Here is a 57,671-nt window from a genome sequence, read left to right on the forward strand (position 1 = left end):
CTCATAACGCCGCTCCCTTATCGGAGCGGAACGTCGTTCCTCGCATGGGCGATCGTCAACAACAACCAGCCCGTTCCCGACGTGTTCTCCAAGATGACCAAAATCGCAGCTTCGGGCCGACTGGGCCGAATACGACCTACATGCAAGCCGCCCGCATGCATCTTGCCAGTCTAGGCCGGTCGATCCCGCCGGACCTGCTGCAACACCTTTCGCCGCTCGGATGGCAGCACATCAACCTCACCGGCGATTATCTTTGGACCGACCCCGATGCGCCATCGCCGGCCCTCAGGCCGCTTCGCCAGATGCACGCCGTCGAAGGCCCGGCGAAACCTTAGCGTATATCTGGGTCCGTTCTATGTACCGCCCCCCTCATGAGCAGGGGATCTCAACCAAGGTTCGATTACCTCAGCGTCGCCGTATCAGTGCCGGCAGACGCGACGAGGCCCTATGCCGACATCTTTGCCGATCCGCCCAAAGCACACAAGCATCGCGCCAAGCTCACCCCCAAATGCCCAAAGGCGCGTCAAGCACCCGGGTCAGCCCGGACGCTTCAGCCTCGTCTTCATCGGCGTGGCGGCATTGCATCACCCCAAGCCGCTCATCCGGAGCGGGCACAGCGCCACTAATCCCATAGGTTGCGCGCGCGTCAGCGGGCTAGTTCAATCCGGCTTCAATGAGGTCGCGCACAGCGCCAGATGCTGGACAACGCCATGCTCAAGGAGATCAGCGCAGAAAAATGGTAACGCCCGCCGCCAAGCGGGAGGCGGTGGCGCATCTCGAAGAGCTTCGAGGTGAGCCAGCGGCGGGCGTGCGATGTGCTGGGTGTAGACCGGACGATGGTGCGGTATCGAAGTCGGCGGGGTGACGATGCCGGCATCCGTGAGCGGATGCGGGCGTTGGCGGCTGAGCGCCGACGGTTCGGCTATCGCCGCCTGCACTGGCTGCTGGGCCGCGAGGGTATGATGATAAACCACAAGAAGTTCCGGCGGCTGTACCGAGAGGAAAGGCTGCAGGTTCGCCGTCGTGGTGGACGCAAGCGGGCGCTTGGCACGCGAGCCCCGATGGCGCTCCCGCAAGGGCGCAATCAGCGCTGGTCGCTGGACTTCGTGTCGGATGCGTTCTCGTGCGGCCGGAGGTTCCGGATCTTCGCCGTGGTCGACGATTTTACCCGTGAGTGTGTCCGGCTCATCGCCGACACCTCGATCTCGGGCTTGCGGGTAGCGCGCGAACTCGACTGGGCGATCGCGGAACCGGCGCTTCCCAATGTGCTACGGCACCGAACTGACCAGCATGGCGATCCTGCGCTGACCTAGTGCTCATCGCCCTCGAATGCGTTGTCCTGCCCGCGCTTCTGCTTTCGGATCAAAGTAGCGATGTCGACCCCGAGGTGACGCGCCGCTTCTCTTTTTGAACCGTGCTGTTCGATGGCCCGTTCGATTAGGGACTGTTCAAACCGCGCAACCTGGTCCTTCAGGTGCTCGTCCGACAGTTCTACATCAGATATTTGGACGCTAGGTTCCCGGCCTTGAACTGTGGTCTCGAACACGTCTGGGCTCAGATGCTCAAGCTCAGCGACCTCGTCGGCAACGATGTCGAGATACTCCACGATGCTGCGAAGCTCACGCAGGTTGCCGGGAAAAGACGAGCGAAGAATTTCGGCGCGGCACTGGGCGCTGAGACGCAGCTTGGGATTGCGCGTGGCATTGACGCGTTCGATGAAGCGGTCGAGCAGCTTTTCCTTGTCAGGCCGATCGCGCAGGCGGGGAACGGTTACAGGGAACGTGGCGATGCGGTAATACAGATCGGTGCGGAACTGCCGCTGCTGGACCATCACGCGAAGGTCGCGGTTGGTTGCGGCAATAACGCGGGTATCGACACGTCGCGAGATCGACGAGCCGACTGGCTGGACGGTTCCATCCTCGAGGAATTTGAGCAGTTTTACCTGGCTGGACAGCGGAATTTCGCCGACCTCGTCAAGAAACAGAGTTCCTCCTGCCGCCGCTTCGACAAAACCGCGCTTTCCCGCCTGTAAAGCTCCGGTGAAAGCACCGCGTTCGTAACCGAACATTTCGGACTCGAACAATGTCTCGGGTATGCTGCCGCAGTTCACATGAATGAATGCAGCGCCATCCTTGCTGTTGGCGTCGTGAATATAGCGCGCGATCGCGGTCTTGCCGACGCCTGTCTCACCCAGCAAAAGAACGCGCGCGCCGCGCTGATGAGCTTTGAGCGCTTTTGCCAGCCGCTCGGCCAGACTTGGGGGAAAGACGAGGTTACCGGCAAGCCTCGCGCGAGGGGGCTCTTGCAGCGCGTTATAGTCCGCACGAAATGTCAGGAGACGGTAGGGGAGGCGCTCGCCCATGACAGCGATGTTAAAACGGCTCGCCTGGACTGTGCGGCTGCCATCGGTAGAGGTCAGGACCGTATCGCCAGCGCCGCGCGTAGTGGCATGGAACCAACTATCCAGTGGCACCCGAGACTTACGAAGCAAGCGCTCGACAGGTCTCTGCTCCACTTCTGCTCGGCGTACCCCGAGCAAACGCTCACTCGTAGTGTTAACCAGGGCAACGTTCCCGTCGAGGTCAAAGATGACATAACCATTGCGCGATGCATCCAGAATGGCCCGCAATGCTGGACCTTGCAATGCTTCGTCCAGCGCCTGCCGGTCGGGCGGCTGTGCGCCGGACGCGGTGAGGTCCATCGCGGCAATCCGAGTGCGGGAACTCATCGGCTTAATTCCTTACGCGCCCGACGTGACGCGGCATCAAGGAAGAGTTGACCCGGTGCTGCATCGAGGAGGCAACTGTATCCCTGTGATGACCGAATCGACATGCCTGCTTCAGCCGTTTCCGCTTTCAACGAGGTCGTCCGGGGCGAGTTCGAAGGCGCTGTCCAGTTCACTCAGGTTCCCCCAGATGCGGGTAACGAAGCCGTCCTCGATGTCGGCCCGGACGTCGTTCTCGCAGAAAATCAAAGTACCATCAGCGCGCAGGTCCTGGGAGATGGCTCTGTCGATGTAGAAACCGCAGTCCACGATCTGGCCGACGAACTGTTCGTTCCTCTCAGTTCGCGGCCAGTAGAGCCGGACGTCACCTGGTGCGATCCCGGTGCCTTCAGGCAGATCGTAGATCCGTTCGACAGCCCGGTTTGTCAGCCTCCAGACCGAGGCATTCTCGAAGACCTGGGCGATGATTTCCGCCCTGCCGCAGCGAATGTCCACGGGCTCGAGAAACTCGATACACCAGTGCCCTTCCCTTGCGTGGTCTATGATCCGCCGGAGCATCTGGTTTTCCAGCGTCAGCTCAATCTTTTCGTCGTGCAACAGGCCCAGCGGAATCTTGCTGACCCGTAAGATATTGCCGTGGACGCTCTCCATCATGGTGCAGCGCGCGATCGTGGCCACAGTACACCCGCCCCTGCCGATCAGCGACAGTTCGACCGTCGACTGAAAGCCGGCAGGAGGCTGGCGTTCGAAAATGTCCTGCAGGATCTGGCAGGAAGGCACTTCGTAGAGATCTTGAATGGAAAGGAGGGCCGCCGCAAGATCAACGCCGAGGAATTCGCGCTGTTCGGCATTCATCGCAACGACGCGCAAGTCGGCGGTTATGGCGTCAACGAGGACATCGTCCGATGCATTAACAGCATCGTCGAAATCCCTCGTCGAGGAAACTTGATCTCTGCTCCCGCCCGCGTTCATGCCTTCACTCCATCACCTTTTCCGCAGCGTGTGCATGTACTGCCCGTCCGAATGCCTCCAGCAACCGCCGGTTGCATGGATTGAGGTCGGGACGATATTCCGGATGCCACTGTACGCCAATGGCAAAGGGATGGTCTCGCACGGAAACCACTTCGGGCAAACCGTCCGGAGCTTCGGCTTCGACCGTCAGGCGATCGGCAACTTTGCCCAGGCCCTGGTAATGGAGCGAGTTGACCCGGAAGGCGGGTGCCCCAAAAACCTCCAGCAAGGGCGAGCCGGGCTTCAGGGCCACCTCGTGCAGCGTGCTGTAGCGCTCTTCATAGGGCAATTGCGCAGGCGGGTGGTGTGCGATGCTTTGATCCATCGAAGCAAGATCGGGCTCGAGCGTACCACCCAAGGCGACGTTCAACTCCTGATAGCCCCTGCAGATGAACAGCGAAGGCAGCCCCCTATCCAGCGCCATCCGCACGAGGGGCAAAGCAAACCGATCCCGTGACGGATCATAGGGCGGCATTTCAGCAGCTGACCCATATTCAGAGGGCAGAATGTTCGATGTGCTGCCGCTGAAGACAAAGCCGTCGAGCCGGGAGATGAGGCTCTCCATCGCGTGTGCCGAATCGAGTGGGGCAAGGCCGACCGGAACGCACTGCGCGTAGCTCGCGATGGCGTCCACATACTTGGCACCCTGGACGTGGTAGGGCATGCCGTCGAGGGGACGCAGATCGGAAACGAGGCCGACCAGCGGCAAGGTTGATCCTCTGCTCATGCGACCTTCCCCAAGGCCTTGGCGAAGAAGTTGTCAATCAGGCGTTGCGAGCCTGGTACAAAGCTGAAACGCAAGGTCTCGTCTCCTGTCAGAGTATGCCAGTAGCTCGCCAGCCTGTCACAGCTAACTTCGGGGTGGAACTGTGTTGTCACCCAACCCTTGCCGTAGTCGACCGCAGCGACTGTACCGTCGCGGTTTCCAAGCACCGTACCGTCGGCAGGAACGGTGGTGACATGGTCGAAGTGCGCAAACTGGAACATGGGCGCCGCGCCCATGCCGGAAAAGAGCCAGTGCCCTTTCCCAGCATCGGTCAGTTCGATCGGAAGCGTGCCAAGAACTGGCCCGATATCGCGTTTCGAAACCCCGCCACCCAAGGCTTGAGCAACTAGTTGATGCCCCCCACAGATACCGAGCAAAGGCTTTCCCGTGTTGCGGAAGCGACGGAGCCATTCGAGCAGAGTCGCCTGCCAAGGTAAGCCGTCATTGACCGAGGCGATGCTCCCGCCGACGATTACCGCGTCGTAGTCATCGTTGGGCAACTCCCCGCGATCGGCGTGAACCGGGCACAGGTCAATGCGGTCGTTCCATCCCAGGTACTCGACGAGGCCGGAAAATGCTGCCGCCTCGTCGGCTCCACCGAGCAGACGCGCGAAGCATGCCTCGTCCAGCCCCGGCGGCACGGCTAGTTGCGCGATATACGCGACCCGCCGCCGTTCGCTGCTCCGGCCAGATGGCCAGTACTCTTTCGAACCGTCGTTCGTCATCAGGGCAGCATCTCGAGGAAACGATCGTAGTCCCACTGCGTAACCGTGGACATGAAGCGGTCCCATTCATCGCGCTTGAGGTGGAAGAAGCAGCGCTCCATGTCGCCAGGCATCGCGCCAAGCACGACCGGGTCTGCAGCAAGCGCGTCGAGCGCATCGCGGAGGTCAGTGGGCAGGCGGCGGACTTCCTTGCCGGCTTCCATGGCTTCATAGATGTTACGCTGCTCGGGCGTGCCTGGGTCCAAATTGCGGGTGAGGCCATCGTCGAACGCCTTGAGCAGGCCCGCACCCATAAGGTAGGGGTTTACCAGGCTGTCGACCGCGCGATATTCCACGCGCCCCGGTGCGGAAACGCGCACGCCGACGGTGCGGTTCTGCATGCCCCAGTCGGCATAGATTGGGGCCCAGTATCCGGTATCGCTCATGCGGCGGTAGGAATTGACGGTCGAGGAACCGATTGCGGTAAGCGCGGGCAAGTGTTCGATCAGGCCGCCGATGCAGTGTAGGCCGACCTCGTCGGGCATCCATTCGTTGCTCTCCCGCAAGAACATGTTGCGGCCGCCCTTGCGGTAGGAGAACACCTGATCTGCGCCCGGCAGATCATCGTGGCCCATGCGGACGACCGCATCCTCGCCGCCCTTCCACAGCGAAACGTTGTGGTGGCAGCCATTGGCGGAAACCCCTTGGAAGGGTTTCGTCATGAAGGTCGCGATCAGGTTGAACTCGCGGGCAACCTGCGCGCAGATCTGGCGATAGGTGGTCAGGCGGTCAGCCGTGCGCAGTACGTCGTCGAACATGAAATTAAGTTCAAGCTGCCCGGGCGCGTCTTCGTGGTCGCCCTGGATCATGTCGAGGCCCATCGCTTCGGCATATTCGTGAACGCGTGCGATGACCGGGGCCAGCTGCTGGAACTGCTCGATGTGGTAGGCAAACGGCTTGGTGGTGCCACCGGCAAACGAGCCATCGGGCCCGCGCTTGAGCCACATCATTTCGGGTTCGCAGCCAAGGCGCAGTTCCATGCCGTGCTTCTGCTTGAACTCTTTGTGGATGCGTAGCAGGTTTCCGCGGCAGTCGGAGGTCAGATAGCTACCGGCGTTTTCAGGTTCGTCGCGGTGACGGAACAGAACGCAAAACACGCGCGCGCTGGTCTTGTCCCAAGGCAGCTGACAGAAGGTGTCGACGTCAGGCACGGCGACCAGCTCGGCGGCATTGGACGAATATCCAATGTAATTGCCACGGCGGTCAACCTGGACGTCAGCTACCGCGCCATACCACAGCTGCACGCCCTTGTTGGCGATGGATTGCCAGTGCGGTGCGGGCACGGACTTACCCATCACACGGCCGGTGACGGACACGAACTGGAAGAAGACGTGCTTGATCCCGAGCCGCTCCATCTTTTCGCCGATTTCTCGGACGCGCACCTGCCTCTCTTCGTTTGCGATGTAGGCGTCGAGATCGGAGATGGTGTTTGCCATTGTATTTCCTCTTGAAAACAGATTTTCTGATTAGCCTTCGATGTAGCGGGCGAGCTCCTGCGCGCTTACAGCGCGGGCGAGAGCAGCATGTTCCTTGCGGCATGCGGTGGAGAAACGATCGACGAAGGCGTCGCCGAACAGCCTGCGAGCCTTGTCGCTTGCCGAGAGCCGGTCGGCCGCATCGGCAAGGTTCGCCGGAAGGCGGGCGGCGCCAGACTGGATATCGTCGGGCCCAAGATCGCCTGCAGGTTTAGGCGCTACGAGCGCGCGTTCGATGCCGTCAAGGCCCGCTCCCAGCATCAGCGCTAAAGTGAGGTGCGGGTTGCAGTCCGCGCCGGGCAGGCGGAACTCAAGGCGTGCATCATCGTGCACGGAGGGCGCGGAGCGGATGGCAGTGGTGAATGTCCATTCGGCCCAGGTCAGCGATTTTGGGGCCCAGCTTCCAGGAGCGAAACGCCGGAAGGCGTTGACCGTGTGCGCACAGAGCGCAAAAGCTTCTGGTACAACGTCGGCCATGCCCGCAATGAAGTGCTGGGCAAGCTGGTTGGTTTGTCCAGATGAGGCGCTGAACAGATTATTGCCGGTGGCACGGTCGATTAACGAGAGGTTGAGGTGGCCGCCGAGGCCGGGATATCCTTCCCCAAGGAACGGCATGAAGCTGGCTGTCATGTCGCGCTGACGGGCAAAAGCTCGCGTCACCTGCCGGAACAGCGCTGCATCATCAGCGGCGCGGAGTCCGGTCGTGGCGCCCAGGGTGGCCTCGAAGCAGCCCGGACCCAATTCGCCGGCTATGCTGAAAAGTGCGATGTCATTTGCCTCGACGGTCTGTTCGAGCCCGGCGACAAGTGCAGCATGCTCGGCAGCAGTCTGGCCGGACCAGCACTTGTTGTCGGGTGCAAAGCGCGCCGGCGAGGCATAGCCGGACGAACGCAGCGATTGCGCATTTTCGTTGAGCAGCAGAAACTCGAATTCGAATGCGGCCTTGACGTCAAAACCCAGGGCTGCGGCCCGTTCGATTTGCCCGGCTAGTACGCCGCGGGGCATCAACTCCCTGGATTCACCCGAGAAGTCGGCGATGACGAGGGCCGCCTTGTTCTCGAACGACCAACGCCGCAGCGAATCCCAGTCGATCGCAACGTCTTCGGTGAGATGCGGGCCGTCGGCGAAAAGGCTGTCCGCAGAATCCCACTTGGCTAGCGTATTGGCAAACTTGGGTGCGCGCGCCCATGCCTCGAACGATGCGCGGCGCAGGCGGCGCTCCCTGAAAATTCCGGCGTAGTCAAACTGTCCGACGTGAACGACCTCGAAGTCGTTCGCTTCGCAATCCTGCGAGGCAAGCTCCTTGCTCACACGTGTTCTCCCCATATTTTAACTTGCTTTGACCCGATCAACCCGCTGCGCGATCGAAGGCGATCGGCATCTGTATCGGTCCGGTGTTGCCGCTATCGGGAAGGTAGCTGGGTTCCCCGTCGAACCGGGGATTGAGCACGCGCCGAGACAGGATGGCCAAGGCTTCCGTCATGTCACCGCGAGCGATGAAGTGGCCGAGACAATGGTGAATACCGCCGCCAAAGCCGAAGTGCCTGCGGGTGCGCTCCGCGGTAATGTCGAACCCGCTATTCTCGTGGACGCGGGGGTCTGAGCCTGCAGACTGCGAGAACATGTGGATGGTGCAGCCCTTGGGGATATGCAGTCCCTGGAATTCGAAATCATCGACCGCTTCGCGAGTCACCCACGTGACCGTGGGGCGGTAGCGCATGACTTCCTCAACAGCGGCCGAGGCGAGTTCGGGGCGCTGGCGCAACAGGGCCCATTGCTCGGGATGACGCACGAAGGTGTCCATTGCCAAGCCAAGCTGGTTGCGCGTGGTATCGATGCCGCCGAAGATAGTCAGCACGACCATGTCATAGACTTCCTGCTCGGTGAGCGGATTGGCGCCGCCATCCTGAGCCCGGATAAGGCTGCTCAGGAAGTCCGCGCCGAGTGGCTTGCTGCGTCGCTCGGCGATAACTTGGCGGGCATAGTGAAACATGCGGTCGGTCGCCGCATTGATGCGGTCCATGTCCTGCTTATAGGTGACGCCCAAGGCGAGGCCCATTTCCACCGCGATGTCGGCAAATTCGCGCCAATTATCGTGCGGCAGGTCAATTAGGGTCAGGACAACGCGTGCGGCATAAGGTTCGGCGAACGCTTCCATGAACTCGCATCGGCCATCCTGCTCGAAGGCGTCGATCAGTTCGTTGGCCAGTGCCTCGAACTTGGGTTTGAGCGAGGTGATAAGTTCCGGTGCGAAAGCGGGGGCAGCCATGGCGCGCAGGCGGCCGTGCTCTGCGCCTTCCTGCGAAAGGAGCATGCGCATCCACCAATCCGCGAATGTGCCGGTCGCGTTGTTGTGAGCGGGCCAGGCATAACTGCCTTGACGCAGCTTGCGGCTGGGGATGAGGCGGCTCATCTCGCTGTAGCGTAGAATGGCGATCCCGTACGGCGTTTTCGCATACCAGGATGCTTCGCGTGCCGCGATCACCTCTTCTGATCTGATCGAAAAATCCGGGCTGCTGACATCCAGGAAAGGCGCCGTATCGCTTCTCAGTTCGGCCGTATTTGCCATGGCTTCCTCACTCCAATGCGGTTGAGGATGGTCCAGCAAAGTTCGTGCCAGATCCCGAAACACTCTGTGATCTGCCGGTTTTAAAAGATAATTGCCTGCCGGCGAGATCTCTTCACAATGAGCATGCTGGAGAAATGCAAACATTCATGCAAAGTTGAATGCGCATATCCGCATCACTACTGAGGCGTTTCAACCTATGCAGCGGATTTGCTTACTGCGCTGCAGGTTTGCAGCAGTCTTGCACCGATAAAAAAGAAGCTTCAAGAACTTCGTTAGGAAATACAGTGCTTTATCGGTCTGGCATAATGTTTGCTTACCTTAACGCTGTGGAGAAATGCAAACAGCATTGCCGGCATAGGGGGTTACAAATGGGGTACAGTTCATCATCCAAACGTCATCTGCGCACCGCAGCGCGACTGCTCGTGAGTGCCTCGATCTTTGTGTGCGGATCCGCATACGCACAGACGACCACTGAATCCACGGACACCGCCAGTGAGAACAACTCCGTTTTCTCCCAGGAAATCGTCGTTACCGCCACGCGGCGCACAGAGGCGGCCAGTAAGGTCGGTATCTCGATCACTGCACTCAGTGGAGAGCAGTTGACGAACCTGCGCATCAACGAACCTGAAAAGCTCGCCCTCGTCACGCCGGGCGTGACCATCGCCAAGGCGGCAGGTTCGGCGGTAAGCGTCATCACCATCCGCGGCTCGGGCAACAGTGACTTTGCCGCACACCACGAAACCCCGAGCGCGGTCTATTTTGACGGCGTCTATTCAGGCGCAGCGACCGCTGGCAGCTTCCCTTCGTTCGACCTTGAGCGCGTCGAAGTTCTCCGCGGGCCGCAAGGAACGCTGTTCGGTCGCAATGCAACGGGTGGCCTGGTCCACTTCCTCAGCAAGAAGCCGGCGGACAAGTTCGAAGCCGGTGGCGAACTGGGCTACGGCCGCTTCAATCAGGTGCGTGCCGAAGCCTACATCAGCGGACCGGTTGCCGAAAACCTTTCCGCCCGCCTTTCGGGGTTCTTCACGCGCGATGATGGCAACGTCGAAAACCTGAACGGTGGCCCTCGCCTCGGCGCACAGAACCGCCTGGCCGGCCGTTTCCAACTTCTGTACGCTCCAAGCTCCGACACGGAAGTCCGATTCATCGCCCGCGGCTTCCGCGAGCGGTCACGCGACGGCATCTATGACCCCGTGCCGTCCTATGTCGATGCCAATGGTAGCAGTCAGTTTGTGCCCGCGAATGTCGACATTTACGGAAGCGGCGCAGGCAAGGATTTTTACGGCTACCGCGAAGCTGACAAGAATCCTTGGACTGCGTCGCCCGACGTGATCGGCCGGATGGACAAGGACGTCTACGGGTTCACGCTCAGCCTACGGCAGAACCTTGGTGACCTGACGCTCAACTCGCTTACCGACTTTACTAAGGTTCAGTCTTACTACCTGGAGGACACCGACTCCACTCCATTTGCGCAGGCCTTCTACGACGCCCGCGAGAACTCGGAGCAGTTGTCGCAAGAACTTCGCATCAATGACGACCTCGGAGCATTCAGGTGGGTCGGCGGCGTCTACCTTCTGCAGCTTGATGGCAAGTACAACACGCGCTTCTCACTGCCGACGCTTGCCAACCTCTTCGACCCTGTAGCATTCCCCCAGACCGTCTCCTCGGCAACGCCGACCAGCGCCTATCAGGTCAAGACAAAAACCGCGGCCTTGTTCTTCCAGGCTGAACAGGATCTTTCGCCCGCGGTCACCCTGATTGCCGGCGCGCGCTGGACTTGGGATGACAGGCGTCTGAATCTGTTCGGCTCGTGCGTCGAGAACGTTGCTGGTGCCTGCGCCTTTGACGGCTTTCTCAATTCGCCGGACATCATAAATGCGCTCGGTGCGGCGGGGCAATCCATCGGTCTCACGCAGAAAGGCAATGACTGGTCCGGCCGTTTCGAGATCGACTGGAAGGTCTCGCCCGGCACCCTGGTCTACGCAAGCGCGAGCAAGGGCCTCAAGGGCGGCGGTTTCACCGTTCCGCTCGATGGCCTGCTGCGGCCCGATCAGCTGCCCTACAGGCCCGAAAACCTCTATGCCTACGAACTGGGCTTCAAGTCGCGCATCATGCCGGGACTGCGCATAAACGGCAGCGCATTCTATTACGATTATAAGAACTTCCAGACCTTCCTGTTCAGCGGCCTCACTTCGGTGATCCTCAACAAGCAGGGCAACTTCAAGGGCGGAGAGCTTGAAATCGTGGCCACGCCGGGGCGCGGGATCGATCTCGTGGGCGGCATCTCCTATCTCGACGCCAAGGTCGAGGATGTGGTGACCCCGACGGGCGTGCAGGACCAGCGGCCCATCAACTCGCCGAAGTGGAAGCTGAACTGGTTGGCGCGCAAGTCCTTTGATCTGGGCGAGTACGCTCTGGCAGTTCAATATGATGGAAATTACTCCGATCGTCGGTATTACAACGTCGTCAATTCACCGGTGGTCGAAGCACCGTCGTTCTGGGTTCACAACGCCAGCGTGACGCTTTCGCCTGCGGCGGGACGCTGGAAGGTGGCGGCCTTTGTCGAGAACATCGGCAACAAGGCCTATATCAACTCCATTTTCGATCTCTCGACGCTAGGTTACACTATCCGCAAGTTCGCACGCCAACGGACTTACGGCTTATCCGTCGGCGTAACCTATTAATGCCTTGTCGGGGTGGCGTGCGTCAATTGGCGCAAGGCCACCCCGGTTTGCTCAAACGCGGACGGAAGCGGAGAAGACTCGAAGCTTCTTCGGCCTAAACGATCGGGGTGGGATTACATGCTATCTGAATCCGCGACGGTGCAGCCTGCCCGACCGGACCTGACAAAGGCCGGATATCTTAAAATGTTACTGGCCGCTTTTTCAGCCGCGAATGGGGTAGGGCTGCTTTCGCTGATCGCGCTGCCTTTCGCTGTTGGTGCCAACATGGAAACTCTTGGAATCAACGAGTCCCAGGCCGGGCTCCTAGGGACACTCGAGTTCGTTGGCGTGGTGGCAACTTCGATGTTTCTCGCACCGCGCGTAGGACGCATCGACCGGCGCCGCGTTGCTCTCGGTGCAAGTGTGTTTGTCATCGTGATGAACGTGCTTTGCGCACTTTACGGCACCTACTCTCACCTGCTGCTGCTCCGCCCTCTTGCCGGCCTCGGCGCCGGGCTTGCTCTGGCCACCGGCAACGCGACCATCGCGATGGCCAGCAAGCCCGAGAAGTTCGCGAGCCACATGTCCCTTCTGTTCGTAGCGCTGATGGTACTCGTGACACTCAGCTTTTCGGCCCTGTCCGCCCAATTCGGCCAAGCAGGTGTCTACATGGGCTTTGCAGCGACGATTGCCTGCCTTGCGCCGCTACAAGGATGGCTACCTGCGGTCATAGGGGATGCGGCAACGCAGGCGCAGTTGGGGCCTGAGAAAGCCGGCAGTGCGTTCTCCAAAAGCGGCATCTGGATGGTGCTCGCTATCTTCTGCTTCTCGATGCGCGATACTATGACTTGGGCCTTCACTGAGAGAATCGGAGCGAGCGCAGGTTTTCAGCCGGGCGTTATCGGTCAATTCCTGACAGCGGCGGCGATCCTGGGGTTGGCAGGACCCGCCTTGGCAGCATTCATCGGAAATCGGTTTGGGTTGCGCATTCCCCTTGCGCTAGGGGTTATGGCGGCCGGTACCAACACCTTCGCGCTGAGTCAGTCCGGTGGAAACGCCTATCTTTTCGCGGGCAGCGTGCTTTGCGTAGTCGCAACCTACTTCTTTGCCCTTTCCTTCTTGAATGCACTTGCCGCCGAGCTTGACCCAGAGGGCCGCATCGTCGCGGCAGCTGGCAGTGCCGTTATGGCAGGCCTAGCTGCGGCGCCGGTCGTCGCCGGATATCTGTGGGTCGCAGGTGGTTCCGGTGCGATTGGAGGGATCGTTCTCCTATTGCTGGCTATCACCTTGTGGGCTGCCTTGCGGGCATTTCGCGGTCTCGCGCAGCCCCATAACACCTTGAATTGAAGGTATTTGGCATGTTCAATGCAACCCGTTTCTACATTAACGGCCGCTGGCTTGATCAGGATGAATCCAGATGGCGGGATGTCGTCAATCCGTCTGATCAAACTGTGGCAGGTCATGTTGCCCTTGGCGCCGCACATGATGTTGAAGAGGCGGTAGCGGCAGCGCGCAAGTCCTTTATCAGCTTTTCCCTGACCAGCCGGAATGATCGACTTGCATTGCTTGAAGCTATCGACGCAGAGCTCCAGCGCCGGAATGACGAAATCGCCGAGGCAATCTCCGTCGCCATGGGGGCTCCCGTGAGCCTCGCCCGCGGCGCGCAGGCCCCTTCAGGAACGCAGCATTTCGCCGAAGCCATCCGCATCCTGCGTGACTACCCATTTGAGGAAAGGCTGGGCTCCACATTGCTGCGCCGCGAGCCGGTGGGCGTTTGCGCCCTCATCACGCCGTGGAACTGGCCGATGAACCAGATCGCGACGAAAGTCGCACCAGCGCTCGCCGCCGGTTGTACGATGGTGCTCAAGCCGAGCGAGTTGGCCCCGTTCGATGCCGTTATCCTCGCTGAGATCATGGACACGGTTGGCGTGCCTGCCGGGGTGTTCAATCTGATTCATGGCGATGGCCCCGACGTTGGCGCTCCGCTGTGTTCTCACCCTGACGTGGACATGGTATCCTTCACCGGCTCGACGCGGGCTGGCATAGCCATCAGCCAAGCGGCGGCGCCCACTGTGAAGCGGGTCGCGCTCGAGCTTGGCGGCAAGTCTGCCAACATCCTGCTGGATGATGCCGATGTCGAGAAAGCAGTCACCGCCAGCGTGCGCTCGATGATGCTGAACAGCGGGCAGTCATGCAATGCTCCAAGCCGCCTGATCGTACCCGAGCAATTGTACAGCACGGTCATTGAAGTCGCGGCTCGGGTTGCCGGATCCATTCGCGTCGGTCCCGCCGGCGAGGATGTCGACATGGGTCCTATCGCGAACCGGAGCCAGTACGAGCGCGTGCGCCGCTTCATCCAGGTCGCACTCGATGAGGGGGGCGAGCTCGTCGCCGGAGGAACCGGCCTGGACGGGCTCCCGGAAAAGGGATTCTACGTCAAGCCAACAGTCTTCGGGCGCGTGAGCCCGGCCATGACGGTCGCAAGAGAAGAAGTCTTCGGACCGGTCCTAGCAATCATGACCTATTCCTCACTTGACGAAGCAATTGCGATCGCAAACGATAGCGAATATGGCCTGTCTGGCTATGTTTGGTCAGCCGACCATACACGCGCCGTTGACGTCGCTCGGCAGCTGCGGACCGGGATGGTCCACATCAATGGCGCCTCGCTCGACTCTGCCGCCCCCTTCGGCGGCTACAAGATGTCCGGTAACGGTCGCGAGTGGGGCCGCTTCGGTGTTGAGGAGTTCCTCGAGGTCAAGTCCATGTACGGCGCGGCGGCATGATACCGCTCCCCAAGAGCAGTCCATCTATCAGAGATAGGGAGGTGTACACGCCGACACGATGACTGCATCTTCCGTGCCGCTGGGATTACGGAAGCGGTGTGGCACCTTGCTGTCGAACAGATAGGCTGCTCCCGCCGTGAGCACGCGCTTCTGCGATCCGACCGTTATCTCGATCCGCCCGGAAATGACGATCCCGCCCTCGTGGGCTGAATGGTCGAGCATCGACGCTCCTGTATCGGCGCCGGGGCCGTACCGCTCATGCATGATTTGCAATCCGTGCGCGTGAGCATCGCCGACCTGCCTGAGCGAAATGCGTCCTTCGCCCTTCTTGGCTGTCCCCGGCAGCTTCGAAGTCAGGTCGATCAGGTCGCCTTCGGAAAAGAACACGTCCTTGGCGTTGGTTCGGTCCGGCTCGAAGAATTGGCCAAGCGTCATTGGCAGGCCACCCAGAATACGGCGGAGCGTTGCCACGGAAGGACTGTTACGGTTGGTTTCTATCAAGGAGATCTGGCCATGAGGCACCCCAGCGCGTTCGGCGAGAGCCCGCTGGGATATACCCGACTTGACGCGCAGCTCGCGCAACCGTGCGCCTACGTCGAAATTCTCGTCCATCTGATACACCCCGAAAGATGACGCCGGGCCATCAAAATGATGGTGGCACAGGCGGAAGAAGCCACCCGCTACAGGTCATTTCGCCGCCCTTCAAGTGCCGTGGCACGAAAGCGGCCAAGTGTCACTGACTATAAATTGATGGCAGTTGCCATTATTTTAGCTTCATGCTAGTTGGCAGTCATTCTGCAATGACCCACGATTCCAAGGAGTGCCCAAGTGAGCAAGACCAGCGATCTCGCCGCGCGCCACGCAGCTGCCGTCACCAAGGGCGTCGGCACCAAAGGCATCTATGCCGAACGCGCTGAAAACTCCGAACTGTGGGACGTGGACGGTCGCCGCTTCATCGATTTCGCCGCCGGAATCGCGGTCAACAACACCGGCCATCGGCACCCCGCCGTCATGCGCGCCGTGGCGGATCAGGCCAAAAAGTTCACCCACACATGCTTCCACGTAGCTCCATACGAAGCCTACATCCGGCTTGCAGAACGACTGAACGCGATTGCTCCGGTGGCCGGTCCAGCAAAGACCATGCTTGTGACGACCGGGGCGGAAGCCGTCGAAAACGCGATCAAGGTCGCGCGCGTCGCCACCGGCCGAACGGGTGTCATCGCGTTCTCGGGAGCGTTCCACGGCCGCACGATGCTCGGCATGGCGCTTACCGGGAAGGTCGTTCCCTACAAGAAGGGATTTGGCCCCTTCCCCGCCGACATCTACCACGGCATCTTCCCGAATGAGTATCTCGGCATCACCGTCGAAGAAGCGCTGGCCAGCATCGAGGCGCTGTTCGCGTCCGACGTCGATCCGAGCCGGGTCGCCGCGTTCATCGTCGAACCGTTGCAGGGCGAAGGTGGGTTTGTCCCTGCGCCAATCCCCTTCCTTCAGGGCCTGCGGGCCCTTGCCGACAAGCACGGTATCGTCCTGATTGCCGACGAAGTACAGACAGGCATGGCACGTACCGGCAAGATGTTCGGCATCGAACATGCAGGGATCAAGGCCGACCTCATCACCATGGCAAAGGGTTTGGCCGGCGGCTTCCCTCTGTCCGCGGTAGTTGGCCGGGCTGACCTGATGGACGCGGCGCAGCCCGGTGGTCTGGGGGGCACCTATGCCGGCAACCCGCTGGCAGTCGCCGCTGCCAATGCCGTGCTGGACGTGATCGAGGAAGAAAGTCTCTGCGAGCGGGCTACTGCCATTGGCGAGAAGGTCCTTGCCCGGCTCCACGCCATTGCAAGGCGTCAGGGCATGGAAGTGATTGGCGACATCCGCGGCCGCGGCGCGATGATCGCGTTCGAACTGGTCAGCGACCGGGTGAGCAAGGCTCCCGATGCGCAACTCGCCTCGCGCTTTGTTGCCGAAGCCGAAAAGCGCGGACTCATTTCGCTCGTGTGCGGTACGCGCTTCAACGTGATCCGGCTCCTTCCGGCCCTTACCATTCCCGACGCAATCCTTGCCGAAGGCCTCGACATTCTCGAAGCGGCGCTCGAGGTTGCGGTCAGATAGCCCTGCCTGGCCTGAGGCGGACGGTCTGGCAAGAAAGCGCTTAGACCGGGTATCATGGTCGCATTCGACGGGCGGTCTGGTTGGGCCGCCCGTTGTTCTATCGGATTGGCGAGAAATCAGTCGGAAGGATTCTAGATGGAGCAGGCAGACGTCATCATCGTGGGCGCTGGGCACGGCGGCGCACAGGCGGCCATCGCGCTGCGCCAGAACGGCTTTGAAGGCCACATCCTCGTCATCGGCCGCGAACCCGAAATTCCCTACGAGCGTCCGCCGCTGTCGAAGGAATACCTCGCGCGCACCAAGACTTTCGATCGAATCTGCATCCGCCCGGCGCAGTTCTGGGAGGACAAGGCTGTCGAGATGAAGCTCGGCGCCGAAGTCGTCTCGCTCGATCCCGCCGCGCACACCGTCAAGCTCGGTGACGGCAGCGAGATCGGCTACGGTAGGCTGATCTGGGCTACCGGTGGCGATCCACGCCGCCTGTCGTGCATGGGCGCGGACCTCAAGGGCGTCCACGCCGTCCGCACCAAGGAAGATGCCGATCGCCTGATGAGCGAACTCGATGAGGGAGCAAAGCGCGCCGTGGTCGTTGGCGGCGGCTACATCGGCCTCGAAGCCGCTGCGGTCCTCACCAAGTTCGACGTGCAGGTCACCCTGCTCGAAGCGCTTCCGCGCGTGCTCGCCCGGGTGGCCGGCGAGGCACTGTCCAAATTTTACCAGGCCGAACACCGCGCTCATGGCGTTGACCTGCGCACCGGTGCGGCGATGGACTGCATCGAGGGTGACGGAACCAAAGTCACCGGCGTGAAGATGCAGGACGGCTCGGTGCTGCCCGCCGACATCGTGATCGTCGGCATCGGCATCATCCCCTGCGTCAGCCCGCTGCTCTCAGCTGGCGCCTCGGGCGGCAATGGCGTCGACGTCGACGAATTCTGCCGCACCTCGCTGCCCGACGTCTACGCGATCGGCGATTGCGCGGCCCATACCAACGATTTTGCCGACGGCACGGTGATCCGCCTCGAATCCGTCCAGAACGCGAACGACATGGCCACCACCGCAGCGAAGGACATCTGCGGCGAGCCTGTGCCCTACAAGGCCACGCCGTGGTTCTGGTCCAACCAGTACGATTTGCGCCTGCAGACGGTCGGCCTCTCGACCGGCCATGACAACGCGGTGCTGCGCGGCGATCCCGCCGCACGCTCGTTCTCGGTGGTCTATCTCCAGGGCGGCAAGGTCATCGCGCTCGATTGCGTGAACGTGGTCAAGGACTATGTGCAGGGCAAGAAACTGGTCGAAGCCCGCGCCCAGCTCTCGCCGGAGCAACTGGCCGACGCCAGCGTGCCGCTCAAAGAATTGGTCGCCTAAGTCGGACGCAGCGCGCGATCCGTCCCTGCAATATCTCACCCTTCCGCGCAGGCCTTTTACACCGCGGACAAGCAAAAGGGAGCCGACGACACTCGAGAGTGTCGTCGGCTCAGTCAGGGTGAAACAGGTTGTAGCGATCTGCTGGTCAACAATCCGATGCGGCGTCCCCGAGACGGGGCGATGGCATTGCTGCGCCGATTTTCAGGTCCGAGAAGCGGACCGGAAATCCAACGCTGGGTATGGGGGTGCCATCTTCAGCCGTCAGGTCGAGTTGGAGACCCCGATGCCGGATTTGCGGGTCGGCAAAAGCATCGGCCACGGTATTGATCGGAGCCACGGGAACTCCTGCCACTTGCAGTTGCGAAAGCAGCGCGTCGCGCGCCCAAGTCGAGGTCCGCTGCTCCAGAAGCGCATGCAAGGGATCACGATTGGCGACGCGCTGCGGATTTGTCGCGTAGTCGCTGGTGACGTCAAGGCCGAGCGTACTGCAAAGCGCCTTGAATTGCCGGTCATTACCGACCGCGATGATCGCCCAACCATCAGCAGTACGGAACACCTCGTACGGCGATATATTGGGATGGGCATTCCCGATCCGCATCGGCGGCGTACCCGAGACAAGATAGTTCATGGCCTGGTTCGCCAGGGTTCCTACCATCACGTCGAACAGGGCTATGTCGATATGCTGGCCCTTGCCGGTAACAGCACGTGAGGCAAGCGCCGCCTGGATCGCAATGGTCGCATAAAGCCCGGTCATGATATCGGCATAGGCAACGCCGATCTTGTTGGGCTCGCCGTCTGGCTGTCCGGTCAGATCCATGATGCCGCTCATGCCCTGCACGACGAAATCGTAGCCCGCGCGATCGGCGTAGGGGCCATCCTGCCCGAAACCGGTAATCGAACAGTAGATCAGCCCCGGATTGCGCTTTGACAGGGACTCATAGTCAAGGTTAAAGCGGACGAGACCTCCGGTCTTAAAGTTCTCGATGACCACGTCGGCCCCGGCCGCAAGCTCCTGCGCCTTCCGGCATTCGTCCGGTTGCGCGAAATCAAGCACCAGCGACCGCTTGCCACGATTGGCGCTGTGGAAATAGGCAGCATCCCGCTCCCCGTCGGCATATTCGACGAAGGGCGGCCCCCATCGCCTCGTGTCATCACCCGCTGGGGATTCGATCTTGAGGACGTCTGCGCCGAGATCGGCAAGGATCTGACCGGCCCAGGGCCCAGCCAGTATCCTGGCCAATTCGACGACCTTGAGGCCCGGATATGGCGCCTGTTCCATGCTAGAAGGCCGCGATGCCGGTGATGCCCCGCCCGAGGATCAGTGCATGGACGTCATGCGCACCCTCGTAGGTGTTGACCGTTTCGAGGTTCAGCATGTGGCGGATCACCTGATACTCGCCTGAAATGCCGTTGCCGCCGTGCATGTCGCGGGCGTGGCGGGCAATGTCGAGCGCCTTGCCGACGTTGTTGCGCTTTACCAGCGAGATGATCTCGGGGGCAAAGGCGCCTTCGTCCATGGTCCGTCCCACCCGGAGCGAGGCCTGCAGGCCGAGGGAAATCTCGGTCACCATGTCTGCCAGCTTCTTCTGGTAAAGCTGGGTCGCCGCCAACGGGCGCCCGAACTGCTTGCGATCCAAGCCATACTGCCGCGCAGCGGCATAGCAGAACTCGCCGGCACCCATGGCCCCCCACGAGATGCCGTAGCGCGCCCGGTTAAGGCAGCCGAATGGGCCCTTGAGCCCCTCTACGTTAGGCAGAAGTGCTTCTTCGGGCACGACCACATCGTCCAGGTTGATCATGCCCGTGATCGAGGCGCGCAGCGACAACTTGCCCTTGATGGCCGGTGCGGACAGGCCGGGCATACCCTTGTCGAGGATGAACCCACGGATCGCGCCGCCATGGGCCTCCGACTTCGCCCAGACGACGAACACGTCTGCAATGGGCGCATTGCTGATCCAGGTCTTGGCCCCGCTCAGGCAGTAGCCGCCGCCATCGACCTTGCGCGCATAAGTGCGCATGCCACCCGGGTCAGAACCTGCGTCGGGCTCGGTAAGGCCGAAGCAGCCGATGAGTTCACCCGAAGCAAGACCCGGCAGATAACGACGGCGCTGCTCCTCGGAGCCATATTCATGGATCGGGAACATCACCAGGCTAGACTGGACGCTCATCATCGAGCGGTAGCCGGAGTCGACCCGTTCGACTTCGCGCGCGACCAGACCGTACGAGACATAGCCTGCGCCCGACCCACCATAGGCCTCAGGGATAGTTACGCCGAGCAGCCCCTGCCTGCCCATTTCGCGGAAGATTTCGGGATCGGTATGCTCACGCTCGAAAGCCTCGATAGCGCGCGGTTGCAACTCCGACTGCGCATAGGCCCGTGCCGACGACTGGATGAGCGTTTCCTCTTCCGTCAATTGCCCGGCGAGGCCGAGCGCGTCTTCCCAATCGAAGTTCAAGATGTCAGCCATGTTCAGGTCTCCAGTCGGCAAATGTTTTAGGAAGGCAGGCGTCTGCTCAAGGGTACAGTCCGCGCTCCTTGCGGGCGGTCAGAACGCGTCGGCACGACAAAAGATACGTGGCCGTGCGAAGCGTGAGGCCGTTGATGACAGCCAGCTCGCGGATGGCGTCGAACGCCTGGATCAAGACCTGCTCGAGCCGTACGTATATTTCCTGCTCGCTCCAGAAGAAGCTCGAGAAATCCTGTACCCACTCGAAATAGGATACGATTACACCACCAGCGTTGCAGATGACGTCCGGCGCTACCGCAATGCCCCGGTCGAACAGAATTTCGTCGGCTTCCGGCACAGTCGGCCCGTTTGCCGCCTCAAGCACGATGCGCGTGGACAGTCGGCGCGCTCGATCCGCAGTGATCTGGCCTTCCAGCGCGGCCGGGATCAGGATGTCGGACGGAACGTCCCAGAATTGTTCCAAAGTCAAATCGTCGGCCCCGGCGAAACCTGCTATCCCGCCCGATCGATCGACGTGCTCCTGCAAGCTGGCGATGTCGATGCCACCGGCGTTGTGCAGCGTGCCGGTATGGTCCTGAACTGCTACCACCCTGCAGCCCGCCTTGACGAAACGGTCGGCAGCCACACCCCCGACATTGCCAAAGCCCTGCAAGGCAATGCGTGCGCCATCGAGGGCGAGTCCGTTCGCAGCGGCCATCACGCGCCCGATCGCGAACACGCCAAGGCCGGTTGCCCGGGTCCGCCCGAGAGAGCCGCCGAGGTGAACAGGCTTTCCGGTGACGACGCCCGTAACCGTCGCCCCGACGTTCTGTGAATATGTGTCCATCACCCAGGCCATGACCTGCGGGTTGGTACCCACGTCAGGCGCGGGAATGTCCTGCTGCGGACCGATGATCAGGCCGATCTCGCTAGTGTAGCGGCGGGTGACCTTTTCCAGCTCTCGCTGAGAGAGGGTCGAGGGATCGACTCTGATCCCGCCCTTCGCCCCGCCGAACGGCAGGTTTACCGCCGCGTTCTTGATCGTCATCCATGCGGCGAGGGCCATGACCTCCTCCAGTGACACGTCGGGATGAAAGCGCAGGCCGCCCTTGCCTGGACCGCGGCTCAGCGAATGCTGCACGCGGTAGCCTTCGAAGTGCCGGATTTCGCCGTTGTCCATCTCGATCGGGATGTCGACGATGAGCGCACGCTTCGGGCGCTGCATCGTGCCGACCCAGCGGTTCAGGTCGCCAAGGTGAGGTTTTACCATGTCGATCTGGTGCAAGTATGTGCCCCAGGGATTGAGCGGGGTCGACTTGGCATAGCTGAGCAAGTCGGCCTCGCTCCGCTGCACAGTTGCGCTTTGACCTTCCATTGCCTGATCCTTTCTCCGGGGAGGCTATGTCCCTCAAATGCGTTGGCCTTGATGGAACGGGGTGGTTCCGTTTTGCCTGCCGTCTCTCCGGTCAGCGGGCCGCGAATGCGAAAAACTGCTCTGCCAGGTGCTGCCCGATCGGGATGGCCGAGGTTGCGGCCGGCGAAGGGGCATTGCAGACGTGCAGGCACCGCGCCGACTCCCGGATCAGGAAGTCGTGCATCAGCGTCCCGTCGCGCATGACCGCCTGAGCTCTCACCCCGGCGGGGTAGGGACGCAGGTCGTCGAGCTCCAACTCTGGGCAGTACTTCTGGCAAAGCCGCAGATAGGCCGCTCTCGACAGCGACGATTCCAGTTCCGAGATCGTTGGGCGGAGATTTGCGGAGAGCATGCGCCAGAACCCGGGATAGAGTAGCGTCCCGGCAAGGTCGAGCGGATTGATGTCACGCCATCTGTATCCCTCGCGGGCCAGGGCCAAGATGGCATTCGGGCCGACCGTGACCGAGCCATCGATCATGCGGGTTAGGTGCACCCCGAGGAACGGTAGGTCCGGATCCGGCACCGGATAGATTAGGTGCTTGACGATGTCATTGCGGGCGGCGGGCAGCTGGAAATACTCCCCCCGGAACGGCACGATGCGAAAATCGAGGTCGAGCTTGCACATCGCTGCAAGCCGGTCTGCCATGAGACCCCCGCAGACGATGGCATGACGACTGCGGAAGACGCCCGCAGTGGTCTCGACCACCACCTGCGACGGGCTTTCGGCAATCCCCGTGACCTTCGTGCCAAAACGGATCGCCGCGCCTTGCGCACAGGCGATTTCAGCCATCTTGCGTGTCATGGCCGGATAGTCGGTAATCCCGCTACGACCGACGCGGATCGCGGCGAGGCCGGAGATGGCGGGCTCGACCTCGTTGAGGGCCCGTCCGTCAAGCATCTCGGGATCGAGGTCGTTGGCCTTGCTGCGTTCGAACAGGGTGGAGAGGCGCGAGACCTCTACCTCGTCGGTGGCGACGATCAGCTTGCCGCACCGCTCCGAACGGATCCCATGCTCGGCGGTGAAGGCGTAAGTCGCGTCCGATCCGGCGCGGCAGAAGCGGGCCTTGAGGCTGCCGGGGGCGTAATAGACCCCGGCATGGATCACTCCGCTGTTGTGGCCTGACTGGTGAGCAGCAAGCGTCTGTTCTTTTTCAAGGAGCAGCACCGAGATGCCCGGCCGCAGAGTGGCCAGCTGCAGAGCTGCCGAAACCCCGACGATGCCGCCGCCGACAATGATGACGTCGGCGGCGTTCCCGGCGCTGCCCGAGCTCATGCGAGGAGCGTCCCTCTTTGGCGCATGAGTTCGCGATTCAGCAGCTCGTGCTTCTGGAACGGGGCGCGCCCGTGCAACCAGAAATAGTTGTTCAGCACGACCAGATTGCCCACCGGCAGCGGCGTTTCCACCGTTCCAGGCGAAGCTTCCATGGATTCAGAGAACCGCTTGAGAAACAGCGCCTCCTCCATCGTCCGCGGCTGCACGAACTGGTCGATGAACGAAACCGACAGCCCGTACTCGCTCTCGAAGAACAGCGGACGCTCGGTGGTGTGGGCGACGTTCTTGGAGCCGGGCGCCTGGTAGACGAAGCTGGTCTTGGCCAGCGGCGCGTTGGCAAATTCCGGTAGTTCGTCCCAGTCGTCGATGTGCATGAGCCGGGATTCACCGCCCGTGGCGTTTTCCTCAGCGAACTTCATCATCAGCAGCCAGTCGGTGGCTTCATCAACGAAAGTGCCGTCGGTGTGCAGGGTGAACAGGCGGTAGGCCTGCCGCAGGTACGAATCGCTGTTGTCGGTGTCCTTGATCAGGAACCGGGCGTAGTACTTGTGCGACATCGCATCGTGATTGGCGGGACCAAGCAGGTGGCTGATCGCCGTCCCGAACTTGACGTAGGAATCGGCATCGTCACGCACGCCGCGCACGCCGATCTCAAAACCGCCGGATGCGCGGTTGCGGACGATGCTGCGTAACTGCTCGGCAAAGCCGTAGCCGCAGGCCCGCTCCAGGCTATCACCAAGGACAAACCGCATGAAGGGCACGTATTCGAGGTTCTGGACCGAGATGTCGTCGACCTCGGCAAAGAAAGCCTCAAGGGCCGATTGCGGGATCTCGATTGTGTGCAGGCGCTTGTGATACGGATGACCGCGCACGGTGAAGTGCTGCTGGTAGTCGGTCTCGCGCTCGATTTCCAAAACTGCGTGCTGCATGTCGTGCACTCCTCGCTATGGGAAGAATGTTAACGCGAGCGGACCATGGACATCCAATGCCGCTTTCAGCTATTTTGATCTTGTTTCCAGATTAAAGGTGGATCAATGATCGATGCCCGTCAGTTACGCTATTTCTCTGCAGTGGCTGAGCATCTGCACTTCGGGAGGGCGGCAGATACGCTCCACGTGGCCCAGTCGGCGCTGAGCGTGCAAATCCGCCGGCTCGAGGAGGACCTCGGCACACGGCTGCTCAATCGTGGAAAACGCGCGTCTGTATCACTGACAGAGGCAGGTGCGCTGTTCCTAGCCGAGGCCAAGATCGCTTTGCGCCAGATCGACCGAGCCGAACGGGTGGGGAAGCTGGCCGCGCGTGGTCTGCTCGGTCGGTTGCAGATAGGCTATATCGCCTCGGCCGCCATAAACGGCCTGCTCCCTGACATGCTCGGCACTTTCCGCGAGACCAGTCCGACGGTGGACATCGGGCTGGTTTCGCTCGATACGCCAGCCCAGATCCGGGCCGTCGCCGACGGGACGATCGATGTCGGGCTGGTGCGGACGCGGACCGCCTATCCCGACACGATCGCAAGCCGCCTCATCCACACGGAGCGCCTGCACCTCGCCATGGCGCGGACCAACCCACTGACGCGTAAGGACAGGATCTCGTCCCGCGACGCCGCCGCACACCCGTTCATCGTTCCACAGTTCGATGGCGATTCGGGATTCCTCGACTATCTCGCTGAACTTGGCAGGCGCGCCGGGGTGGAGATCGATCAGGCCATAAAGGTCCCCGACCTGGTCAGCGCTCTGAGCATGTGCGCGGGCGGTTACGGTGTTGCGCTTGTCCCGGCATGCTTTGCCAACTTTCCGATGGCAGGCGTCGTCGTGCGGCAAATGGAGGATTTTGCAGAAGAGATAGGGATTCACTGCATCTGGCAGAAGCGGACCAAGTCACCGGCTCTTGCAGCGATGCTTGATGTGATCTCCGGGTTTGCCGGGCAGCTCGCAGCGCCATGAACAAGTGTTGCAATATTTAGAGCGGTTGCCATTAATATGTTTACATGCTAGCCGCCCGCCAGCTCTTGCATGCAACATGAAGGAAGGCACATGGCTCAACGCGATTCAACCTACTCCACCCCTATGATGTACATCGAGGGGGAATGGGTCGGCGCGGCGGGCCGTGATGGCGAGGATGTGCTTGATCCTGCGAGCGGCGCTGTCCTGGCAAGCGTGCCACATGCGGGTGAAGCCGACCTCGAACGCGCGCTCAACGCGGCGGAACAGGGCTTTGCACAATGGCGGATCACCGCTGTCGAGGAACGCGCCCGCGTGCTTGCGGACGCAGCGCGGCTCATCCGGGAACGCGCCGAGCTCATTGCGGAAATCGCCACGCGCGAGCAGGGCAAGGTGCTGGTCGAAGCGATGGGCGAGACCATGGCCGCCGCAGCCATGATGGAATTCCATGCCGGCGAAGCGGCACGCATCTATGGCCGTGTCCTGCCGCGCCCACGGGGCACCCGCTCGATGGTGTTGCCGCAGCCGGTCGGTACGGTCGCCGCGTTCTGCGCCTGGAATTTCCCCGTCCTCAACGTGGTCCGCAAGCTGTCCCCGGCCATCGCCTCCGGCTGCTCGGTGATCCTCAAGCCGAGCGAGGAAACTCCCGCCTCCGCAACCGAAATCATGCGCTGCCTGGTTGATGCCGGCTTGCCCGCGAATGTGGCGCAGATCGTCTTTGGCGTTCCCGACAAGGTCTCCACCTATCTGCTCAAATCGCCGATCACCCGCAAGTTGAGCTTCACTGGATCGGTGCCGGTCGGCAAGCACTTACTCAAGCTGGCCGCGGATACGGTCATGCGCTCGACCATGGAACTGGGCGGCCACGGCCCCGTGCTGGTGTTCGATGACTGCGATCTCGACGAGACGATCAAGACGCTAGTCGGGCACAAGTTCCGCAACGCCGGCCAGGTCTGCGTCGCACCTACGCGCTTCTTCGTTCAGGACACCATTTACGAACGCTTTGCCGCTGGGTTCGCCCAACATGCCCGCGCACTGAACCTTGGCGACGGTGCCCTTGCATCGACCCAGATGGGCCCTCTGGCCAACCCACGACGCCCGGGTGCGATTGAATCCCTGGTCGAGGACGCCGTCGCCCAAGGCGCAGTCCTTATGGCAGGTGGATCGCGCGGCGAAGGAAGCGGCTTCTTCTATAACCCGACCGTACTCAAGGACGTTCCCAATTCAGCCCGCGCCATGATGGAGGAGCCGTTCGGCCCATTGGCCCTGATACGCCCGTTCTCCACGATGGACGATGCGGTGGAACAGGCCAACCGCCTGCCCTTTGGCCTCGCAGCTTATTGCTTCACCGAAAGCGCGCGCCGCCAAAACCACCTTTCCGAGGCTATTGATGCAGGCATGATCGCGTTCAATTCCATCCGCATGAGCTGGCCGGACGCACCCTTCGGCGGAATGAAGGAAAGCGGGTTTGGATCTGAGGATGGGCCGGAGGGAATCGCGGCGCACATGGTGACCAAGTCGATCCACATCGCTTGAAACGCACGGTTCCATGCAACTTCGGCATCGCGCGGGCGAACTTCGCAAGAGCCGTGCGGTGCTGAACCGCACTAATTAGTCGTCCGTGAAGAACTCTGATCAGGTAGCCTTGGGCTGATTTTCGGGCATGACGCCGACGAACAGTGCGACCAGGATTTGGACGCAAAGGATCGCGAGCCATTTGAGCAGCAGGCGGAAGTTGTATCCAACGGCGGCGAGGACGGCGTTTGCGGCATCGCCGGCCTGATGGGCGAGATAGTTGCGGCCCATGCGGTGCTCGGCTTTGAGATGTCCGATGACAGGCTCGACGGCGGAGCGTCGTCGCAGCTCGCGCTTGATGATCTGGGTGACGCCGCGCTTCTGGCCTGAAGTGTAGACCTTGAGCTTGTAGCCGTCGGGGGCATTGTGGCCGCGGTAGCCGGCATCGGCGACGATACGGGTGAGGCTGGCGCCGATCTGCGCCTCGACGGCGGGAATGAGTTTGCCCAGTGTATGGCCATTATAAGGATTGCCGGGCAGTGCCGCGACATGGGCGACGAACTGGCCGCCCTTGCAGCGGTCGATCGGGGTGGCGACGCTGACCTTGACGCCGAACTCATAGGGGCGGTGTGCCTTGCCCTTGCCGATGCATTCGACCTCGGGGGCATGGAGCGAATAGACTTTGGGGCCGGGCTGACGGCGTTGCTGGCGATGGACGCGCCCGGCGAGATGCAGCGGTCGGGCGAAGTCGCCCTCGAGCTCGGCACGTCCTTTGATCTTGCGCTTGATGTCGCGGATGACGGGACCGAGATAGGTTCTCAGCGTGCGCAGCGCCTTATTGGCGCGGTTGAACTGATGGGCATGGGCGTAACGCTGATGCTTGATCAGCGCATGTTTGCCGACCCGCGCGTATCAACACAAAGGGCGTCATCACCATTGACCTCTCGCCACATCGGGATCGGCTCCTGGGTGGCAAATCGCCAGCGATTGGAATCAGGAGCGCAATATAAAAAATCTGCGCAGTGTGGAATACCAACTGTTTACGGAAAGAAAGACGGCGTTATATGAACAATTTCAAATAGTTGCGTAACGGCACTTTTTGCACCTTGGTCACGAGAACCCCAAAAAATGGATTGAAATCGGGCATCCGTGATCGAAAACTAGTGGATTCCATCAATATCGGTTTGTCACCCAATTTTTGTCATCAATCGCCCTATGGCCCCCTGCTCGGCCGCAAGATTTCTGTTGTATGTTAACGGCATTCGCGGCGATTTCCACCGAAGCGCATCCATGATTCCGGCAAGGTTCTCGCCAGTGGCAAAAAGATCCTGGTTCAGCCCGATCCGGGTTGAATGCGCACTGATCCCCTTTAGCAGCCGCTCGATATCGTCGGCCGAGAGGTCGGGCAGCGCACCGCCGTCGAACGCCCGCCGGATGATCGTTCGGTAGATGGGTCCTACCGACCCGGGATGGAGCGCCGCGTCCCCGACGTCATATTCGACGCGCGCGGGTATCGCTGGCTTCGGCAGCGTCTTGCGCAGATCCCAGGCCTCCCGGCTCGAGATGCTGTCGATCGCCCGCCCCTTCACGGCCGAGCGTGCCTTGTAGCGCCGCACCTGGACGCGCCGGAACAGCCGCCCACCATCGATATCGGCGGCGGCACACCAAGCCGCGATCGCCGACACGGTCCGCGGGCTCAGATAGGCGGTTGTCCCCTCCCCCTCCTGATCGCCCTTGTGGCGGAGGATCTGCAGCAGCCGCGCATCAGGATCGATCGCCTCCTCGATATGCTCTAGCGCGATCGCCACCAGTTCCGAGGCGCGCAGGCCAGTGTCGTAGGCAGTCGACAACAGGGCGCGATCGCGCAAGCCCGGCAGATCGTCCGCGCAGCTCTCGAGCAGGGCGCTAATATTGAGCCCGCGCGGTCGATCGCGCTCGACGTCGCGCACCGGCCCCCTGAACCGCAGCGGCCGCGCCTGCTTCTGCGCAGTGCCTAGCCGGCGTCGGATTGCCTGCAGGCGCAACTTCACCAGCAAGGCCTGCGCCGGATCCTTGAGATCGAGCAGCAGGTGGATCTTGGCAATCGACGCCTTGTAGCGGCTGAGCGACGCGGGCTTGGTTCCTTTCTCGGCGCGCGCGTCGAGATAATCCGCGACGGTTTCGGGCGTCGCCGGCAGCGCAACGCGATTGTGGCGCCTGCACCACAGGTCGAACGCCTCAAGGTCAGACTTGAGCGCACGGATGCTATGGGGCGAGGATGCCGCTTGGTACGCGGCGATCAGCGCCTCGTTGACGACAATACGTTCGACGGCGTGCATCTTCACAACCGCCCAGGAGAGATCTCCGACCAAAGCCATCGACCCTTGCACCGTTTCCCCCGCAATTAGGACGTTATCGTCGAACTGTGCTCCGTGGTCCATCGGCGCGATGTATACCCCGCCATATATCGAGACGTCAAATATGGATATGTGATAACTGCAATTATCATAGGTCCGATTATTAGAAGCGTCGTCGCCATAGACTGAAGTCACATCTTCGGGATATAATCGGCCGATGACACGCCCGATACCTGACCTTTCGGAGCCGGTTTGGACGTCCAAACTGGTCTCCGCTCTTGAGCGGGCGGCGGCATCGATCGGCCGCCTGTGAACGGACAAAGAACACTGCATCCGACACCCCACGCCAATTCACCTGACCGACAAAATTCTCTGCACCGGCGTTATTTCCTGACACCCTTCAACATACGCGCCGCCGCGTTGGACGACGGAGCGAGCTTGCGGCCGTAGCGGAGTGCAGTGGCGGTCGAGGTCCATCGCAATGCCTGCGCGATCGGTCCCGCATCCTCGCCATTGGCGAACAGATCCTGGGTCAGGCCGACGCGCAACGAATGCGTGCTCAGCGCATCGATCGCATGGTCGAGATCGGCGCCCATGAGATCGACCAGGCCCTGGTCGGCTGCGGCGAGCGCCGTGCGCTTGATGATCAGCCGCATCGCCGCCGGCGTCAGCGCGCGCTCGCCAATTCCGTAGGTCACCGTGGCCGCGCGCGCAGGCCGCGCCGCCATGCGTTCCCGATCGACCCGGGCATGATAGGCCAGATCCTCGATCGCGAGCGCCCGGCGCGCTTCGCGGGGTTTGGTCCGGATCACCGCTACGCGGCGGAACAAGGCGCCCGCGCGGATTGATGCGGCCTCGCGCCAAAGAGCGACACGCCGCATCGTGTCGGGCGACAGCCACACCCAGGCCCCTTGCCCTTCCTGGTCGGTTTTCGAGTGGGGCACCTCGAGCAGCCCCGATCCATCCTCTTGCGCTTCCATCAATTCGACGGCGACGGCCACCAGCTCCGATACGCGCAAACCCGCATCATAGCCGAGCGACAGGATCGCCGCGTCGCGCAGGCCAGCGACGTCGCGCCCACACGCCTCGAGCAGCACCGACAGCGTGAACCCCCTGACGGCTTCCCGCCCGATCCCTTCGCCGAGCCGCAACGGGCCGGCCTGGCGCTGCCGGACTCCGGCCCGACGCCGCAGCCCACGCAGCGCATCGCGGACCACGACGGCACCGACGGGGCATGGAACGTCGAGAAGGTGATGGGCCACCGCCAGCGAGGACAGGCGCCGGGACACGGTCGCCGGCTTGAGCCGCCGCGCCTCGCAATAGTCAATATAGGCGACAAGCCGCGCTTCGTCGGCGGGCAGGCCGATCCCGCCGCGCTCGGCCGAGAAGCGCGCGTAGCAATCGAGATCGACCGCGAGCGCCTTGATGCTGGCGGGCGCCCGCGCCTCGATGCTCTTCTGGAAGTTGAGTTCGACCAGGCTGGCGCCTTCGCCTGTCAGCTCCTGAAGCAACTCGACGAGCTGGACCGCGCGATCTTGCGCGGCGCCCGACCGCCGCTGGGGCAGCGGCGCCTCGCCGGGTGCCAGGTGTGACGCGCCATAATTGACGTCATTGTCGCAATTCGCTGAGCTGTTGCTGTGACAAAATAGGCAGCAACGTACTCCCTCCGTTTACATGACGCCCGATTGAATTACCTTCCCGGCCATGTCCGCGATACCATCCTGGCGTGCCGGCTTCGAGCTAGAAGTCATCCTCGGCGACCTTGGCGAGCCCCGTTTCGAGCGAGAACTGCGCGAGGGAGAGGCGATGGACGAGGCTTCGCCAAGCTTCTGCAGAGCCTTCGCGGCAAAATTGCGCGAGCGGACTGGGCGCGCCTGGTGTGCCCCTTCCCGGCCGCCGCAGCGCCCTGGCTTCTATGTTGTCCCGGAATATGGGCTGGACCCACTGAATTGGCCGGAAGACCGCCTCGCCGGCGTGGAACTGCTGACCCCTCCCCTGCCCCTCGACGATGCCGAGACGGTCAGAACCGAGCTTTTCGAGGCAATCTACGAGATCGACGGCGATTTCAATTTTTTCGCAGATGAGCATACCGCCAATTGCGGTTGGCACATCAATATTGATGGCGGTGATGGCTTCCGGCTCGATCCGGACCGCTTCATCCTCGGCGTCGATGAATTGCTGCTGCTCGCGAACAACGATCGGCTTTTCAGCCGCTACACTGCCTTGCAGCGCCATGCCGTCGGCGTGCCGTTATTGCGGCATCTGGCGCATGATCCGACCGGCAAATTCCTGCTCGGATCCGCGCTCGGCAACCTGCTCGATGACCGTGCCGGGCGCGACAAGGGATACGCCGCCAATTTCGCCAAGCTGCTGAAAGGCTATGTCGAACTGCGCCATTTCAGCGCGGAGTCGTTCTTCAACGGCCCTCCCCTCACCGAGCAACTCGAGCGGATACCCGCAGCCTTCGAAGTTTGGCCCGCACACAACCATCCCTTCGAGCAGGCATTTCGCCGCAAGTTTCTGCTGCTCTCGCGCTGGCTTTCCCGCGCTCGCGGCAAGCTGGCGTGGGATCTGACCCAAGGCCTGGTCGCCGCTGAGGGTCGGGTCCATTTCGGCGAGGAGCCGCTCGGCCACTTGATGGCCAATGGACTGGTCGAGCTCAATCTGTTCGGGCACCGCGAGTACGAATATATCGCCACCATCCGCGACATTGTCCTCTCCGATATTCCCGAAGCAGTCGCCTTGCTCGCTCTCGATCTTGCCGAGCTTTACAATCTTGGCATCCGGCAGCGTGCCAGCAGCAACACATCCTTCCAGCGCGCCGTGCTCCAACTCGCAGCACAGCTGAGGAAAGACCCCGGCCTTTCAAGTTCGGCGCAGCTTGAAGAGCTGGCCAACGCGGAGACACTGCGGCGAGAGATGCACCCGCAATTCTACGCGGCCGCCGGGACATAACGTCAAAACATATCCCGGTTGGCGGGGGGGGCTACGCAGCCGTCTGACTGCAACCGCCCCGCAAGCGTCCCAGCACCCGCGCGGCGGCATTGTTGCCCACGGCCAGTTCGCGCGCGTAGCGCAGCGCCGTGGTCGGCGAGGACCAGCGCAGCGCCAGCGCGATCCCCGCGCCGTCCTCGCCGGCCGCAAACAAGTCCTGCGTGAGCCCGACCCTAAACGAGTGTGCGCTCAGCGCACGAACGGTATCACCCTCCATCCCGGGTTCAAGCTCGACATGGCCGAGATCGATCGCCTCCAACACGCGGCGGCGCAGGATCGCGACAACGCCTTGCCGGGTGAGCGGCTTGCCGCCGATGTAGTGCCGCACAATCTGCTGCCCGGCGGCGTCTGACGGACTGCTTAGCACATTTATCCGGCGGAACACCGGGCCTTCACTCAACCCGCTTGCCAAGAGCCATGCCGAAAGGCGCGACATGGTTTCGCCCGACAGCCAGGACAGAGCCCCCTCCCCCAGCTGATCGGTCTTCGAATGCGTGATCTCAAGCCGTCCGCTGCCATCAGCTGCCTGCCGCAGATCGGCCACCGTCGCTGCCACAAGCTCGGAAACCCGCAGGCCCGCATCGTAGGCAAGGCTGATCAATGCCGCGTCGCGCAGACCGATGATGTCAGTGCCGCACGAAGCCAGCAACGCGTTGACCGTTACCCCATCGGGCGGCGCCTGACCCTCCTGCATCGCCTCGCCCAACCGGAGCGGCGCGGCCTGCCTTTGCCGTTCGCGCTTCTTGCGCCGGATGGCTTTGAGCGTGTCGCGAACCATCCCAGCCTGGGTTGGCAGCGGTTCCCTCTCGCCAAATCCGAGGATGCGGTGGATCCGCGCGATCGAGGCGATCCGGCGCGCGAGGGTGGCCGGCTTTGCTGCAGGACGGGTGTCCGAACCCTTGGCCAGCCAGTGCAGATAGTGGACCAGGGTTTCCGGCTCAGCGGGGACTGCGGTGACGACGGGACGCCGCGCCTTGCACCAGGCGAGGAAGCATTTGAGGTCGGCGGTGATCGCCGCCTTGGTTGCCGGGGCCATTGCCGCGACCGCAGCCTCGAATCCGATCACACTGGCCCCGCGCGCATCGACCAGCGGCGCATAGCGGCGCAGCACCAGCTCGACCGCGGACGGGAACGGCCTGTCAGGTGCGACGAGCATCGGTGTTTCCGGCGGGTTTCATTGGCCCTGAATGGGCAAAAACGGCATTATCGGCAAGTCCGAATTTACCATAATATCTGATTATGGAAAAAGCGGGTGTGGATGCCTATCCGTCATATGCACCTTAACTACATATTAGATTGACAATTGAGATCCAATGCACTGTTATCCCGTGCATGTCAGCGATTTTTTCGAGTGCCATCCTGAACGCCCACGGGGCCGCCCGCGAAGGGCTGGCCCGGGCCGAGGAGAGGCTCGCCCTGTTCCCCGAACCGGCTATCCTGATCGCCCATATTCGCAGCGCCGAGCAGGAGGCGCTGGGCTGGCTCGAAGGCGAAAGCGTCATACCAGAACAGCTCGCCATGAACTACGGCTATGGTCCGCGCGCGTGGCGGCGCTGGCCCTTCACTTTTGTCCAGGCTTTCGAGCGCAAGCCCCCCTGGAGCGCCATTCCCACTGCCGATGCGGTCCGAACCTGGCTCAAGGCCGACGGTCCGGTGATAGAGGGTTGGCCCTCCCCTGCCCCGCTCGAAATCGCCGACACCCGCCTCGAGGGCTGGGCGCGCCAGGCTGCACGCCTGTCGGCGCTCCCCCGCCTGATCGCCAGCGCCGATCTCGCCGCCTCGTTCGCCCGCGCCGCCCCTCTGCCCCACGGCAGCGTCGTGATCGGGGCGATGCTGGCCGACCGCTGTGCGATGGCAAAGGGCAAGCTCACCGCCGGCGGCATTGCCGCGATCGGCCTCAGCCACAACCGCTCCCCCTGGCGCGCGCTGCTGACCGGCGTCACCGACGACGACCTCGACGAATTGACGACCCACGCCCGTGACGAGCGCTGCCGACTCGCCTGGCTCGACGCGCTTGGCGCAGGCGGCACGGCCGTGGTCCGCCTCGACCAGCGGTTGCGCTTGTGGCTGGCGAAGCTTGAGGCCGCCTGTGCCTCGCGGCGCAAGTCATCGCACCTGCGCCCGCTCGTCCTGCTCGCCGGTGCCGGCCCCTCGCTCACCGTCGCGCGCGCAGCCAAGGCCTTGGGGCTATCGCGGCAGGCGACCACTCGGCTCATCGCCGAAGCGTGCAAGGCGCACCTCCTGCGCGAGATCACCCAAGGCAACGCCTTCCGCCGCTATGTCATCGCCGCGTGATGCAGCAAAATCCGTGAAAACTGCGGAAATTTGACTATCTAGCTGACATTATTAGTGAAATTGGATTTCCCCGGAAATGTGCCGTACAGCGCCAAAATAGGCCCCGGATAGGGCACCGGTGCAGCGGCGCGCCGAACGCGCTCTACGAGCCCCTCAGGGCGAAATTTGATGATTGGGCACTGCGGGCGACCTTTCACCCTTCGCTTCGAGCCTGGCGACGGCCAATTCGAGTGCGCGGGCTGTCGGAAGAGCAAATCCCCAGCAGGCCGGATCGAATGGTTCGCTGTCCCAGCGCGGCCGTCGCCGCAGTTCCGCCTGTATCGCAAAATCCCTCGCGAGCCTGAGACTGGCGAGCGCTTCTGCACGGCTCTGCCGCTGTCGGCTCTCTACGCCCAGGGCATGCAAGGCGCGCTGGCACCAGTCAGGTCCGTCGCAGCCAACTCTCGCCAGATAGCTGAACGCGCTCAGCCGCTGCGCTACCGCCTCAAGGCAACGATACCGTCTGCGTAGCCGATGACGATGAACCCGGCGAAGCGCTACTGTGAGCATCGCCCTCGACATCGCCGACTTGGGGAGCGGCATGCGGGGCATCTCGGTCCCAGGGCACCCGGGCACAGCGAAGGTCGCGGCAAAGCGGCGCGGCAACTCGCGGTCGTGGCAATGAGCGTGGGCCAGCAGCAGCGTGCGCGCAGGCACGACATGGAGACGGTTCGCGCTGAACTCGCGCATGTAGGCATCGAGCCCGGGCGGCGGACGCTCGGCAGCGCCCTGCCCCAGCAGCTTCAGTGCGGCATGACGGTTGGCGAGCAGACGGGGTTCGGCGAAGCCGAGCAGCTCAAGTGTACGCACTGCCACCGCAGCAAGGCGGCGCAGTGAAGCAAGATCGATCACCCCGTCCGCGCGGCGCGGCACATCGCGCAGATCGACCAGCAAGGCCTGATGCTTGCGGCAGAGCCAGCTTTGCCGAAGCGTCCATTCGCGCTGGATCACCAGCGGCTTGCCTGCCAGGTGGAAGTCGAGCCAGCATTGCGGGCAGCCATAATGGCGCCCGCGCGGCGGCAACAGGCACTCGCCGCTGGCCGGAACGAGGGTGGCCTGCACGACGGACACCTCGCACTGCACCGCCCAGGCAAGCCGTTCGATTGCCTGGGCCGCATCCGCGCGCCCGGTGACTTCCTGACCGCCGCCCAGATCGAGGCGGGCTAGCCCCGGCTCCAGGCCAAGAAATTCGAACAGGCCAGCGCGCGTCGTACCGTGGCGTGAGACAAGCCGGTCTAGCCAGGAATCGAAGAATTCCTCGGGCTGCGGCAGAACCCGGTAGGCAAGCGGCGCCGGGTCCCTCCTCCATTCCTCCCGCCTCACCGGTCGATATAGCAGGGAAACAGCCGGGCCGCCTCGTAGACGTCGGAGAATTCGACATGTTCGCGCCCATGCGTGTCCCGCGCGACCCGCTGGCTCCAATGCAGCAGGCGCTTGAAATTGCCCGTCACGCCGTGGCTGGTACGCCAGATGAATTCGGCCATTTCCGGTTCGGCGAAGCGGTCCGGCTCACTCAGGCCAATGCCGCGCGCCAGGACCCGGACCAGCTGCTGCGACGGCTCCCCCGGTGCCCAGGGCGTCAAGCGCAGGATAATCGAGCGATAGGCCAATTCGACATCGTCGCTGAAGATGTCGGCGGCGATGTCGAGCCCAGCCACCACCATGTGGACGTTGCCCTCGCTCATCAGAAACCGGAACGAATCCAGCGCATCGCGCCGCGCCCGTCCGCTAGCCGTCAGCACCGCATGGACATTGTCGATCGCAACCAACCTGGTCGCCTGCTCACCCAGCAGTTCGGCGACCTTGAGGTCGGCAATTTGGTGCGTACGGCGGGTGAGCGGCCAGCCCTGCTTCCATAACAACGCAAGGTTGATCCGCAGCGATGTCGGGTGTGAGGGCACGACCGCACGCAGCATCGGAATGTAGCGTGCATCGCCCCAGTCCGCTGGTTCCGGATAGGCCAGCTCTATCCGCCGGCCCACTTCCTTCAGGATCGATGTCTTGCCCATCCCCGACTGGCCGACCAGGACAACGCAGGTCGGCCGGTCATCCGGATCCTCGCCGGCCAGCCCCACCAGCGTGTTCACGTGCGCGCGTGCTTCGTCGAAATCGATCCAGAAGGCCCGCCGTAGCGAGCCCGCCGACTCTACACCTCGCTTATCGGATTGAGCCATTCCACTTCTCCCAGTTCCTCCAGTGGAAGCCATCTCGTACCGGTTGCAGAAGTGCCTGCTGGCGGCGGCGGTGCGTGCGAAACACCTTCGCGCTCGAGCCGCTTGCGCCCCTGGCGTTGCTGCCTGGTCCGGATCTTCGAGGCCCGCACTTCCTGGCGATTGGCGTAGACGAGCCGGGCAATCTCGGCCTCACCGCCTCCATGGTGATAGGCTGCTCCGCGGCGGCGACGCGCGGTAGCAGCGGCATCCCATTCGAGTTTGCTGACCTGCGGGTACGAACCAACAACCCCTGCCGAGACAAGCGTTTCATCGATCTGCGGATAGACCTCCTGGATCGTGCGTTCGTCGATATGGATCATGATCTTGAGACCAAGCCGGGTCGCAAAGCTTTCGTGCCAGTACCGGCGGTGATCGATCCGCACCCCGCCTGCTGTAATGGTGCGCTCGACCCACGGCAGAAACCGCCGGGTCAATTGCACAACATCGATCCCGAGCGGAACCAGAGCGCCGTGTCCCGCCGATCCGTCCTGCCACATCTGCGCTGGCGCAATTCGCCCCAGCCCCTCATGCGGCGTGTGATGATACCGGCAGATTTCCCGGACGAACCAGCGCTCAAACTCCTCCAGCGTCATGGTGGCGGCCGCTTCGACGTCGTGGCCATCGCGCTTCGTGACGTCGCCCCCGGTTGCGCCCGGTAACAGCAGCATCTTTTCGCACATGGTGCCGATCAGTCGCTCGATGTGGCCCCCGAAATGGGCCGGGCCACGCGGTCGGATGTCCGGATCGATCCCGTAGGCGTGACAGGCGCTTCGGAAGACTTCTGCCCGGTGAGAGCCTGCATGGTCGGCATGCAGCCGCTTGAAGAACCCGTGAATCGGGTAGTCTTCATTCATGCCGAGACCCGCCAGCAACGGCTGCTTGGGGAGCAGCGCGTTGGCTACCGCCCGACCGCAGCGGAAGATCGAGGGATCCCCAAAACTCACATAGAACCCCAGAATGCAGCGGCTCCAGACCTCGATCAGCAGTGTAACCCACGGTCGCCCCAAGGCCTCTCGGCGCACGCTATCGACGAGCATGACGTTGGCCGGCGAGTGGTCCATTTGCACGAGGTCTAGGAACCCGTTGCTTTGGTACTGGCCGGGATGCGGTTCGTATGCCGTCCGCCGCTTCGACCCCATGGTCGAGCGCGCAAGCTGCGGTGAGCTGATATCGCCGATCAGCCGCTCGATGGTCCGAACGCTCGGGACATCTCCACGCTTGAACCGGTAATCGCCGTTGTCCGCGATGAGCAGGCTGCGGATCTGGTTGGCAGCCTCCCGCACGCTGGGGCGCGGACGATGAAGGAAAATCTCCTCGATCTCCTGGTCGATCGCCGTGAGGATTACGGGCGGCGCATGCCTTGTTCCGGGCTTCGGCCCCTTTGGCCGAGGCGCGAGACTCTCCGCGATAGGATGCTCCCGGAACCGGCGGGCAAGTTCGCGAATCCGTCGCTCGCCGAGATCCGTTTCTTCGCTGATTGCGGCCACCGACGCTGCTGCCAGCGGACCCTCCAGCGAAACATGACGCCGGAACACCGCGTACAGATATGCACCGGTTTTCAGCGCCGCTGCGGAAGGCTTGGCGGCTCGGGGTGGTTTTCGTTCGATCACCGGAATACTCCGACCGATCTATGGACCGCTTCAGCGTCGTCTATTTTGACGTAATTGAGAAGCCAAAATACTTCAGTGCCAGGATTTCATGCACTGATTTCGTCACTCTATGATTTTATATCAATAGGTTACGTTGATTGTTTACTTCTTTGTCCCGTGACAGCTGCCGTTCCTGCCGGAGAGCCTAGCACAAGGCCTCGCCCAACGCAGCCTCAGGCGCCTGTGGAGCGTGCATATCCGCGATTTTCCCTTCGAAAACATGGGTCTGGAGCACAACCCTGGCCTGGACGCCGGCGAGCTGATGCGCAGCTGGCAGGCCGAGGAGCGCCGCGACTTTCTGTCCTGGGTCAGTCGGCGCGGACCCCCACCCCTCGCCCATGCCGCCCGGCTAGCCCTGAATGCCAAAGCTGCCTCTGAAAGCTTCGCCAGCGCCTACGCCCCTGCTGAGCGTGCGCTCGAGCGCCTCGACGCTCTGCTGCCCGCCAGCGACCCCATTGCCACGCTCGCCACGCTCGTTGAACAACTGCGGACCGAGGAGATCGACTTTCTTGAGGGCGGCAGCGAGGTCCATGAGTTTGCGGGGGCAACGTTCGACCGCCCTGCTCCGCGTGGCGCCGCCTGGGCAGCCTCGCTCGCGGTGGCCATGCGGCCGCAACTGCTCGGGCTCGGTGCCGCTCCGCTCGCGCTGGCCGGGCTGATGCCGCGCTCTGTGTTCCGGGCCGAACCCGAAGATCCGATTGCGGCGCTGCTGGGTGCCGCGGCGAGCTCTGCGGGTCGCTGGGTGCAGCAAGACCTCAATGTGCTCCACGAGGGTCTGGAACACGGTCAGGAGCGCCTGTCGGGGCGCTACGCCTCCTCGCGCGCACCCGATGCCTGGGGCCTGCTGCTAGGGCTTGGGCCCCTCACCCGCGCCGAGCTCGCCCGTGCGCTCGATGTGACCGCACGCACGGCCTCACAGATTGCCTTGGCGCTTGTGGAGGCACAGTTGGTTGCGCCCCCTGCCCCCGAGCGACCGCTACACCCGGTGTTGCCTCGGCATTAATTTGCTAATGCGATAGCGAAAACTTTGCGATCAGTTCGTTCAACTGGGGTTCGCCGAACGAGGCTGTCACGACCAATACTGGTCCAACACAGCCCGAATGGCTTCCTCCGCATCCTGCCGAGTTGCCCCACCTTTGCTCAGTAGCGTGAGACGAATGCCCTTGCGATCGGCGCCTTCGATCCGGAGCACAGGTTTTCCGCCTGAGTTCGCGATTGTTTCGGGCTTTCCTGACTTCTTGGGGGATCCTGACTTCTTGGGGGGGTCTGCGGCCAGCGTCAGTGCCTTGATCACCTCGATCACTGGCATAGACTGGCCGGTTGTCTCGCGTTCTCCAGCCAGACGCTCAGCCTCTCGATAGGCGCGCGCCCTTCGATCATCTGGCTTCAGGAGAGCTTTGAGAGCGATTGCATTGCGAATGCCAAGCTCCTGCGGTTCGGCAAACGCCCTGGTCAATTCTTCAGGAAGGCGCGCAAGATCGAGATATCGCGTGAGCCAACTTTCAGAGACCTTAAGCCGCTCGGCCATCGTCTTTTGACGTCCGTCATAGTAGGCGGTGAGCGCGCGGAGATAGTCCCTTGCCCTTTCAAGATCCGTTAGATCATCACGAGCGCGGTTCTCTATGTCGGCAAGCCTGAATGCCTCCTCATCACCGATCTCACGCACATCGACGAGAAACTTGAAGTCGGGGTAGTTGTGCGATCTGAGCCAGCTAATTGACCAATGCCGACGCGCGCCGCAGATTACCTCAAACTCATAACCGTCATTGCCAGAAATGCGGCGAACAATTGCAGGTATTTCCTGCCGACCCTGCGCTTTGATACTCTCAATGAGATCAGAACATCGTTCTTCGTTTAGCAGGGAGTAATCACGGTTATGGCCTGCCCACATCCGGCATTTGGCGGGGTCCACCAGCTCGTGTGTCCGATTGACGATCGTCCCGGCCGCTAGGTCGGCAAGGCGGTTTGAACGCCCAGTGAGCACGTTCGAGGCAATACTCGATCGACGGGGTGCCGCGCCATCATCGCTCAGGTCGATGCCGGCCGCCAAATCGGCCGCAAAACCGCTGTTTTTCTTACTCATGCAACCCTCCCGCTAGCAGAATTGCACGCGTGCAATTTTCCGGTTCCTCGTGAATTCCACGACCAATTGCACGCGTGCAATTCCGGGGTCTCATGCCAACGCCTCCTGGCGTAGACGCTTCTGATGACTGGGCCACATCGAACGAATATCGACTTCGATCTCAGAGTTCACGCCATCAAGGTAATTCAGGCATCGGTTGCGCACAGCCGAACTGGTGGCGGGGCCGTCGAGCTCATAGACCGTCATCAAGCGCGCCGTTGCGTTGTCGATCTCGGCCGAATCCTTCATCGGCGTGCGAACCATCGCGTGCCCAAAAAGCGTGCGCATGAGCTGTAGTAGCTCCTTCTGCATTGATTTATTCTCATCGACTTTCGAAGCAACGAAGCGAAGAAATTTCAACTCCGGCGCGAGCCCACGCTCCGCAAGCTGCTCGATCGTTTCGTCCAACATCGAGAGGAATGCTGCTGTCGACGAGAAATCCATAACGGTTGGCGGAACCGGCACCACCAACGAATTTGCCGCACGCAGCACAGATAGTGAAATCGCGCCAAGGGCCGGTGGAGGATCCATCACGACGACGTCGAAGCGATCCGAGATGCTTTCAATTCCTTCCTTCAACCGATCGAGAAGGGAGCCATTGCCCTGTGCCATCCGCGCTGCGAGCTCATATTCTGAATTGAACAGGCGAAGGTTGGCGGGGATCAGTTCCAAGCCATCGAAATGGGTTTTGCGGAGCGCATAATCGAGGGACGATCGTTCACCCTCGCGAAGGAACGGGTAAAGCGTATCATCTTCGGTCAGATCAAGATCGGGGACGTAGCCGAAAAGCGTGGTTGCCGACGCCTGGCTGTCGCAATCAACGAGCGCAACGCGGTATCCTCGAATGGCAAGATATTGGGCCAGATGGACCGCTAGAGTGGACTTGCCGACGCCGCCCTTGAAGTTCTGAACCGCCACGACGCAACAGGGATCGTCTGCGGTCCGATAGGGCCTCGTTCCAAAGACACCGCGCATGTCGTTGAGTTGCGCCAACGTATATCGCTCGCGCCTGTTGTTGTCGGTCCTCGCCGGCTCAGGAAGCCGCCCGTCCTTCTCGGCATCCCGTATCGCAGCTGGAGTTCTGCCCACAAGCTCCGCTGCCTTGCCAATCGTAAAAGTCGGTTCGCGGCGGTCATCCGCCCGGGCGCTACGTGCAGAATCCCGCAACTTTTCGAGCACTGACGAGGTCCGACTGGCCAGCGTCGCGACTGATACCAAGCGCTCCGCTTCCTCAATTTGAAGTCCGTTAGACACATGCCCACCTTTCGCAATTGAGCGTGTGCTACACCCACTTGCGCTTTTGGGTCAAGAAATTCGCAATTTTCGAAAGTGGGTGGCTCAAATTGGGCTCAAATTGGCCAGACTCGGCTCTAACCTGACTCGGTGGGGGATGTCGAAATTGCACGCGTGCAATTTGCAGACATCATGGCCTGCCCCGACGATTAACCCAGCCCTCACAAAACCCCTTCCACGATGAAGCCAACTTTGCCCCACGAAGCTTTTCCAAACGCTCGCCCATCTGTGCGCGAAAACCATCGGCGATCATATCCACATCCCAACCGCCACCATATTGCCGACCGATCGAGAGGAATTCGGATTCTTTTTCCCCGTAGCGCAGCGATCCTCTCGGAAAGCTCGCCTCAGCGGGCTTTCCGCTTGCGACTGCCTTGCGCGGAGCCGGAATAGCCCCCTGCCCCGCCGCGATGGTTTCGACCGTCCCTTCCCGCCGCGCTTGCCGGCCCGCGGAATGACGATCCAGTTCGTCAACCGTCTCGATAACCTCAGGAGCACCCTTTGGCTCAAACCGGAACTCAAGCTCGGTAACCGTTCTGCCCTGCCGAATTTCGCGCCACTCAACGCGGAAGTGCGCCAACTGGTCGATCTCTGATTTGGCTTTTTCAAGGACTTTGCGGCGAAGCTGGGCGAAGTCGGTGTACACTTCGGGGGGAATACCCAGGGCTGCCCTGAGCGCCTGCATATCGCCCCTCCAAGTTGCCTGACGACGATGCAACCGAAGCGCCCCCAGTTCATAAAGCTTCAGCGCGTAATTTGAACGGAAGCCAAGCACCGCTTGCCGATTGAGGACGGCATAGGTCTCTGACGCTTGGATGAGCTTGCGCGCATCGGGCGTGAACTCCCACTCGATCCAGCCTGCTTCGCCGCCTTCTTCCTCCGTTTCCTCACGTGACCGCGAGATCAGTGAGAACAAAAGCGTGGCCTTCTTGCCGCGCCAGGATTTGTCATCAACAGCGAAGAGCGTTCGGTGCAGTTCCTGGAGCATGTCGGTAATCCGCTCATTGCCCTTATGGCCCCGCCGAATGTCAGCCTTGCGGATTCGGTGTGGCCGGTCCTCCCAGGCGTCACCTCCGGCAGTCAAGATCATCAGTGCCAGTAACCGAGATGCAGTAAGGCTGAGCGATTCGCCTTTGACGAATTTGATTTCAATGATGCTGCCCGGCTTGGCGAATTCATCGCCTCCCTTCGCCTTCAGAGCTGCTGCAACGCGCATGGCGCGACCCGGGGATACTTCCTCCGGTGTCTCTTCAACAGCTTCGGCTATTTGGCTAACTTCATTTTCCATGCCACATTGCGATCAGGACTTGGTTCTTGGGCCTTCATTGCTGCCTGACCTGACCTCATCAGTCAAGTCAGGTCAGGATAGGAATCTGACTACCCCCCCCCAAACGGTCAGGATCGAATTGCGGCAGTTTGGGTGGCCAAGGCGCGAAAACAGGCGAGTCGGCGCACTCATGATCAAAATTAGAAATTGGCCTTGATTTCGACCTTCGCGGGATTCAGAAACTCACCTCGGCAGGCACGGAACACCCGTTTAATTGATTCCCCCAAAGAGTCAGGATGGCCCCGAACAGTCAGGTTAGTTCCCCCGGTGGGTCAGGCTTCAGCCCCCACTGGGTCAGGCAAACTCCCCCACGCGGTCAGCTAAACAGCCGTAAACTATTGAAATAACGCTGCTTTGCGCCCCCTGAATCTGAATCTTTAGAATCATGAATCCTTCCGCTGCAAGCAGCGGCGTCTTTCAATTGATTTTTGGAAGATCAGATACCGATTCGCGAGCACGCCCTCGTACTGCCCAGCAGGCAAGCACAGGACACTCCATTAACTACGGGGGAGGGTGAGGGGGTCTGGTTGAGATGGCATGTCAATTGTCCGCAACAAACCTTCGTCAGAACTGCGCGCTCTGGTTCATCACCTAGGGGGCGTTTGGTCCGGAGACTCAGCAAGCTGTCATTGCCCAGCCCATGCAGACAGAACCCCATCACTATCAATCCGTCAGGGCGACCGCGGAATACTCGTGACCTGCCACGCTGGTTGTGACAACCGAGATGTCATGCGCGCGATTTCGAGGATAGCGCAGCTGCCAAGGTTCGAACCTTCCGCAGTCGAACCCAATCGCCGACAAGCCGAAACCGCTCATCTTGCTATCTGGCAAGCTGGACGAGCAATTGAGGGCACGCTTGCCGAGCGTTACGTTCGCGACGTCCGCAATGTTTGGGCACCGCTCGAAGACCTGCGCTACCACCCGAGGTGCCCAAAAGGACCGGGAAGGCTCGCTCTCTTTGAGCCAGCGTTGCTTATCGCGATGCGAAAGGCCGGGGAGATAGCGGCGATCCAACGAGTCTTCCTCGATCCGCAAAGTGCGCAATATATCGAAAAGCGAGTGCTTGGTCGGGCTATCGGTGCAGCCTGGACGAACGGTCCCCCGGGAAAAACCATCGGCATATGCGAAGGCTTCGAGACCGCAGCTGCCTACACTTCGCTGACAGGCATCCAGACTTGGGCCAGCATGGGGGCCAGGCGCTTCCACCAGGTGCATATTCCAGAGCACGTCGAAACCCTGATCCTTCTGGCGGACAATGACGCAGAGGGCAGGCGCGCCCGCGCGCGCGCAGCCGAGACGTACCGCCGCCCTGGTCTCAACATCGAGACCGAATGGCCACCAGCGCGCATGAATGACTGGGCGCAACTTCTGAAGCGGTGAGGGGAGGGGGGCTGGAGCGGGCGTGCCGCTGATCGGCACGAGCTCAGGAGATCCCCGCATGACCACTACTGTTGATTTCCACTGAGAGTTGACCCGGGGTTTCCACCGAGAACTGACCCGCCTTATGGTTATGTTTCGTGTCTCATAGGTGGGTCAAGAGATGGGCTTCTCCTTTCTGGATTTGGCCTGTTGGGCCGAGCTGTTTTTGAAGCGGAAGCTGTCGTTTCCTGTCTCCAGTATGTGGCAGTGATGGGTAAGGCGATCGAGGAGCGCGGTGGTCATCTTGGCATCGCTGAACACGCTGGCCCATTCGCTGAAGCTCAGGTTGGTGGTGATGATGACGCTGGTGCGCTCATAGAGTTTGCTCAGCAGATGGAAGAGCAGCGCCCCGCCTGATGCACTGAACGGCAGATAGCCCAGTTCATCCAGGATCACGAGATCGGAGTGGACAAGCCGATTGGCGATCTGCCCAGCCTTACCCTGGGCCTTTTCCTGTTCGAGGGCATTGACCAGTTCGACCGTGGAGAAGAAGCGCACCCGCTTGCGATGATGCTCGATAGCCTGAACGCCCAGTGCCGTGGCGACATGGGTCTTGCCGGTGCCCGGACCGCCGACCAGCACGATATTGTCGGCGACGTCGATAAAGTCGCAACGGTGCAGCTGCCGGACCAGCGCCTCGTTGACCTCGCTGCTGGCAAAGTCGAAGCCGGCGAGATCGCGATAGGCCGGGAACCGCGCCACCTTGAGCTGATAGGCAACAGACCGCACCTCCCGTTCGGCGGTTTCTGCCTTGAGGAGTTGCGAGAGGATCGGGACCGCCGCCTCGAAGGCGGGCGATCCCTGCTGCATGAGGTCGGTCACGGCCTGCGCCATGCCGGGCATTTTCAGGCTGCGCAGCATCACGACGATGGCGCCGGTAGCGGGATCATGACGCATGGCGGTTCTCCTTGCGCAGGGCATCGTAGCGTTCAACATTGGCCATCGGTTCGCTGACCAGCCTCAGGGCCTGTGGCGCCGTCACCGGCGGCGTTGTGATCGGTTTTCCATCGAGCAGCCGGTGCAGCAGGTTGAGGATATGGGTCTTGGTCGGAACGCCGGCATCCAGTGCCATAGCGACGGCGGTCAAGACGGCCTGTTCGTCATGATGCAGGATCAAAGCCAGTATCTCGACCATTTCCCTGTCACCGCCCGGATTGCGCAACAGATGCCGTTGCAGCCGCTGGAAGGCCTCGGGAAGTTCGAGGAACGGCGCCCCATTGCGCAAGGCTCCGGGCTTGCGCTGGACGACCGCCAGATAATGGCGCCAGTCATAGACGGTGTGACCGGGGCCATCATGGGATCGGTCGATGATGCGCTGATGTTCACACACCACCTGCCCCTCGGCGACAACCAGGAAGCGGTCAGGATAGACCCGCAGGCTGACAGGCCGATTGGCAAAGGACGCCGGTACGCTGTAGCGGTTGCGTTCCAGATGGACGAGACAGGTCGGCGAGACGCGCTTGCCATATTCCACGAAGCCATCGAAGGGCCGGCCCACCGGCATCAGGCATTCCGCTTCATCGGCCCAGGCATCGGCGATAGAGCCAGGCTCGATCCCATGAGGGATATCCTGCCAGAGTGCCTTGCAGCGCTGTTCCAGCCACAGGTTGAGGGCGTCCAGGCTTTCCGCTTGTGGCGTAGGTTGCCACAGGAGGTGCCGCGCATCCTGGACATTCTTCTCGACCTGGCCCTTTTCCCAGCCCGCTGCGGGGTTACAGAACTCGGCCTCGAACAGATAATGGCTCACCATCGTCAGGAAGCGGGTGTTGACGTTCCGCTCCTTGCCGCGCCCGACTTTGTCGACGGCGGTGCGCATATTGTCGTAAATCCCCCGTCGCGGCACCCCGCCCAGCACGCGGAACGCGTGATTATGGGCGTCGAACAGCATCTCGTGAGTCTGCAGCAGATAGGCCCGCACGATGAAGACCCGACTGTAACTGAGCTTGAAGTGCGCCACCTGCAGCTTGGTACGCACGCCGGCGATGATCGCCCAGTCCTCGCTCCAGTCGAACTGGAACGCCTCTCCCGGCGCAAAGGAGAGTGGCACGAAAGTCCCGCGACCGCTCATATGCTGCTGACGACGATACTCATCGCGCCAGTCCCGGGCAAAGGCCGCGACCCGGTTGTAGGAGCCGTCATAGCCCAGACTGACCAAGTCGGCGTGCAACTGCTTGACCGTACGCTTCTGCTTGCGCGGCCTGCCCATCTCCCGTCGCAGCCAGGCCGACAGTCGTTCTGCGTACGGGTCCAGCTTGCTTGGCCGCTCGGGTACCTTGAACCGCGGATCGACCGTGTCTGACCGCAGATATTTACGGATCGTATTCCGTGACAGCCCCGTGCGCCGCACAATCTCGCGGATCGGTAGATGATCGCGAAAATGCCAGCGCCGGATTACGCTCAATAACGCCATGTCCAACACTCCATGACCCCTTGCTCGCCAAAGCCAGGGGTGAGTTCAACATGGGTCAATTCTCAATGGAAATTTATGACCTCCCCGGGTCAACTCTCAGTGGAAATCAACAACCACTACGCTTCCGCGCGCCAGCGCAATTCTCGGTGCTGCGCGCACACTTGCCGCCAAGCTTCTCCTCACTGTTCCAATCGATCGCGCCGCACTAAGCGAGGCCATGATCCAGAGCACTGGCGGCAGAGATGCGGCAGGGGCCTGGCAACAGCGCGACAGTTTCGAGGCGCTGGAGGTCGCACTGGCGATGGCGGTTCCCCAACTGGTGGGTCAAATGGAAGCTGGCGCCGCGATCCGCACGCTCGAAGCACTGACCAAGGATCTCCCGACCCATACTGTTCGCAGCGAGGCGCAGATCGCCTTCCAGCAGTTTTCCACCCCGCCCGCGCTGGCTTATCTCGCGGTTCATCTTGCACGGCTTTCGGACGAAGACGTTTTTCTTGAGCCCAGCGCAGGGACCGGGATCATTGCCTCGCTTGCTCAGGGTCTGGCGAAGAGTTCCGTGCTAAATGAACTCGAACCCACCCGCGCGGATCTGCTGGAGGGGATCTTCCCTGAATCGCATGTGTTCCGGCACGATGGCGCCAAGCTTGGAGCGTTACTGTCGGGAAACACGCGGCCGAGTGTGATCGTCATGAACCCGCCGTTCTCGATCTCGCAATCGCGGGGCCAGGATCAGAACACTGCTGCCCGCCACTTGCGCGCGGCGATCGACCATCTCTTGCCCGGCGGGAGGGTCATCGCGATCATGCCGGACTGGTTCTCTCCCTCGGCCAGCTGTGGCGAAGTCTTCCGACGCACGCTTGAGAGCGCGCGCGTTGTCCTGTCACTGCGGCTCGACAGGGGCGGCTATGCCAAGCACGGCACCGGCATCGCGGTTCGTATCCTGGTGATCGACAAGATTGCCGGCGAGATCGGTCTTTCAACCATCAACCGCGCGTCGGTCAGCGAACTCTATGCGGCGCTTCCTTCGATTCCGCCGCGCGCCGCACTACGCAAGGCCAGCGAGAGCGTCGCGCCGCGGCCAAAGCTCAGTCTGTTCCGCTCGGTCAGGACCGGCCCAGCGCGGCCAGTAATTGTCCGCGCAGCACAGACCAATGATGTTCGGCCTGTCGCCTACGCGGTACTCGATGAACCCGCGGCCATGGGCGAACAGCGCGGCGTCTATGCCGACTATCGCCCCTCACGCGTCGTCATCCCGGAGGCGGGCGAACACCCGACCCATCTCGTCGAATCCGCCGCCATGGCCTCGATCGCCGCACCTCGGCCCGGCTACGTGCCCTGCTTGCCCGAACGGACGGTGACGGCACGTCTGCTCTCGGCTGCCCAGCTTGAAACCGTGATCTATGCCGGTGAAGCCTGGTCGCGCGATCTTCATGGCCGCTTCAGTCATCCATCCGGCGAAGTGGCGCTGAAGGAAGATCCGGACGGTCAGTTTTACCGTACCGGGTTCTTTCTGGGTGACGGAACCGGGGCGGGGAAGGGGAGGCAAGCGGCGGCCTGCATTCTTGACCAGTGGCTCAAGGGCAATCGTCGCCACATCTGGATTTCAAAGAACGCGCCGCTCCTCGAAGACGCGCAGCGCGACTGGACCGCGATAGGCGGGCTGCCGTCGGACATTCTCGAACTTGCGCGCTGGAAGATCGGCGAGAAGATCACTGCGCCCGAGGGCATCCTGTTCGTGCCTTACGGCACCTTGCGCAGCTCGCGCGTCGAAGACACACGACTTGACCAGATCGTGCGCTGGGCTGGTGAAGACTTCGAAGGCGTGATCGTTTTCGACGAGGCCCATGAAATGGGCGGCGTGGCCGGCGGGGAAGGGGCCCTTGGGCAGAAGCAGGGCTCGCTGCAGGGCATCGCCGGTGTCCTGCTCCAGAACACGCTACCGCGCGCCCGGGTGCTCTACGCCTCGGCAACGGGAGCATCCGAAGTCAACAACCTCGCCTATGCGGTCCGTCTCGGTCTGTGGGGGCCGGGCACGGCGTTCGCGGCCCGCGAACAGTTCATCAGCGAAATCCGCGACGGCGGAATTGCTGCGATGGAACTGGTTGCCCGCGATCTCAAGGCATCCGGGCTATACCTTGCCCGCGCTCTGAGCTTCGCTGGGATCGAGTACGACATCCTGCGCCATGACCTTACTCCGGAGCAGATCGCGATCTACGACACCTATTGCGAGGCCTGGACGATCATCCATCAGAACCTCGAGGCGGCACTCGAACTCACGGGCATCGTCGATGGTCTTGAGAACAGGACGCTCAACAGCGGCGCCAAGGCGGCGGCACGCAGCCGGTTCGAGGGCACCAAGCAGCGCTTCTTTGCGCAAGTCCTGCTCAGCCTGAAGCTCCCCTCGATCTATCCCGCAATCGATGAGCATCTGGCTAACGAGGAAAGCGTGGTCGTCCAACTCGTCAGCACAGCGGAATCGATCCTCAACCGGCGGCTCAACGAACTGGACCCCGAGGAGCGTGAGGCGCTGGAACTGGACCTATCGCCACGCGAGTTCCTGTAATGTTGAGCTCAACATTAGACATATTCTTTGCAGTCGCAGTTTATGTCGAGCGTGGCGGCGGGAGGCGCAGGTTTTCTTCGGTTTTCCATGATTTCACTCCAGATAATATGAGGGTCAGGGGGAATGTTCGGGGACGGGCTAGGCTCGCCTTCGAACGTCGGTAAGCATGGTAATCAGGGCGTCGGATGGTGGCTTGAAGCGCCCGGGCTTGATGGCGGGGGCACCGTGAGCCGCGAGGATTTGCAGCTTCTCCTCGGGATCGGCCCGCAGGTAGGTCTCGGTGCTCTGTATGCTGGCATGGCCAAGCCACAATGCGACCTTACGGATGTCCCCGGTCGCCGCGAGCGTGTGCATCGCGCAGGAATGGCGCAACACATGCGGCGTAACCCGTTTGCCAAGGATCGACGGTTGCTTCGTTGCCGCGGTCTTGACGTGTTCAGCCAGTCGGAATGCAAACCCGTCACGGGTCATGGGCTGCCCGTTGGCATTGAGAAATATCTCAGCAGCTTGCACGTCGGGCCGTATCGCAAGCCACGCGCGCAATACGAACTGGGTCTCTTTCCAGAGCGGCAGGACTCGTTCACGCCGACCTTTGCCCATGATGTGCACGGTGGACAGGGAGCGGTCCGGGAAATCGCGCAGCTGCAGCGTTACGAGTTCCGACACCCTCAGCCCGCCAGCATAGGCCAGATGCAGCATCGCGCGATCGCGGGTGCCAAGGCGTGTCCGGGGATCCGGGGCATCGAGCAAAGCCTTGATCTCGGTCCGGTCGAGATAGTCGATCAGCGCCTTGTCGGTCTTCTTGGTCGGGATCGATCTGACGCGGAGGGCCTGATCCAGGCAGGCCGGAATCCGATACTCGATGTACCGGAAGAAGGACCGGATCGCGGCGAGTCTGCCATTGCGGGTCCGCACACAACTGCCGCGGCCCGTCTCTACATGGTCCAGGAAGGCCATGATCATGTCGGTGCCGAGATCCTCAATCTCAAGATCGGTCGGCCGACGCTTCAGCCGATCGGCAGCGAACTGAACGAGGAGGACGAAACAGTTGGCATAGGTCTTCACCGTGTGCGGGCTGACGGCACGTTCGCGGGGCAGATGCTCACGCAGGTATGCCGAGAGATAGGGAGCGAGCGCCGTCATGCCGCTTCTCCCCGGTAAAGCTGCTCGCTCGCAGCCGCGATGTCGCGCAGCAGCACCGGAGTGGCCTCGAGATACCAGTACGTGTTGGCGACCGACGCGTGCCCCAGATAGACACTGAGACCGGCCATATGGTGAGCGATGGCCTCCCTATCGGGCGGACATGCCTCAAGCGAGCGGACAGCGAAGGTGTGCCGTAGATCGTGGAGTCGCATGCCCGCCGTACCGGTTGGTCCACGATATCCGAGGAGCCGGGCCAATCTGACGAACACGACGTGGGCGCGCACCTTGTGCGGTGCCCGTCCCCGGATAGTGACGAACAGGTCGTTGCCCCTGGCCGCGTGCTTCTCGCGGATGGCGAGATAGGCTTCGAGTGCTTGGCGCGTCGATGGCTGCAAGGCAATCAGCCGCTGCTTGCCGAACTTGCCGTTGCGGACGATCAGGCCATCCTCGACCAGATCGTTACATTGTAACGCGAGGGCCTCGGAAATCCGGAGACCTGTCGCTGCGAGCAGACCGAACAGGTAATGGTACGTGTATGGGCTGATCGTGCCTTGGGGTGGAACGTTCAATGCCGCCGTCATGATCGCCCGTACCTGGTCCGGTTCAATGATGGTTGGCGTTGGGCGTGGCCGCTTGCCCCGGCCGAAGACGCCGGCAGGCGGAACTTCATGGCTTGAATCTTCGGCGTGAGCGAAAAGGCTGAAATTACGTGCGGTGTCGAACCTCCGGCGGGCCACATATTGTGAGCTCGACGTGTGGCACCAGTCGTAGATGCGCTGGACCTGAGTGTGCCGATCGCCGAAACCCCCGGCGTATGCAGCGTACTGGCGGAGCATCCGGTCCTGTTCGGAATACATCCGACCCAGGCTGCGATGCAGAGCGACGTATCTTGAGATGTGTGTGTTCAACATGGCAGGTCTCCGGGCCAGGGCTGCGCGATCTTCATGAGCATCGGCAGATCGACCTTGGCGTAGATGGCAGTGGTCTCGGGCGAGCTGTGACGCAGGATGGTCCCAACGGACTCCAGGCCCGCGCCCGCGCGCAGCAAGTTGGTGGCAAGCGAATGCCGGAATATGTGCGACCCGGTCGGCACCCCTTCGATCCCACCGCGCTCGTGTGTGCGTGCGACGATGCCTGCGATCTCCGCGGACGAGCTGAATGGCCGGAACGGAGCTTGCACGCGTAAGAACAGATGCTCTTCGACGGCCTTCGGGCGGGCTGCCGCAAGATATGCCAGAATCGCGTCGCCGACATCCTGCGGCAGTGGCAACCGGTCCGGCCTTCGGGTCTTGCCCTTGACCCGGATGTACCCGCCCCGCCAATCGATATCGTCGAGCCGCATGTCCCGGACATCGCCCGCTCGCAGTCCGAGCCTGGCGAGCAGGAGAATGATGGCTTTGTCCCGGACCTCCACGGGACGACCTGACGGACAGGCTGCGATGATCTTCTCGATCGTCGCCGGGTCAACGTGGCGGGGCAGCGTCGAGAGGCGGTAGCGCTGCACTGATGGAATCGCGTGCAACAATGCCGGACGGCAATCACCCTGCACGATCAGGAACCGAATGTAGCTCCTCATTATCGTGACGAGCAGCGATGCCGAACCCGGCGTCTCCTTGCTTCGTCGTTGGAATGCGCGCCGGAGAGCGGCTGCATCCCATTGTGAAGGCTCGCCGAGCATGGGCATGAGCCGCGTAATATCGGTCCGGTAACGCCGGATCGTCTCGTCGGTCGCGCCGCGATGTTGCTTGAGCCATGTCAGATATGCCTCCATGTACGGGTTATCGTCCGCCACCGGTTCGACCGATGGGATGACGCCCCGACCTCGCAGAAACTCGACGAAGTGCCGAGCGCAGCGCCGCCGCCGCTTGGTGCCCGTGGCGACCAGCTTGCCCCGCTTGCGCCAGACCGGGCAACGGCAATCATGCACGGCGTACTGGTCGATGATCGTGTCGTCGATATCGGCCCACCGTCGTCGCGCAATGCGAAGCCATGCCACGACATGCTCGGCCTCGGATCGATAGGACTGCGCCGGTCCCTGTGCGAGTTGCAGGCTATTGATCGCGTCGAAATAGTCGGCGAGGTGCCGTGGCAAATCGTCGATCCCGTCGTCGACTTCGACGTAGCCTTGATCTTCCAGGAAGCGGACGAAGCGTCTGACCCGCGCTGCAATGTCCGCCTTATATACTGGCTGCTGCGCCGAATACCGGTGGCACCGGCACCGGTGCTTCTCGAACCGCCGAACAGCCCGATCGTCGATCGTGCGGACTGCGATCCCATGCAGCTCCAGCCAATGCAGGAAATGGCGGGCAGCAGCGCCAAACAGAACCGCACAGGCTGACCTCTCGTCGAGCGACAGAGAGGAGAGGAATGCGGTGAGTAGGGTGCCGTGACTGGGCGGGTCTTCGAACCGGAGCGGGGCCGCTCGAAACGGCAATGATGATCTTGTTCGCATGTAGCTTCCTTCGACTTGTTGAGGTCGAAGGAACTGTAATTATCTGGAGTGAAATCATGGAAAACCGAAGAAAACCTGCGCCTCCCGCCGCCACGCTCGACATAAACTGCGACTGCAAAGAAGCGATCGTGGACTACCTCACCCGCGCCTTCCCGACCCGGCAGATGGAAGAATATGTCGACGAACTCGGCGATGTCCGCTCGCGCCCGATGTGGGACCAGGCCGGCAATCCGGTCCACAACCCTCAGGCCGAAGCCGCTCGAGAGCAACTCATCGAGCATATCTGTGCCATGCCGCCGATCCCGACCGCGCTCGATGCCCTACTTGTACACTACGGCGTGAGTGCGGTGGCCGAAGTCACCGGGCGCAGCAAACGCCTGGTACGCGATGGTTCGGGGCAACAACGCCTCGAAAGCCGCTCGCCCAGGACCAACCTTGCCGAGACCGCCGCGTTCATGACTGGCGCAAAGCGTATCCTCGTATTCTCGGATGCCGGCGGCACGGGGCGCAGCTACCACGCCAGCCTGGATGCGAAGAACCAGCAACGCCGGGTCCACTTCCTGCTCGAACCAGGCTGGCGCGCGGACCGGGCCATTCAGGGCTTGGGGCGCACCCACCGGACCCACCAGGCCTGTCCGCCGCTGTTCCGGCCGGTCACGACCGACTGCAAGGGTGAGGCGCGGTTCACCAGCACGATTGCGCGGCGGCTCGACGCACTGGGCGCGCTCACCCGCGGCCAGCGCCAGACCGGCGGCCAGGGCATGTTCGAGTCCTCAGACAACCTCGAGAGCAGCTACGCCAAGCACGCCTTGCATGACTGGTACTGGTTGCTCGCAATGGGCAAACTCAAGAGCACCTCGCTCGCCGAGTTTCAGACAATGAGCGGACTCGATCTCACCGATCAGGACGGTGTACTGCGCGAGGACCTGCCGCCAATCCAGCGATGGCTCAACCGTATCCTCGCCATGAGGATCGCGGTGCAGAATGCCATCTTCGACGAGTTTCTGACCCTTGTCGAAACGCGCGTCGCGGCGGCGAAGGAGGCAGGCACCTTCGACATCGGGGTCGAGACCATCTCGGTCGAGGCTTGCCAGGTTCTGTCGGACACGGTGATCCGGACTGACCCCGTGACCGGCGCTACTTCGCACCTTCTCGAACTGTCGCTGACCCAGCGACGCAAGGTCCTCTCGCTCGAGCGGGTGCTCAAGTTGGCGTCTCACGAGGACAAACCGCTGTTCATGCGCAACGGCAAATCGGGGAAGGTTGCCCTGGCGATCCGTGCGCCCTCGCACATGGATGAAGAGGGCAATACCATTCGGCGCTACGAACTCGTTCGGCCGCTGCGCAGTGAGTACCTCCGCGCCGACCACCTCGATGAGTCAGCCTGGGAGACGGTGTCCAAGGCCAGGTTCCGTGCCCTGTGGGAGGAGGAATATGCAGCAGATGAATGCCAGCTGGTCACGGAGACCGTTTACCTTGCGACCGGTCTGCTCCTGCCAATCTGGGGCGCGCTTCCCAAGGAAGACCTCACGGTCAATCGCATCGTCGACAAGTCTGGCACCTCTTGGCTCGGCCGTCATGTCCACGATCTCTATGTCGACGCGACCCTCGAGAAGCTCGGGGTCAACCGCACTGTTCCGACCGATCCCGACAAGATCGCTGCCGCCGTCATGGGGGGCGGAACATGGAAGGCGCCGCACCCCCTCAATTTCACGATCCGCACGTCGCGGGTGAACGGCTCCCGCAGGATAGAGATCGTCGATGCCGAAGCCGCACGCATTCCCGAACTCAAGGCGAAGGGCTGCTTCACCGAGATTATCGCCTACAAGACGCGCGTGTTCGTGCCTCTCGACCGGGCTGACGCGATCATCTCCGGTATTGCCGGGCAGGCCTGACCCGATCGACGCGCGCTAGGTGAGCCTGGCCGAGGGGATGTCCGTCCAGCGCGTGGTAAAGCTCGGCGACAGGTTTTCGCGCCGCATGCGCCATTCCCCGTCCTTCTGTGCCAATCCCAACCTTGCCGTGCCGCGCCCATAGCGGGCGTTGATCTGATCGATCGCGCTCATGAGCCCATCGTCAGGTGCCTCGATCCTGTCGAACAGCGAGGCAGGGGAATCTCCCGGCATGCCGAGGTCGAGCAGCAGCACACCGGCCTTTCGCCAATCATAGCCTGCACGCCAGATACGGTCGAAGATCCGCAGCACGGCGGCCGAAATCTCGCGGGTATCCGACGTTGGCCGATGAAAGGTCGCCGAGCCCGACAGCGACTTTTGCGGTGCGCCTTGGGCAAATGGATCGGTCCGGATGAACAACTGGACCGCGCCGGCGACCTGCCCGGCATGACGCACCTTTTCGGCGACCCTTTCGGAAAAACTCATCACGGCATCGTGAACCTGGCTCTTTTCGCGGATCGCTGCGCCGAAGGTTCGCGAGCAACACGTCGTCTGTTTAGGCGAAGGCTGGTCTTCAAGGGCATGGCAAACGAAGCCGCGCAGTTCATGTACAGTGCGCAGGCCGACCACACCCATGCGCTGCCGGACCCAGCCATCGGGAGCGTTGGCGAATTCGTGGGCGGTGTGAATACCGCGCTCCTCAAGCATCACCGTCCAGCGCCTACCCACGCCCCAGACATCGCCGACCGGGGTTTTGCGCAAGGCAGCCTCGATCCAGGCCGGATGATGGACGAGATCGAGGACGCCGCCCGCCTTGGCCGATTTCTTCGCCAATCGATTAGCGAGCTTGGCCAAAGTCTTGGTTGGCCCAACGCCGACCGACACCGGAATTCCGGTCCACCGTCTGGTCCTCTCGCGCAGGACTCGGCACCATTCGGTGAGACTTGGTACGGCCAAACGGTCGAGATCGAGGAAGCACTCGTCGATGCTGTAGATCTCGTGAGAGGGCGCGCTCGCACCCAGGACGGTCATCACGCGTTCGGAGATGTCGCCATAAAGCGCATAGTTCGACGAGCAGACGGCAATGTCATGTTCCTCGACCAGTTTTCGGATCTTGAACATGGGCGCGCCCATCGCGACGCCCAGCACCTTCGCCTCGTTTGAGCGGGCAATGACGCAGCCATCGTTATTCGAGAGGACCACCACTGGGCGCTCCCGCAGGCGGGGCTGGAACAGCCGCTCACAGGATGCATAGAAGTTGTTGCAGTCGACCAGCGCAAAGGTGGCCATCAGCGGCCGCAATGGCGCCGGATGCTCGTGGTGACGACGCCCCAGATCTCGCAGTCGTTTTCGCCAATGGGCAACGAGGGATAGTCCATATTTTCGGCTGCGAGATGCCACTGCCCGGCCACCTTTTTCAGGCGTTTGACGGTCAGGTCGCCGTGGAGAATGGCAATAACGATGTCGTCGGGCTGGGGGCTGATCCCGCGATCGATGACCAGCAGGTCGCCATCGAATATTCCCGCATCGCGCATGGATTCCCCGGCGGCGCGGACGAAAAATGTGGCCGCGGGCCTGCGGATCAGGTGCTCGTTGAGGTCGAGCTTGCCCTCGATGTGATCGTCCGCAGGGCTTGGAAAGCCGGCGGGGACTTGCGTTCCGAACAGCGGGAGTTCGAGTTTGGGCGGGCAATCGACAAAGCTAAGCACGAGAAATGTTCCAGACCATAAATCAGAACATAAAAAGAACAGGTGCGGCGTGATTCGTCAACTCGGGGAAGTTGGGGGATGAGGCCAAATGCGGTTGGGAGCACTGGCGGCAACGTTCTGACTGACCTAAAGGCCCCAGAATGTCGCCAATCAAAGATATCCCGCAACTGGGAAAACTTGTCGCGGTCCAGCATGGCTGGGCCGCCGCCAAGGCCATCAAGTCCTATGAAATGAACGATGCCGATCGCGAGGCCTTGTCGTTGTGCGCGATCGATCTCCTCAAGGTTTTTCCTGCCATCCCAGGCGCATGCGCTCTGATGAGCGCGGCCCTGACGGTCGGGCTCGAGCGGTGCATGGATGCGCCCATCCACGTGGTTGCTGGAACTTTGGCCGTCGACGGAGAGCCAGTCTTCGGGGACCGGCGGACCTTCGACGGTCCGCAGCTCTTCAGCACGTCGAACCCCGATTGGGATGGCCATGTCTGGGTAATGATCGGGTCCTATATCGTCGACATCTCGATCTTTCGTACCGCCTATTCGGGCCTGGGACCTGCAAGGCTCGCCAAGCATATCGATTTGGCCTTCGGCCCGAACAAAGGGCTGTACGTCGACCGCTGGAGGCGAACAGCACAGCTCGGCCTGAGTTATGAACCCCAGTACGTTTTGAGCGCGGACGAGGTTACCCGCCTGATGGGCGGAGCTTACCACGTCATCAAGCAAGGTCAGCCCGCCTAAAGGTTGGTCAAAGCTGGTAGGCGGCGCGAAGGCGTGCGGCGACGTCCTCGCGCGTCATGTTCACCCTGAACTGCCTGGGGTCGAAGTCCGCCTCGATCGCTGCATTCTCGACAAAGGCGAGCATATCTTCCGCGACGGAAGGGGGCAGCGAATATCGAACCTCTGGGCTCAACAGCTGCAGAAGCCGTGCGACGTCGTTGCGGTGCTTGCGGATGTTCTTTTCATCGACCTGCAAGCCTTCCTCGCGCTGGCGAGTGAG

45 protein-coding genes and 2 pseudogenes (1 of these 47 running past the window's edge) are annotated in these 57,671 nt (G+C 61.9%); 16 read left to right on the plus strand and 31 right to left on the minus strand.

All coding sequences use genetic code 11. From position 1 onward, the window contains the following. Both LQ220_RS20715 and LQ220_RS20720 read left to right on the plus strand, forming a co-directional pair. The coding region (locus tag LQ220_RS20715) for a Tn3 family transposase (RefSeq protein WP_230190017.1) at positions 1-335 on the plus strand (335 nt) is incomplete at its 5' end. 360 nt (positions 336-695) lie between these two features. After that, positions 696-1,250: pseudogene (locus LQ220_RS20720) on the plus strand (IS3 family transposase); the annotation flags it as partial. A 59-nt stretch (positions 1,251-1,309) separates the two neighbouring features. Here the strand turns inward: LQ220_RS20720 and LQ220_RS20725 are convergent. The 7 genes from LQ220_RS20725 to LQ220_RS20755 form a co-directional block, all read right to left on the minus strand. Beyond that, positions 1,310-2,728 carry a sigma 54-interacting transcriptional regulator gene (locus tag LQ220_RS20725; protein WP_230190018.1) on the minus strand — a complete coding sequence of 473 codons (1,419 nt, stop codon included), beginning with the start codon at positions 2,726-2,728 and terminating at the stop codon, positions 1,310-1,312. Positions 2,729-2,839: 111 nt separating this feature from the next. After that, complete coding sequence (locus tag LQ220_RS20730) at positions 2,840-3,697, minus strand: hypothetical protein (RefSeq protein ID WP_230190019.1); 858 nt, start codon at positions 3,695-3,697, stop codon at positions 2,840-2,842. 4 nt (positions 3,698-3,701) lie between these two features. Then, complete coding sequence (locus tag LQ220_RS20735) at positions 3,702-4,463, minus strand: gamma-glutamyl-gamma-aminobutyrate hydrolase family protein (RefSeq protein WP_230190020.1); 762 nt, start codon at positions 4,461-4,463, stop codon at positions 3,702-3,704. Beyond that, the gene (locus LQ220_RS20740; RefSeq protein WP_230190021.1) at positions 4,460-5,227 is read right to left on the minus strand and encodes a type 1 glutamine amidotransferase; all 768 of its coding nucleotides are present in this window, start codon (positions 5,225-5,227) and stop codon (positions 4,460-4,462) included. The genes LQ220_RS20735 and LQ220_RS20740 overlap by 4 nt, the downstream gene beginning before the upstream one ends. After that, complete coding sequence (locus tag LQ220_RS20745; protein ID WP_230190022.1) at positions 5,227-6,702, minus strand: glutamine synthetase family protein; 1,476 nt, start codon at positions 6,700-6,702, stop codon at positions 5,227-5,229. The genes LQ220_RS20740 and LQ220_RS20745 overlap by 1 nt, the downstream gene beginning before the upstream one ends. Positions 6,703-6,732: 30 nt before the next feature. Beyond that, complete coding sequence (locus LQ220_RS20750) at positions 6,733-8,052, minus strand: glutamine synthetase (protein ID WP_230190023.1); 1,320 nt, start codon at positions 8,050-8,052, stop codon at positions 6,733-6,735. A gap of 37 nt (positions 8,053-8,089) precedes the next feature. Further along, a complete protein-coding gene (locus LQ220_RS20755) occupies positions 8,090-9,310 on the minus strand; it encodes a cytochrome P450 (protein WP_230190024.1) in 1,221 nt (406 codons plus the stop codon). A gap of 422 nt (positions 9,311-9,732) precedes the next feature. On the opposite strand from LQ220_RS20755, the gene LQ220_RS20760 reads away from it, so the two are divergent. The 3 genes from LQ220_RS20760 to LQ220_RS20770 all read left to right on the plus strand — a co-directional run bounded on the left by LQ220_RS20760 (position 9,733) and on the right by LQ220_RS20770 (position 14,756). Then, on the plus strand, positions 9,733-11,994 hold the full coding sequence (locus LQ220_RS20760; RefSeq protein WP_230190025.1) for a TonB-dependent receptor: 2,262 nt from the start codon (positions 9,733-9,735) through the stop codon (positions 11,992-11,994). A 183-nt stretch (positions 11,995-12,177) separates the two neighbouring features. Further along, entirely contained in the window at positions 12,178-13,320 is a 1,143-nt protein-coding gene (locus LQ220_RS20765; protein ID WP_230190026.1) for an MFS transporter, read from the plus strand. A gap of 11 nt (positions 13,321-13,331) precedes the next feature. Next, on the plus strand, positions 13,332-14,756 hold the full coding sequence (locus tag LQ220_RS20770; RefSeq protein ID WP_230190027.1) for an aldehyde dehydrogenase family protein: 1,425 nt from the start codon (positions 13,332-13,334) through the stop codon (positions 14,754-14,756). A 27-nt stretch (positions 14,757-14,783) separates the two neighbouring features. Here LQ220_RS20770 and LQ220_RS20775 read toward each other — a convergent pair whose 3' ends face one another. Continuing rightward, entirely contained in the window at positions 14,784-15,368 is a 585-nt protein-coding gene (locus tag LQ220_RS20775) for a cupin domain-containing protein (protein ID WP_230190028.1), read from the minus strand. Positions 15,369-15,584: 216 nt separating this feature from the next. On the opposite strand from LQ220_RS20775, the gene gabT reads away from it, so the two are divergent. Then, positions 15,585-16,868, plus strand: coding sequence for a 4-aminobutyrate--2-oxoglutarate transaminase (gabT, locus tag LQ220_RS20780; RefSeq protein WP_230190029.1), 1,284 nt, complete (start codon positions 15,585-15,587; stop codon positions 16,866-16,868). Positions 16,869-17,003: 135 nt separating this feature from the next. Beyond that, positions 17,004-18,233: an FAD-dependent oxidoreductase gene (locus tag LQ220_RS20785; protein WP_230190030.1), complete on the plus strand. Its 1,230-nt coding sequence runs from the start codon at positions 17,004-17,006 to the stop codon at positions 18,231-18,233. Positions 18,234-18,378: 145 nt separating this feature from the next. On the opposite strand, the gene LQ220_RS20790 is transcribed toward LQ220_RS20785, so the two are convergent. The 5 genes from LQ220_RS20790 to glaH all read right to left on the minus strand — a co-directional run bounded on the left by LQ220_RS20790 (position 18,379) and on the right by glaH (position 24,296). Beyond that, the gene (locus LQ220_RS20790) at positions 18,379-19,512 is read right to left on the minus strand and encodes a CaiB/BaiF CoA-transferase family protein (protein WP_230190031.1); all 1,134 of its coding nucleotides are present in this window, start codon (positions 19,510-19,512) and stop codon (positions 18,379-18,381) included. A 1-nt stretch (position 19,513) separates the two neighbouring features. Beyond that, entirely contained in the window at positions 19,514-20,701 is a 1,188-nt protein-coding gene (locus tag LQ220_RS20795; protein WP_230190032.1) for an acyl-CoA dehydrogenase, read from the minus strand. Between the two features lie 46 nt (positions 20,702-20,747). After that, complete coding sequence (locus LQ220_RS20800) at positions 20,748-22,055, minus strand: Glu/Leu/Phe/Val dehydrogenase (protein ID WP_230190033.1); 1,308 nt, start codon at positions 22,053-22,055, stop codon at positions 20,748-20,750. A 91-nt stretch (positions 22,056-22,146) separates the two neighbouring features. Further along, complete coding sequence (gene lhgO, locus LQ220_RS20805) at positions 22,147-23,367, minus strand: L-2-hydroxyglutarate oxidase (RefSeq protein ID WP_230190034.1); 1,221 nt, start codon at positions 23,365-23,367, stop codon at positions 22,147-22,149. Further along, a complete protein-coding gene (glaH, locus tag LQ220_RS20810; protein WP_230190035.1) occupies positions 23,364-24,296 on the minus strand; it encodes a glutarate dioxygenase GlaH in 933 nt (310 codons plus the stop codon). Before glaH ends, lhgO begins: the two co-directional genes overlap by 4 nt. Before the next feature lie 105 nt (positions 24,297-24,401). Between glaH and LQ220_RS20815 the strand changes: the two genes are divergently transcribed. Both LQ220_RS20815 and LQ220_RS20820 read left to right on the plus strand, forming a co-directional pair. After that, positions 24,402-25,310, plus strand: coding sequence for a LysR substrate-binding domain-containing protein (locus LQ220_RS20815; protein ID WP_230190036.1), 909 nt, complete (start codon positions 24,402-24,404; stop codon positions 25,308-25,310). A gap of 90 nt (positions 25,311-25,400) precedes the next feature. Continuing rightward, on the plus strand, positions 25,401-26,843 hold the full coding sequence (locus tag LQ220_RS20820) for an NAD-dependent succinate-semialdehyde dehydrogenase (protein ID WP_230190037.1): 1,443 nt from the start codon (positions 25,401-25,403) through the stop codon (positions 26,841-26,843). 99 nt (positions 26,844-26,942) lie between these two features. On the opposite strand, the pseudogene LQ220_RS20825 reads toward LQ220_RS20820, so the two are convergent. The 3 genes and pseudogenes from LQ220_RS20825 to LQ220_RS20835 form a co-directional block, all read right to left on the minus strand. After that, a pseudogene (locus tag LQ220_RS20825) lies at positions 26,943-27,734 on the minus strand (IS5/IS1182 family transposase); the annotation flags it as partial. Between the two features lie 275 nt (positions 27,735-28,009). Further along, positions 28,010-29,179, minus strand: coding sequence for a site-specific integrase (locus LQ220_RS20830; RefSeq protein ID WP_230190038.1), 1,170 nt, complete (start codon positions 29,177-29,179; stop codon positions 28,010-28,012). Positions 29,180-29,541: 362 nt separating this feature from the next. Next, on the minus strand, positions 29,542-30,669 hold the full coding sequence (locus LQ220_RS20835; protein ID WP_230190039.1) for an integrase: 1,128 nt from the start codon (positions 30,667-30,669) through the stop codon (positions 29,542-29,544). Positions 30,670-30,862: 193 nt separating this feature from the next. Between LQ220_RS20835 and LQ220_RS20840 the strand changes: the two genes are divergently transcribed. Then, positions 30,863-32,113 (plus strand): amidoligase family protein, encoded by a 1,251-nt coding sequence (locus LQ220_RS20840; protein ID WP_230190040.1) that lies wholly within the window; start codon positions 30,863-30,865, stop codon positions 32,111-32,113. A 31-nt stretch (positions 32,114-32,144) separates the two neighbouring features. Here the strand turns inward: LQ220_RS20840 and LQ220_RS20845 are convergent, their stop codons facing one another. Then, positions 32,145-33,308: a tyrosine-type recombinase/integrase gene (locus LQ220_RS20845; protein ID WP_230190041.1), complete on the minus strand. Its 1,164-nt coding sequence runs from the start codon at positions 33,306-33,308 to the stop codon at positions 32,145-32,147. 176 nt (positions 33,309-33,484) lie between these two features. Between LQ220_RS20845 and LQ220_RS20850 the strand changes: the two genes are divergently transcribed. Further along, complete coding sequence (locus tag LQ220_RS20850; protein WP_222887392.1) at positions 33,485-34,447, plus strand: hypothetical protein; 963 nt, start codon at positions 33,485-33,487, stop codon at positions 34,445-34,447. A gap of 153 nt (positions 34,448-34,600) precedes the next feature. On the opposite strand, the gene LQ220_RS20855 is transcribed toward LQ220_RS20850, so the two are convergent. The 3 genes from LQ220_RS20855 to LQ220_RS20865 are packed head-to-tail and all read right to left on the minus strand — an operon-like array spanning position 34,601 to position 38,309. Further along, positions 34,601-35,809 (minus strand): hypothetical protein, encoded by a 1,209-nt coding sequence (locus LQ220_RS20855; protein WP_230190042.1) that lies wholly within the window; start codon positions 35,807-35,809, stop codon positions 34,601-34,603. Next, complete coding sequence (locus LQ220_RS20860; protein WP_183615198.1) at positions 35,806-36,660, minus strand: TniB family NTP-binding protein; 855 nt, start codon at positions 36,658-36,660, stop codon at positions 35,806-35,808. Before LQ220_RS20860 ends, LQ220_RS20855 begins: the two co-directional genes overlap by 4 nt. Beyond that, a complete protein-coding gene (locus tag LQ220_RS20865) occupies positions 36,633-38,309 on the minus strand; it encodes a Mu transposase C-terminal domain-containing protein (RefSeq protein ID WP_230190043.1) in 1,677 nt (558 codons plus the stop codon). The genes LQ220_RS20860 and LQ220_RS20865 overlap by 28 nt, the downstream gene beginning before the upstream one ends. Positions 38,310-38,538: 229 nt before the next feature. Here LQ220_RS20865 and LQ220_RS20870 point away from each other — a divergent pair, with 229 nt between their 5' ends. Then, a complete protein-coding gene (locus LQ220_RS20870; protein ID WP_230190044.1) occupies positions 38,539-39,351 on the plus strand; it encodes a MarR family transcriptional regulator in 813 nt (270 codons plus the stop codon). Positions 39,352-39,417: 66 nt separating this feature from the next. Here LQ220_RS20870 and LQ220_RS20875 read toward each other — a convergent pair whose 3' ends face one another. From LQ220_RS20875 to LQ220_RS20885, 3 genes are all read right to left on the minus strand, one after another. Further along, the gene (locus tag LQ220_RS20875; protein WP_230190045.1) at positions 39,418-40,431 is read right to left on the minus strand and encodes a ParB/RepB/Spo0J family partition protein; all 1,014 of its coding nucleotides are present in this window, start codon (positions 40,429-40,431) and stop codon (positions 39,418-39,420) included. 90 nt (positions 40,432-40,521) lie between these two features. Then, entirely contained in the window at positions 40,522-41,724 is a 1,203-nt protein-coding gene (locus tag LQ220_RS20880; protein WP_026149984.1) for an AAA family ATPase, read from the minus strand. Positions 41,725-41,893: 169 nt separating this feature from the next. Continuing rightward, positions 41,894-43,051 (minus strand): replication initiation protein, encoded by a 1,158-nt coding sequence (locus LQ220_RS20885; protein ID WP_230190046.1) that lies wholly within the window; start codon positions 43,049-43,051, stop codon positions 41,894-41,896. Positions 43,052-44,059: 1,008 nt separating this feature from the next. On the opposite strand from LQ220_RS20885, the gene LQ220_RS20890 reads away from it, so the two are divergent. Continuing rightward, positions 44,060-44,470: a toprim domain-containing protein gene (locus tag LQ220_RS20890; protein WP_230190047.1), complete on the plus strand. Its 411-nt coding sequence runs from the start codon at positions 44,060-44,062 to the stop codon at positions 44,468-44,470. A gap of 153 nt (positions 44,471-44,623) precedes the next feature. On the opposite strand, the gene istB is transcribed toward LQ220_RS20890, so the two are convergent. Together istB and istA are read right to left on the minus strand one after the other, a co-directional pair. Beyond that, positions 44,624-45,406, minus strand: a complete 783-nt coding sequence (istB, locus tag LQ220_RS20895) for an IS21-like element helper ATPase IstB (RefSeq protein ID WP_230190048.1) — start codon at positions 45,404-45,406, stop codon at positions 44,624-44,626. Continuing rightward, the gene (istA, locus tag LQ220_RS20900) at positions 45,396-46,919 is read right to left on the minus strand and encodes an IS21 family transposase (RefSeq protein WP_230190049.1); all 1,524 of its coding nucleotides are present in this window, start codon (positions 46,917-46,919) and stop codon (positions 45,396-45,398) included. The genes istB and istA overlap by 11 nt, the downstream gene beginning before the upstream one ends. A gap of 217 nt (positions 46,920-47,136) precedes the next feature. On the opposite strand from istA, the gene LQ220_RS20905 reads away from it, so the two are divergent. Continuing rightward, on the plus strand, positions 47,137-49,482 hold the full coding sequence (locus tag LQ220_RS20905; RefSeq protein WP_230190050.1) for a strawberry notch family protein: 2,346 nt from the start codon (positions 47,137-47,139) through the stop codon (positions 49,480-49,482). 138 nt (positions 49,483-49,620) lie between these two features. On the opposite strand, the gene LQ220_RS20910 is transcribed toward LQ220_RS20905, so the two are convergent. Genes LQ220_RS20910 through LQ220_RS20920 form a run of 3 tightly spaced genes read right to left on the minus strand, consistent with a single transcriptional unit; the run spans position 49,621 to position 53,077 of the window. After that, positions 49,621-50,625, minus strand: coding sequence for a tyrosine-type recombinase/integrase (locus LQ220_RS20910; protein ID WP_230190051.1), 1,005 nt, complete (start codon positions 50,623-50,625; stop codon positions 49,621-49,623). Then, positions 50,622-51,536 (minus strand): tyrosine-type recombinase/integrase, encoded by a 915-nt coding sequence (locus LQ220_RS20915; RefSeq protein ID WP_230190052.1) that lies wholly within the window; start codon positions 51,534-51,536, stop codon positions 50,622-50,624. Before LQ220_RS20915 ends, LQ220_RS20910 begins: the two co-directional genes overlap by 4 nt. Next, entirely contained in the window at positions 51,530-53,077 is a 1,548-nt protein-coding gene (locus LQ220_RS20920; RefSeq protein WP_230190053.1) for a tyrosine-type recombinase/integrase, read from the minus strand. The genes LQ220_RS20915 and LQ220_RS20920 overlap by 7 nt, the downstream gene beginning before the upstream one ends. On the opposite strand from LQ220_RS20920, the gene LQ220_RS20925 reads away from it, so the two are divergent. Continuing rightward, positions 53,059-54,972, plus strand: a complete 1,914-nt coding sequence (locus LQ220_RS20925) for a strawberry notch C-terminal domain-containing protein (protein ID WP_230190054.1) — start codon at positions 53,059-53,061, stop codon at positions 54,970-54,972. The two genes, LQ220_RS20920 and LQ220_RS20925, sit on opposite strands and share 19 nt — an antisense overlap. 15 nt (positions 54,973-54,987) lie before the next feature. On the opposite strand, the gene LQ220_RS20930 is transcribed toward LQ220_RS20925, so the two are convergent. Then, positions 54,988-56,259: a Y-family DNA polymerase gene (locus tag LQ220_RS20930; RefSeq protein ID WP_230190055.1), complete on the minus strand. Its 1,272-nt coding sequence runs from the start codon at positions 56,257-56,259 to the stop codon at positions 54,988-54,990. After that, positions 56,259-56,678, minus strand: a complete 420-nt coding sequence (umuD, locus tag LQ220_RS20935) for a translesion error-prone DNA polymerase V autoproteolytic subunit (protein WP_019054496.1) — start codon at positions 56,676-56,678, stop codon at positions 56,259-56,261. The genes LQ220_RS20930 and umuD overlap by 1 nt, the downstream gene beginning before the upstream one ends. 140 nt (positions 56,679-56,818) lie before the next feature. On the opposite strand from umuD, the gene LQ220_RS20940 reads away from it, so the two are divergent. Further along, positions 56,819-57,412: a hypothetical protein gene (locus LQ220_RS20940; protein WP_230190056.1), complete on the plus strand. Its 594-nt coding sequence runs from the start codon at positions 56,819-56,821 to the stop codon at positions 57,410-57,412. Between the two features lie 7 nt (positions 57,413-57,419). On the opposite strand, the gene LQ220_RS20945 is transcribed toward LQ220_RS20940, so the two are convergent. Next, a protein-coding gene (locus tag LQ220_RS20945) for a hypothetical protein (protein WP_230190057.1) crosses the window boundary here: on the minus strand, positions 57,420-57,671 show its 3' end. The gene runs 414 nt beyond the window's last position; the window shows 252 of its 666 coding nt (coding positions 415-666); its start codon lies beyond the right edge, outside the window; its stop codon occupies positions 57,420-57,422.

This window comes from Sphingobium sp. CECT 9361, assembly GCF_918741285.1.
GTDB lineage: Bacteria > Pseudomonadota > Alphaproteobacteria > Sphingomonadales > Sphingomonadaceae > Sphingobium.

Coding starts and splice junctions, on each gene's coding strand:
- LQ220_RS20725 (WP_230190018.1), bottom strand. CDS start 2,728: ATGAGTTCCCGCACTCGGATTGCCGCGATGGACCTCACCGCGTCCGGC.
- LQ220_RS20730 (WP_230190019.1), bottom strand. CDS start 3,697: ATGAACGCGGGCGGGAGCAGAGATCAAGTTTCCTCGACGAGGGATTTC.
- LQ220_RS20735 (WP_230190020.1), bottom strand. CDS start 4,463: ATGAGCAGAGGATCAACCTTGCCGCTGGTCGGCCTCGTTTCCGATCTG.
- LQ220_RS20740 (WP_230190021.1), bottom strand. CDS start 5,227: ATGACGAACGACGGTTCGAAAGAGTACTGGCCATCTGGCCGGAGCAGC.
- LQ220_RS20745 (WP_230190022.1), bottom strand. CDS start 6,702: ATGGCAAACACCATCTCCGATCTCGACGCCTACATCGCAAACGAAGAG.
- LQ220_RS20755 (WP_230190024.1), bottom strand. CDS start 9,310: ATGGCAAATACGGCCGAACTGAGAAGCGATACGGCGCCTTTCCTGGAT.
- LQ220_RS20765 (WP_230190026.1), top strand. CDS start 12,178: ATGTTACTGGCCGCTTTTTCAGCCGCGAATGGGGTAGGGCTGCTTTCG.
- LQ220_RS20770 (WP_230190027.1), top strand. CDS start 13,332: ATGTTCAATGCAACCCGTTTCTACATTAACGGCCGCTGGCTTGATCAG.
- LQ220_RS20775 (WP_230190028.1), bottom strand. CDS start 15,368: ATGGACGAGAATTTCGACGTAGGCGCACGGTTGCGCGAGCTGCGCGTC.
- LQ220_RS20785 (WP_230190030.1), top strand. CDS start 17,004: ATGGAGCAGGCAGACGTCATCATCGTGGGCGCTGGGCACGGCGGCGCA.
- LQ220_RS20790 (WP_230190031.1), bottom strand. CDS start 19,512: ATGGAACAGGCGCCATATCCGGGCCTCAAGGTCGTCGAATTGGCCAGG.
- LQ220_RS20795 (WP_230190032.1), bottom strand. CDS start 20,701: ATGGCTGACATCTTGAACTTCGATTGGGAAGACGCGCTCGGCCTCGCC.
- LQ220_RS20800 (WP_230190033.1), bottom strand. CDS start 22,055: ATGGAAGGTCAAAGCGCAACTGTGCAGCGGAGCGAGGCCGACTTGCTC.
- lhgO (WP_230190034.1), bottom strand. CDS start 23,367: ATGAGCTCGGGCAGCGCCGGGAACGCCGCCGACGTCATCATTGTCGGC.
- glaH (WP_230190035.1), bottom strand. CDS start 24,296: ATGCAGCACGCAGTTTTGGAAATCGAGCGCGAGACCGACTACCAGCAG.
- LQ220_RS20815 (WP_230190036.1), top strand. CDS start 24,402: ATGATCGATGCCCGTCAGTTACGCTATTTCTCTGCAGTGGCTGAGCAT.
- LQ220_RS20820 (WP_230190037.1), top strand. CDS start 25,401: ATGGCTCAACGCGATTCAACCTACTCCACCCCTATGATGTACATCGAG.
- LQ220_RS20830 (WP_230190038.1), bottom strand. CDS start 29,179: ATGGCTTTGGTCGGAGATCTCTCCTGGGCGGTTGTGAAGATGCACGCC.
- LQ220_RS20840 (WP_230190040.1), top strand. CDS start 30,863: ATGTCCGCGATACCATCCTGGCGTGCCGGCTTCGAGCTAGAAGTCATC.
- LQ220_RS20845 (WP_230190041.1), bottom strand. CDS start 33,308: ATGCTCGTCGCACCTGACAGGCCGTTCCCGTCCGCGGTCGAGCTGGTG.
- LQ220_RS20850 (WP_222887392.1), top strand. CDS start 33,485: ATGTCAGCGATTTTTTCGAGTGCCATCCTGAACGCCCACGGGGCCGCC.
- LQ220_RS20860 (WP_183615198.1), bottom strand. CDS start 36,660: ATGGCTCAATCCGATAAGCGAGGTGTAGAGTCGGCGGGCTCGCTACGG.
- LQ220_RS20875 (WP_230190045.1), bottom strand. CDS start 40,431: ATGAGTAAGAAAAACAGCGGTTTTGCGGCCGATTTGGCGGCCGGCATC.
- LQ220_RS20885 (WP_230190046.1), bottom strand. CDS start 43,051: ATGGAAAATGAAGTTAGCCAAATAGCCGAAGCTGTTGAAGAGACACCG.
- istB (WP_230190048.1), bottom strand. CDS start 45,406: ATGCGTCATGATCCCGCTACCGGCGCCATCGTCGTGATGCTGCGCAGC.
- istA (WP_230190049.1), bottom strand. CDS start 46,919: ATGGCGTTATTGAGCGTAATCCGGCGCTGGCATTTTCGCGATCATCTA.
- LQ220_RS20905 (WP_230190050.1), top strand. CDS start 47,137: ATGATCCAGAGCACTGGCGGCAGAGATGCGGCAGGGGCCTGGCAACAG.
- LQ220_RS20910 (WP_230190051.1), bottom strand. CDS start 50,625: ATGACGGCGCTCGCTCCCTATCTCTCGGCATACCTGCGTGAGCATCTG.
- LQ220_RS20915 (WP_230190052.1), bottom strand. CDS start 51,536: ATGTTGAACACACACATCTCAAGATACGTCGCTCTGCATCGCAGCCTG.
- LQ220_RS20925 (WP_230190054.1), top strand. CDS start 53,059: ATGATGATCTTGTTCGCATGTAGCTTCCTTCGACTTGTTGAGGTCGAA.
- LQ220_RS20920 (WP_230190053.1), bottom strand. CDS start 53,077: ATGCGAACAAGATCATCATTGCCGTTTCGAGCGGCCCCGCTCCGGTTC.
- LQ220_RS20930 (WP_230190055.1), bottom strand. CDS start 56,259: ATGGCCACCTTTGCGCTGGTCGACTGCAACAACTTCTATGCATCCTGT.
- LQ220_RS20940 (WP_230190056.1), top strand. CDS start 56,819: ATGTCGCCAATCAAAGATATCCCGCAACTGGGAAAACTTGTCGCGGTC.